The sequence below is a fragment of the Hydrogenophaga sp. genome, assembly GCF_036675665.1.
Classification (GTDB): domain Bacteria; phylum Pseudomonadota; class Gammaproteobacteria; order Burkholderiales; family Burkholderiaceae_C; genus Hydrogenophaga.
Genome location: NZ_JAKFEO010000040.1, coordinates 1 through 55,123, shown reverse-complemented (window position 1 = coordinate 55,123; position 55,123 = coordinate 1). Strand labels below are relative to the sequence as shown.

55 protein-coding genes (1 of these 55 cut by a window edge) are annotated in these 55,123 nt (G+C 67.6%); 24 read left to right on the top strand and 31 right to left on the bottom strand.

Features of this window, described 5'->3' with window-relative positions; translation table 11 throughout:
• The 4 genes from V6M63_RS16260 to V6M63_RS16245 form a co-directional block, all read left to right on the top strand.
• Positions 1–14, top strand: the end of a protein-coding gene (locus V6M63_RS16260; RefSeq protein ID WP_332743558.1) for a DUF2818 family protein. 286 nt of this gene lie to the left of the window's left edge; only the last 14 of its 300 coding nucleotides appear in the window; its start codon lies beyond the left edge, outside the window; its stop codon occupies positions 12–14.
• The gene (locus tag V6M63_RS16255) at positions 11–616 is read left to right on the top strand and encodes an NUDIX hydrolase (RefSeq protein WP_332743557.1); all 606 of its coding nucleotides are present in this window, start codon (positions 11–13) and stop codon (positions 614–616) included. The genes V6M63_RS16260 and V6M63_RS16255 overlap by 4 nt, the downstream gene beginning before the upstream one ends.
• Positions 613–1,095, top strand: a complete 483-nt coding sequence (locus V6M63_RS16250; RefSeq protein WP_332743555.1) for a DUF1178 family protein — start codon at positions 613–615, stop codon at positions 1,093–1,095. Before V6M63_RS16255 ends, V6M63_RS16250 begins: the two co-directional genes overlap by 4 nt.
• A 203-nt stretch (positions 1,096–1,298) precedes the next feature.
• The gene (locus V6M63_RS16245; protein ID WP_332743553.1) at positions 1,299–5,915 is read left to right on the top strand and encodes an NAD-glutamate dehydrogenase; all 4,617 of its coding nucleotides are present in this window, start codon (positions 1,299–1,301) and stop codon (positions 5,913–5,915) included.
• Between the two features lie 8 nt (positions 5,916–5,923).
• Here V6M63_RS16245 and V6M63_RS16240 read toward each other — a convergent pair whose 3' ends face one another.
• Complete coding sequence (locus V6M63_RS16240) at positions 5,924–7,711, bottom strand: ABC transporter transmembrane domain-containing protein (protein ID WP_332743551.1); 1,788 nt, start codon at positions 7,709–7,711, stop codon at positions 5,924–5,926.
• Between the two features lie 139 nt (positions 7,712–7,850).
• Between V6M63_RS16240 and V6M63_RS16235 the strand changes: the two genes are divergently transcribed.
• From V6M63_RS16235 to V6M63_RS16225, 3 genes are all read left to right on the top strand, one after another.
• Positions 7,851–9,041: a YjgN family protein gene (locus V6M63_RS16235; RefSeq protein ID WP_332743549.1), complete on the top strand. Its 1,191-nt coding sequence runs from the start codon at positions 7,851–7,853 to the stop codon at positions 9,039–9,041.
• Positions 9,041–10,102, top strand: coding sequence for a M48 family metallopeptidase (locus V6M63_RS16230; RefSeq protein WP_332743547.1), 1,062 nt, complete (start codon positions 9,041–9,043; stop codon positions 10,100–10,102). The genes V6M63_RS16235 and V6M63_RS16230 overlap by 1 nt, the downstream gene beginning before the upstream one ends.
• Positions 10,103–10,204: 102 nt before the next feature.
• Positions 10,205–10,501 (top strand): hypothetical protein, encoded by a 297-nt coding sequence (locus V6M63_RS16225; RefSeq protein WP_332743546.1) that lies wholly within the window; start codon positions 10,205–10,207, stop codon positions 10,499–10,501.
• A gap of 19 nt (positions 10,502–10,520) precedes the next feature.
• On the opposite strand, the gene V6M63_RS16220 is transcribed toward V6M63_RS16225, so the two are convergent.
• Positions 10,521–11,657: a lipocalin-like domain-containing protein gene (locus V6M63_RS16220; protein ID WP_332743544.1), complete on the bottom strand. Its 1,137-nt coding sequence runs from the start codon at positions 11,655–11,657 to the stop codon at positions 10,521–10,523.
• Entirely contained in the window at positions 11,657–14,227 is a 2,571-nt protein-coding gene (locus tag V6M63_RS16215; protein WP_332743543.1) for an ABC transporter permease, read from the bottom strand. The genes V6M63_RS16220 and V6M63_RS16215 overlap by 1 nt, the downstream gene beginning before the upstream one ends.
• Before the next feature lie 158 nt (positions 14,228–14,385).
• Here V6M63_RS16215 and V6M63_RS16210 point away from each other — a divergent pair, with 158 nt between their 5' ends.
• The 5 genes from V6M63_RS16210 (at position 14,386) to V6M63_RS16190 (ending at position 18,714) form a co-directional block, all read left to right on the top strand.
• Positions 14,386–15,267, top strand: coding sequence for a transglutaminase-like domain-containing protein (locus V6M63_RS16210; RefSeq protein ID WP_332743541.1), 882 nt, complete (start codon positions 14,386–14,388; stop codon positions 15,265–15,267).
• A gap of 183 nt (positions 15,268–15,450) precedes the next feature.
• Positions 15,451–16,425: a VOC family protein gene (locus V6M63_RS16205; RefSeq protein WP_332743539.1), complete on the top strand. Its 975-nt coding sequence runs from the start codon at positions 15,451–15,453 to the stop codon at positions 16,423–16,425.
• Positions 16,422–16,670, top strand: coding sequence for a recombinase-like helix-turn-helix domain-containing protein (locus V6M63_RS16200; RefSeq protein WP_332743537.1), 249 nt, complete (start codon positions 16,422–16,424; stop codon positions 16,668–16,670). The genes V6M63_RS16205 and V6M63_RS16200 overlap by 4 nt, the downstream gene beginning before the upstream one ends.
• Positions 16,671–16,709: 39 nt before the next feature.
• On the top strand, positions 16,710–17,738 hold the full coding sequence (locus V6M63_RS16195; protein ID WP_332743535.1) for an aromatic ring-hydroxylating dioxygenase subunit alpha: 1,029 nt from the start codon (positions 16,710–16,712) through the stop codon (positions 17,736–17,738).
• A gap of 10 nt (positions 17,739–17,748) precedes the next feature.
• Complete coding sequence (locus tag V6M63_RS16190; RefSeq protein WP_332743533.1) at positions 17,749–18,714, top strand: PDR/VanB family oxidoreductase; 966 nt, start codon at positions 17,749–17,751, stop codon at positions 18,712–18,714.
• 19 nt (positions 18,715–18,733) lie between these two features.
• Here V6M63_RS16190 and V6M63_RS16185 read toward each other — a convergent pair whose 3' ends face one another.
• Entirely contained in the window at positions 18,734–19,873 is a 1,140-nt protein-coding gene (locus V6M63_RS16185; RefSeq protein ID WP_332743532.1) for an FAD-dependent monooxygenase, read from the bottom strand.
• A 92-nt stretch (positions 19,874–19,965) separates the two neighbouring features.
• Here V6M63_RS16185 and V6M63_RS16180 point away from each other — a divergent pair, with 92 nt between their 5' ends.
• Positions 19,966–20,955 carry an AraC family transcriptional regulator gene (locus tag V6M63_RS16180; protein WP_332743530.1) on the top strand — a complete coding sequence of 330 codons (990 nt, stop codon included), beginning with the start codon at positions 19,966–19,968 and terminating at the stop codon, positions 20,953–20,955.
• Between the two features lie 17 nt (positions 20,956–20,972).
• Here the strand turns inward: V6M63_RS16180 and V6M63_RS16175 are convergent, their stop codons facing one another.
• The gene (locus V6M63_RS16175; RefSeq protein WP_332743528.1) at positions 20,973–21,893 is read right to left on the bottom strand and encodes a LysR family transcriptional regulator; all 921 of its coding nucleotides are present in this window, start codon (positions 21,891–21,893) and stop codon (positions 20,973–20,975) included.
• A gap of 108 nt (positions 21,894–22,001) precedes the next feature.
• On the opposite strand from V6M63_RS16175, the gene V6M63_RS16170 reads away from it, so the two are divergent.
• The gene (locus V6M63_RS16170; RefSeq protein WP_332743526.1) at positions 22,002–22,400 is read left to right on the top strand and encodes a tautomerase family protein; all 399 of its coding nucleotides are present in this window, start codon (positions 22,002–22,004) and stop codon (positions 22,398–22,400) included.
• Between the two features lie 101 nt (positions 22,401–22,501).
• Here the strand turns inward: V6M63_RS16170 and V6M63_RS16165 are convergent, their stop codons facing one another.
• The 18 genes from V6M63_RS16165 to V6M63_RS16080 form a co-directional block, all read right to left on the bottom strand.
• Positions 22,502–23,092 (bottom strand): DedA family protein, encoded by a 591-nt coding sequence (locus V6M63_RS16165; protein WP_332743524.1) that lies wholly within the window; start codon positions 23,090–23,092, stop codon positions 22,502–22,504.
• Positions 23,085–23,519, bottom strand: a complete 435-nt coding sequence (locus V6M63_RS16160) for a hypothetical protein (RefSeq protein ID WP_332743522.1) — start codon at positions 23,517–23,519, stop codon at positions 23,085–23,087. Before V6M63_RS16160 ends, V6M63_RS16165 begins: the two co-directional genes overlap by 8 nt.
• 114 nt (positions 23,520–23,633) lie before the next feature.
• Positions 23,634–24,149, bottom strand: coding sequence for a DUF1579 domain-containing protein (locus V6M63_RS16155; protein WP_332743520.1), 516 nt, complete (start codon positions 24,147–24,149; stop codon positions 23,634–23,636).
• A 45-nt stretch (positions 24,150–24,194) separates the two neighbouring features.
• Positions 24,195–25,004 (bottom strand): phosphatase PAP2 family protein, encoded by an 810-nt coding sequence (locus tag V6M63_RS16150; protein WP_332743518.1) that lies wholly within the window; start codon positions 25,002–25,004, stop codon positions 24,195–24,197.
• Positions 25,005–25,039: 35 nt separating this feature from the next.
• A complete protein-coding gene (locus tag V6M63_RS16145) occupies positions 25,040–25,819 on the bottom strand; it encodes an SDR family oxidoreductase (protein ID WP_332743516.1) in 780 nt (259 codons plus the stop codon).
• A 4-nt stretch (positions 25,820–25,823) separates the two neighbouring features.
• Entirely contained in the window at positions 25,824–26,270 is a 447-nt protein-coding gene (locus V6M63_RS16140) for a RidA family protein (RefSeq protein WP_332743514.1), read from the bottom strand.
• Positions 26,270–26,602 carry a hypothetical protein gene (locus V6M63_RS16135; protein ID WP_332743512.1) on the bottom strand — a complete coding sequence of 111 codons (333 nt, stop codon included), beginning with the start codon at positions 26,600–26,602 and terminating at the stop codon, positions 26,270–26,272. Before V6M63_RS16135 ends, V6M63_RS16140 begins: the two co-directional genes overlap by 1 nt.
• Positions 26,603–26,606: 4 nt before the next feature.
• On the bottom strand, positions 26,607–27,593 hold the full coding sequence (locus V6M63_RS16130; protein WP_332743511.1) for a Bug family tripartite tricarboxylate transporter substrate binding protein: 987 nt from the start codon (positions 27,591–27,593) through the stop codon (positions 26,607–26,609).
• Between the two features lie 109 nt (positions 27,594–27,702).
• Positions 27,703–29,175, bottom strand: a complete 1,473-nt coding sequence (locus tag V6M63_RS16125) for an aldehyde dehydrogenase (protein WP_332743509.1) — start codon at positions 29,173–29,175, stop codon at positions 27,703–27,705.
• Positions 29,172–29,966 (bottom strand): aspartate dehydrogenase, encoded by a 795-nt coding sequence (locus V6M63_RS16120; protein WP_332743507.1) that lies wholly within the window; start codon positions 29,964–29,966, stop codon positions 29,172–29,174. The genes V6M63_RS16125 and V6M63_RS16120 overlap by 4 nt, the downstream gene beginning before the upstream one ends.
• On the bottom strand, positions 29,963–31,654 hold the full coding sequence (locus V6M63_RS16115) for a thiamine pyrophosphate-binding protein (protein ID WP_332743505.1): 1,692 nt from the start codon (positions 31,652–31,654) through the stop codon (positions 29,963–29,965). The genes V6M63_RS16120 and V6M63_RS16115 overlap by 4 nt, the downstream gene beginning before the upstream one ends.
• Entirely contained in the window at positions 31,651–32,478 is an 828-nt protein-coding gene (locus V6M63_RS16110; protein WP_332743503.1) for an IclR family transcriptional regulator, read from the bottom strand. Before V6M63_RS16110 ends, V6M63_RS16115 begins: the two co-directional genes overlap by 4 nt.
• Positions 32,479–32,498: 20 nt before the next feature.
• Positions 32,499–33,323, bottom strand: coding sequence for an alpha/beta fold hydrolase (locus V6M63_RS16105; protein WP_332743502.1), 825 nt, complete (start codon positions 33,321–33,323; stop codon positions 32,499–32,501).
• A 97-nt stretch (positions 33,324–33,420) separates the two neighbouring features.
• Entirely contained in the window at positions 33,421–33,918 is a 498-nt protein-coding gene (locus V6M63_RS16100; protein WP_332743583.1) for a cupin domain-containing protein, read from the bottom strand.
• 251 nt (positions 33,919–34,169) lie between these two features.
• A complete protein-coding gene (locus tag V6M63_RS16095; RefSeq protein WP_332743501.1) occupies positions 34,170–34,922 on the bottom strand; it encodes an SDR family oxidoreductase in 753 nt (250 codons plus the stop codon).
• A gap of 5 nt (positions 34,923–34,927) precedes the next feature.
• Positions 34,928–35,713, bottom strand: a complete 786-nt coding sequence (locus V6M63_RS16090; protein ID WP_332743499.1) for an ABC transporter permease — start codon at positions 35,711–35,713, stop codon at positions 34,928–34,930.
• 36 nt (positions 35,714–35,749) lie between these two features.
• Positions 35,750–36,748: an ABC transporter substrate-binding protein gene (locus tag V6M63_RS16085; RefSeq protein WP_442909603.1), complete on the bottom strand. Its 999-nt coding sequence runs from the start codon at positions 36,746–36,748 to the stop codon at positions 35,750–35,752.
• A 51-nt stretch (positions 36,749–36,799) separates the two neighbouring features.
• Positions 36,800–37,636 carry an ABC transporter ATP-binding protein gene (locus V6M63_RS16080; RefSeq protein WP_332743495.1) on the bottom strand — a complete coding sequence of 279 codons (837 nt, stop codon included), beginning with the start codon at positions 37,634–37,636 and terminating at the stop codon, positions 36,800–36,802.
• Between the two features lie 224 nt (positions 37,637–37,860).
• Between V6M63_RS16080 and V6M63_RS16075 the strand changes: the two genes are divergently transcribed.
• The gene (locus V6M63_RS16075; protein WP_332743493.1) at positions 37,861–38,031 is read left to right on the top strand and encodes a hypothetical protein; all 171 of its coding nucleotides are present in this window, start codon (positions 37,861–37,863) and stop codon (positions 38,029–38,031) included.
• Positions 38,032–38,108: 77 nt separating this feature from the next.
• Here V6M63_RS16075 and V6M63_RS16070 read toward each other — a convergent pair whose 3' ends face one another.
• Positions 38,109–38,771, bottom strand: a complete 663-nt coding sequence (locus V6M63_RS16070) for a class I SAM-dependent methyltransferase (protein ID WP_332743491.1) — start codon at positions 38,769–38,771, stop codon at positions 38,109–38,111.
• A gap of 49 nt (positions 38,772–38,820) precedes the next feature.
• On the bottom strand, positions 38,821–39,858 hold the full coding sequence (locus tag V6M63_RS16065) for a GlxA family transcriptional regulator (RefSeq protein ID WP_332743489.1): 1,038 nt from the start codon (positions 39,856–39,858) through the stop codon (positions 38,821–38,823).
• A gap of 166 nt (positions 39,859–40,024) precedes the next feature.
• On the opposite strand from V6M63_RS16065, the gene V6M63_RS16060 reads away from it, so the two are divergent.
• The 4 genes from V6M63_RS16060 to V6M63_RS16045 all read left to right on the top strand — a co-directional run bounded on the left by V6M63_RS16060 (position 40,025) and on the right by V6M63_RS16045 (position 44,598).
• Positions 40,025–41,503: an MATE family efflux transporter gene (locus tag V6M63_RS16060; protein ID WP_332743487.1), complete on the top strand. Its 1,479-nt coding sequence runs from the start codon at positions 40,025–40,027 to the stop codon at positions 41,501–41,503.
• Between the two features lie 38 nt (positions 41,504–41,541).
• A complete protein-coding gene (locus V6M63_RS16055; RefSeq protein ID WP_332743485.1) occupies positions 41,542–42,855 on the top strand; it encodes a vanadium-dependent haloperoxidase in 1,314 nt (437 codons plus the stop codon).
• Positions 42,852–43,958 (top strand): class I SAM-dependent methyltransferase, encoded by a 1,107-nt coding sequence (locus V6M63_RS16050; protein ID WP_332743484.1) that lies wholly within the window; start codon positions 42,852–42,854, stop codon positions 43,956–43,958. Before V6M63_RS16055 ends, V6M63_RS16050 begins: the two co-directional genes overlap by 4 nt.
• Before the next feature lie 295 nt (positions 43,959–44,253).
• Complete coding sequence (locus V6M63_RS16045; RefSeq protein ID WP_332743483.1) at positions 44,254–44,598, top strand: heavy metal-binding domain-containing protein; 345 nt, start codon at positions 44,254–44,256, stop codon at positions 44,596–44,598.
• A gap of 114 nt (positions 44,599–44,712) precedes the next feature.
• Here V6M63_RS16045 and V6M63_RS16040 read toward each other — a convergent pair whose 3' ends face one another.
• Positions 44,713–45,318 carry a glutathione S-transferase family protein gene (locus tag V6M63_RS16040; protein ID WP_332743482.1) on the bottom strand — a complete coding sequence of 202 codons (606 nt, stop codon included), beginning with the start codon at positions 45,316–45,318 and terminating at the stop codon, positions 44,713–44,715.
• A gap of 114 nt (positions 45,319–45,432) precedes the next feature.
• Between V6M63_RS16040 and V6M63_RS16035 the strand changes: the two genes are divergently transcribed.
• Positions 45,433–46,404, top strand: a complete 972-nt coding sequence (locus tag V6M63_RS16035) for a helix-turn-helix transcriptional regulator (RefSeq protein WP_332743481.1) — start codon at positions 45,433–45,435, stop codon at positions 46,402–46,404.
• 3 nt (positions 46,405–46,407) lie between these two features.
• Here the strand turns inward: V6M63_RS16035 and V6M63_RS16030 are convergent, their stop codons facing one another.
• Together V6M63_RS16030 and V6M63_RS16025 are read right to left on the bottom strand one after the other, a co-directional pair.
• The gene (locus V6M63_RS16030; protein WP_332743480.1) at positions 46,408–47,610 is read right to left on the bottom strand and encodes a lytic murein transglycosylase; all 1,203 of its coding nucleotides are present in this window, start codon (positions 47,608–47,610) and stop codon (positions 46,408–46,410) included.
• Between the two features lie 233 nt (positions 47,611–47,843).
• A complete protein-coding gene (locus tag V6M63_RS16025; protein ID WP_332743479.1) occupies positions 47,844–49,208 on the bottom strand; it encodes an MBL fold metallo-hydrolase in 1,365 nt (454 codons plus the stop codon).
• 128 nt (positions 49,209–49,336) lie between these two features.
• Between V6M63_RS16025 and V6M63_RS16020 the strand changes: the two genes are divergently transcribed.
• The gene (locus tag V6M63_RS16020) at positions 49,337–49,918 is read left to right on the top strand and encodes a hypothetical protein (protein ID WP_332743478.1); all 582 of its coding nucleotides are present in this window, start codon (positions 49,337–49,339) and stop codon (positions 49,916–49,918) included.
• Between the two features lie 6 nt (positions 49,919–49,924).
• On the opposite strand, the gene V6M63_RS16015 is transcribed toward V6M63_RS16020, so the two are convergent.
• Positions 49,925–50,917, bottom strand: a complete 993-nt coding sequence (locus tag V6M63_RS16015) for a ZIP family metal transporter (protein ID WP_332743476.1) — start codon at positions 50,915–50,917, stop codon at positions 49,925–49,927.
• 182 nt (positions 50,918–51,099) lie between these two features.
• Here V6M63_RS16015 and V6M63_RS16010 point away from each other — a divergent pair, with 182 nt between their 5' ends.
• The 3 genes from V6M63_RS16010 to V6M63_RS16000 are packed head-to-tail and all read left to right on the top strand — an operon-like array spanning position 51,100 to position 52,237.
• Positions 51,100–51,369, top strand: coding sequence for a hypothetical protein (locus V6M63_RS16010; protein ID WP_332743474.1), 270 nt, complete (start codon positions 51,100–51,102; stop codon positions 51,367–51,369).
• Between the two features lie 41 nt (positions 51,370–51,410).
• Positions 51,411–51,857: a GNAT family N-acetyltransferase gene (locus tag V6M63_RS16005; protein ID WP_332743472.1), complete on the top strand. Its 447-nt coding sequence runs from the start codon at positions 51,411–51,413 to the stop codon at positions 51,855–51,857.
• 44 nt (positions 51,858–51,901) lie between these two features.
• The gene (locus V6M63_RS16000) at positions 51,902–52,237 is read left to right on the top strand and encodes a DUF5329 domain-containing protein (protein WP_332743471.1); all 336 of its coding nucleotides are present in this window, start codon (positions 51,902–51,904) and stop codon (positions 52,235–52,237) included.
• 7 nt (positions 52,238–52,244) lie between these two features.
• Here the strand turns inward: V6M63_RS16000 and dnaJ are convergent, their stop codons facing one another.
• Both dnaJ and dnaK read right to left on the bottom strand, forming a co-directional pair.
• A complete protein-coding gene (gene dnaJ, locus V6M63_RS15995; RefSeq protein ID WP_332743470.1) occupies positions 52,245–53,378 on the bottom strand; it encodes a molecular chaperone DnaJ in 1,134 nt (377 codons plus the stop codon).
• A 94-nt stretch (positions 53,379–53,472) separates the two neighbouring features.
• Positions 53,473–55,123: molecular chaperone DnaK (gene dnaK, locus V6M63_RS15990; RefSeq protein ID WP_332743468.1), on the bottom strand; the 1,651-nt coding region annotated here is incomplete at its 5' end.

The window sequence follows — 55,123 nt, the reverse complement described above, 5'->3', positions numbered from 1 at the left end:
ACCGCCACAGATGAACGACAGCCACTTGCGAGAAACCCCACTGTCGCGCACCGAGCTGTTGCGTGGCAACTTTCTGCACGTGGTGCGCGACACGGTGCGTCTGCCCGACGGTGCCGAGGCCTCGCGCGAGTACGTGTTGCACCCAGGTGCGGTCATGGTCATTGGTTTGCTGGACGACGGGAGGGTGGTGCTGGAGCGCCAGTTCCGCCACCCCATGCAGACGGTGATGATCGAATTTCCGGCCGGCAAGCTCGACGAAGGCGAAGACAGCCTGGTGTGTGCCCAGCGTGAACTGTTTGAAGAGACCGGCTACAGCGCACGCGAGTGGGCGTTCGCCGGGCGGCTGGCGCCCACGGTGGCGTACTCGGATGAGACCATCGACATCTGGTTCGCACGCGGCCTCACGCTCGGGGAGCGGCAGCTCGACGACGGTGAATTCCTCGACGTGTTCACCGCCACGCCCGCCGAACTGCGAGCCTGGTGCTTCAGCGGCGAGGTGATCGACTGCAAGACCCTGGTCGGCTCGATGTGGCTGCAGAACGTGCAGGCCGGTGAATGGACGCTGGACTGGACGCATGTCGCTGCAGCACCTTTGGCAGGACAATCCGTGCCATGAAGGTCCTCAATCTGCAATGTGCCCACCAGCACGACTTTGAAGGCTGGTTCGGTTCCGAAGACGATTTCGTGAGCCAGCTGGGCCGCGGGTTGCTCACCTGCCCGATGTGCGGCGACGCCCACATCCACAAAACGCTCTCGGCTCCGCGCCTGAACCTGCGCAGCGGACGCAAGGACGCAGACGCCCCCGATCTTGAGGCGCCTGCCGGTGCGGTTGTGGCCATGAGCAACCACGTGATGCATCCCGAACTGGCCGCCTTGCAGGCCCGCATGCTCAAGGCGCTGCGCGAGGTGGTGGCGCAGACAGAGGATGTGGGTGAGCGCTTTGCCGACGAGGCCCGCGCCATGCACAGCGGGGAGGTAGAGCGCCGCAACATCCGCGGGCAGGCCAGCCCTCAGGAAGCCCTGGCCATGCTGGAAGAGGGCATCGAGGTGATCGCGCTGCCGATGTTGCCGGTGATCAAGGAAACGCTGCAGTAGCGCGATCCCGAGCGCCTGCAAAACCCCGCCTGGCGGGGTTTTTTTTGCACGGTTGGGCGGGGGGAGCGCATCATGCGTTTTGCGCATGAGGGCATGGCATGGGTCCATGCAATCCTTGTCTGGGGCTGTCGTGGGCGCTGGGGCACTCCTAGAATCGCGCACATCTTTCCCACCCAACCACTCTCCTTGACCGGATGCCGACCATGAACCCGAGCTTTCAGGACCTGTATTTCGCCGCTGCCGACCCCGAGGAAATGCGCAACCGCGATCCCGCCCTGCTCAAGACCATGGCCGCCGCGCACCAGGCCCTGTTGAGCGCATCGGCGCCCGGTGAAGTCATCGTTCAGGTGCTGGACCTGCCGGTGGATCCCGTGCAGGACCGGGGCACGCACGTGCTGCAGATCGTGCATCCCGACATGCCCTTTCTCGTCGACTCGGTCGGCATGGCCGTCAACCGCACCGGACGCACCTTGCACTGGATCGTCCATCCGCTGGTGCGTGTCAAACGCGATGCGGCCGGTCACGTGGTCGAGATCCTCGGTGCCGCGCAACAAGGCGCCGGCGACGGGCAACTCGTTTCGTGCATCCTGGTCGAGTGCGACCGGCTGGCCTCCGACCCGGAAGGTCAGTCGCTGCGCCGCGTGATTGAAGACACCTTGCAGGACGTGCGCCTGGCCGTCCAGGACTGGCGCGCCATGCTCTCGCGCGTGCAGGTGCTCAACGCCAGCTTCACCGCGCTGGACGCGTCCGTCGCCGACGAAGCCAAGGCCTTCCTGACCTGGCTCGAACAAGGGCACTTCACTTTTCTGGCGGCTGAAGATTACGAACTCAAAGGCGATGTGCTGGTGCCCATGCCCGGCACCGCGCTGGGCCTGCTCAAGTCACCCGGTGCTCAGGTGCTGCCGGCCCAACCTGCTGCGGCTTTCGTGTCCAACCCCGACCTGGTGTTGTCCACCAAGGCCATGAGCCGGTCCACCGTGCACCGACCGGCCTGGATGGACGCCATCAGCGTGAAGCGGCTGGACGCCTCCGGCAAGCTGGTGGGTGAGAGCCGGTTCCTCGGGCTGTACACATCGGCAGCCTACGCCGCCTCGGTGGAACAGATCCCGGTGGTGCGCCAGCATGTGGCTCAGGTCATGACCAATGCCGGTGTGGTCACGGGCAGCCATGCCCACAAGGCCTTGCAGGCGATCCTGGAGACCTACCCGCGCGACGAGATGCTGCAGATCGATGCCGCCACGCTGGAGCAGCATGCCATGGGCATCCTGCGCCTGCAGGAGCGCCAGCGCGTGCGTCTGTTCGTGCGCCGTGGTGCCTACGGCAGCCTGGCATCCCTGCTGGTGTATGTGCCGCGCGATGTGTACACCACCGAGCTGCGTGTGAAGCTCGGCGCCCTGTTCACCGAGGCCTTCGATGCGGCGTCGATCGAATTCACGCCCATGCTCACCGACAGCGCGCTCGCGCGCATTCACTACATCGTGCGCGCCAAGGACAAGCTGCCCGCGCAGGTGGACCTGGCGCAGCTCGAGGCCCGCGTGGCCCAGGCCTGCAAGCGCTGGGTCGATGGTGTGAACGCCGTGCTGCTGGCGCAGAGCGGCCGCAGCGCCAGCGGTCTGGAGGCCTTGGTGGCGGCGTTCCCGACCGCCTACCGCGAGCACTTCGACGCGGACACCGCCGCCAGCGACGCGGCCGTGCTCAGCGGCCTGGGCGAACAGCAACCGCTCGCGCTCAAGCTCTACAACCGCCAGGGGCAGGTGCGCTTCAAGACCTACGCCACGCAGAAGATCACCCTGTCGGACGCCATGCCGGTGATGGAGGCCATGGGTGCGCGCGTGCTCGACGAGCACCCCTACCACCTGGCCGCGCCGGGCTACTGGATTCACGACTGGGGCCTGCAGTTTGCCCAGCCACTGGACGTCGAACGCCTCAAGTTCCGTTTCGAGGAGCTCTTTCAGGCGGTCTGGCGCCAGGAGGTGGAGAGCGACGCGCTCAACCGCCTGGTGCTCTCCACCGAGCTCAATGCCCGCGCCATTGCCGTGCTGCGCGCCTACGTGCGCTACTTCAAGCAGCTCGGTTTCGCCTTCAGCCAGAGCTACATCGAAGACACGCTCAACAGGAACCCCGCCATCGCGCAAGGCCTGGCCGAGCTGTTCGCGATCCGCTTCGACCCGGCGAAAGCGGACCTCCGCGCGGAATGCATTGAAGCCCAGGCGCAAGCGCTGGAAGCCCTGCTGGCCGACGTGGCCAGCCTGGAGGAAGACCGCGTGCTGCGCCAGTTCCTCAGCACCATCCAGGCCACGCTGCGCACCAATGCCTACCAGCGCGGACATGACTACATGAGCTTCAAGCTCAGCCCGCGCGACATCCCCAACGTGCCCGAACCCAAGCCCCTGTTCGAGATCTGGGTCTACTCACCCCGCGTGGAGGGTCTGCACCTGCGCGGCGGCAAGGTCGCGCGCGGCGGCCTGCGCTGGTCGGATCGGCGCGAGGATTTCCGCACCGAAATCCTGGGCCTGGTGAAGGCGCAGATGGTGAAGAACACGGTGATCGTGCCGGTGGGCTCCAAGGGCGGCTTCGTGCTGAAGAAGGCCCCGCCCGCGAGCGAGCGCGAAGCCTACCTGGCCGAAGGCGTGGCCTGCTACAAGACCTTTCTTTCGGGCCTGCTCGACATCACCGACAACCTGGTCAAGGGCGCGGTGGTGCCGCCACCCGACGTGGTGCGCCACGACGAGGACGACCCCTACCTGGTGGTCGCCGCCGACAAGGGCACGGCGACCTTCAGCGACATCGCCAACAGCGTGAGCGCGGCCTACGGCTTCTGGCTGGGCGACGCGTTCGCGTCCGGCGGCTCGGTCGGCTACGACCACAAGAAGATGGGCATCACCGCGCGCGGCGCCTGGGAATCGGTCAAACGCCATTTCCGCGGCCTGGGTGTGGACACGCAGACCCAGCCCTTCACCGTGGCCGGCATCGGTGACATGTCGGGTGACGTGTTCGGCAACGGCATGCTGCTGTCCACGCAGATCCGGCTGGTGCTGGCCTTCGACCACCGCCACATCTTCATCGACCCCAGCCCCGATCTCGCCGCCAGCTATGCCGAACGCGAGCGGCTGTTCAAGCTGCCGCGCTCCAGCTGGGCCGACTACGACGAGGGCCTCATCAGCGAGGGTGGCGGTGTGTTCCCGCGCAGCGCCAAGTCGATCCCGCTGAGTGCGCAGGCGCGCGCCGTGATCGGCACCGACGCCACCCAGATGGCACCCAACGAACTGCTCAACGCCATCCTCAAGGCCCCGGTGGATCTGCTCTACAACGGCGGCATCGGCACCTACGTGAAGGCCAGTTTCGAGAGCCACGCACAGGTGGGCGACAAGGCGGGCGACGCCTTCCGCGTCAACGGCAACGAGTTGCGCTGCAAGGTGTTCGGGGAAGGCGGCAACCTCGGCTGCACGCAGAACGGCCGCATCGAATTCGCCCAGGCCGGCGGCCTCATCTACACCGACGCGATCGACAACTCCGCCGGCGTGGACTGCTCCGACCACGAGGTCAACATCAAGATCCTGCTGGGCGCGGTGCTGGAGGCCGGTGGGCTCACGCTGGAGAGTCGCAACGACCTGCTCGCCAGCATGACCGACGAGGTCGGCGAACTCGTGCTGCAGGACAACTACTACCAGACGCAGCAGATCGAGCTGGCCGCCACCCGCCCTGTGTATCTGCTCGACGGGCAGCAAAACCTGATGCGATGGCTGGAGCAGATCGGCCTGCTCAAACGCCCCATCGAGTTCCTGCCGAGCGACGAAGAGCTGGGCAAGCGCAAACGCGAAGGCCGGGGCCTGACGCGCCCCGAAAACGCCGTGCTGCTGGCCTACGCCAAGATGAACCTCTTCGACGAGCTGTGCGCCAGCGAGCTGCCCGACGACCCGTTCTACGCCCGCGTGCTCAAGATGTACTTCCCGGTGGTGCTGGGCGAACGCCATGGCGACTTCATCGCGCGGCATCCGCTCAAGCGCGAGATCATCGCCACCTTCATGACCAACACCGTGGCCAACCGCGTGGGCGCCACCTTCGTCAACTTCCTGGCCAACGAAGCGTCATGCACCGCGGCCGATGTGGTCAGCGCCTACACCCTGGCGCGCGAGGTGTTTGCGTTGGAGCCGATCTGGGATCAGATCGACGCGCTGGACAACAAGGTCACCACCGAGCTGCAGCTGAGTCTGCTGACCCAGTTGGCCACCATCGCCCAGCGCGCCAGCCGCTGGATGCTGCGCCACCGTGGACAGGGCGACCTGCCCACACTGATCGCCAAGTACCGCCCGGCGGCCCGCACGCTGCGCGAGCATGTCGAGCAATGGTTGCCCGCCGCGGCCCTTGAGCAGTGGAAGGCGGCCAGCGCCCGCCTGGTGCAGGCCGGTGTGGACGCGCAGCTCGCCGATGACCTCACCGTGCTCGACCACCTGTACCCGGTGCTGGATCTGGTCGATGTGGCCGCGAAGGCCGGCAGCACGCTGGAGCAGGCCGCGCGGACCTATTTCGCCATCGAGAACACGCTGGGGCTGGACCACTGGCGCCAGCACATCGGCAAGCTGCCGACGGACTCGCTGTGGCAGACCCAGGCCCGAGCGAGTGCACGCGACGACGTGTATTCGATCGCCGGGCAGCTGGTGCTGTCGCTGCTGAGCAGCCAGCAGACGCTGGCCGAGTGGCAGGACCAGCATGCCAAAGCGATCGAACGGGTGAATGCCATGCACGAGAGCATCGCCAACCTGACTCCGGATCTCGCCCCCGTGTCAGTGGCGCTGCGCGAACTGCGCCAGCTGGCCTAGCTCACAGGTCAAACCTGAAACTGCAGCGCCGCAAGGCCGGCGTACACGCCGCCGTGGGCCACCAGTTCGGTGTGCGTGCCTTGCTCCACCAGCTTGCCGTGGTCCAGCACGACGATGCGGTCGGCTTGTTGCACGGTGGCCAGGCGGTGCGCGATGACCAGGGTGGTGCGGTCTTTCATCGCCGACTCCAGCGCCGCCTGCACCATGCGTTCGCTCTGCGCGTCCAGTGCGCTGGTGGCCTCGTCCAGCAGCAGCAGCGGCGGGTTCTTGAGCATGGCGCGCGCGATCGCGATGCGCTGGCGTTGGCCGCCTGAGAGGCGCACCCCGCGCTCACCCAGGAAGGTGTTGTAGCCCTCGGGCAACTGGTCGATGAACTCGTCGGCAAAGGCCGCAGCCGCGGCCGCCCGCACCTCCGTGTCGCTCGCACCCGGCTTGCCGTAGCGGATGTTTTCCATCGCGCTGCTGGAGAAGATCACCGGGTCCTGCGGCACGATGCCAACGCGGTTGCGCAGGTCCTGAAGGCTCATCTGGTGGATCGGCACGCCGTCCAATCGGATCGTGCCCAGCGCCGGGTCGTAGTAGCGCAGCAGCAGGCCGAAGACGGTCGTCTTGCCCGCGCCGCTCGGTCCCACCAGCGCCACCGTCTGGCCGGGTTCCACCGCCAGGCTGAAGCCCGAGAGGGCGGCCTGCGCCGGGCGCGAGGGGTAGTGGAAGGTGATGTCGTCGAACTCCAGCGCACTGCCGCCTTGTGGGGACGGGGCCTTCAGCGGTTGCGCGGGCGACTGCACCGGCGAGGCGCTGGCCAGCAATTCCATCAGACGCTCGCTGGCACCCGCGGCGCGCAGCAGGTCGCCATACACCTCGCCGAGCACGGCGACCGCACCGGCCAGGATGATGATGTAGAGCACCGTCTGCCCCAGGTGACCGGGCGTGATGGTGCCGGCCAGCACCGCCTGCGTGCCCTGGTACAGGCCCCACAGCAGCAGACCGGCCGTGCTGATGATGATGAAGGCCACCAGCACCGAGCGCGCGCGCGTGCGCCGGATCGCGGTCTCGAACGCGTGCTGCGTGGACTCGGAGAAGCGCGCCGCCTCCCGGTCTTCGGCGGTGTAGCTCTGCACCACCGGAATCGCGTTGAGCACCTCGGCCGCAATGGCGCTGGAGTCGGCCACGCGGTCCTGGCTGGCGCGCGAGAGCTTGCGCACGCGCCGCCCGAACCACATGCTCGGCAGCACCACCAGCACGATGATCAGCAACACCTGCAGCATCACGTAGGGGTTGGTCCACACCAGCATGATCAGCGCGCCGATGCCCATGACGGCGTTGCGCAGGCCCATCGAGAGCGACGAGCCCACCACCGTCTGCACCAGGGTGGTGTCGGTGGTCAGGCGCGAGAGCACCTCGCCGGTCTGCGTGGTCTCGAAGAACTGCGGGCTTTGCCGCAGCACATGGCTGTAGACCGCGTTGCGCAGGTCGGCGGTGACGCGTTCGCCGAGCCAGCTCACGAGGTAGAAGCGCATTGCCGAAAAAATGCCGAGCGCCACCGCCACGCCGAACAGCGCGGCAAAGTGGCCGCGCAACGCGAGCGCCTGCTCGCCGCGCCCGGCCGGGGCGAGTCCGCTGTCGATGAGGAAACGCAACGCGAGCGGAAACGCCAGCGTGGCCACCGCCGCCAGCACGAGAAACAGGATCGCCAGACCGATCTGCACGCGGTAGGGCCGCAGAAACGGCAGCAGGCCACTGAGTGATGTGGGGGTGGTGGCTTTGGGACGGTCGGTGGGGGAGGGGGAGCTCATGCCGGGAAGTGTGCCGGGTTTTGAGCGCGCCCGTTTTCAGCGGTCGCATGCGCGGCGCGCATCCGCCAGCAGTAGTTCATTGGTATGAATCTTTGATGCTAGGATCGCGGCCAAATTTTCAACAACCAGGAGGACAGGGATGGCACAGCGGGATGATTTTGAAGCGACCGAGTTCTTGTCCGACCGGCGATCCCCCGGGAAGGATCCGACGCAGACACTCGAGATCCGCTTCACCGGCTCGGGCAGCGAGTACTTCCGCATCTGGATCGTCAACCTGCTGCTGACGCTGATCACGTTCACGCTCTATTGGCCCTTTGCCCGCGCCCGGCGCCTGGCCTATTTCCAGAACAACACCCTGGTGGGCAAAGACCCGCTGGGCTTTCATGGCGACCCCTGGAAGATGTTCCGCGGCTACCTGCTCATGCTGCTGTTCGGTGTCTCTTACTGGGCCGTGTCCAACTTCGCGCCGGCCTTTTCGTGGATCCCCTTGCTGGTGCTGGCGGCGTTGTGGCCCGCGCTGTGGCGTGCATCGCTGCAGTTCCGCCTGCGCAACACCAGCTGGCGTGGCGTGCGCATGTCGTTCGAAGGCGACCTCAAGGACGCCTATCTGTGCATGCTGCCATTCTTCATTCCGGTGCTGGCGTTCGGGCTGGTAATCGCACTGATCGCGCCTGACCTGCAGGCCTCCAGGGGTGGCGCGGCCGGCGCGATGATCGCCTCGGCGATGAGCCTGCTGGTGCTGGCGATGGCCGCGATGTCGCCCTGGCTGATGGCGCGTGTCAAGCAATACCAGCATGGTGGTTATGTGTTCGCGCAGGAACATGCGCAACTGAAGGCCGGCGCCGGTGCGTTCTACGGTTTCTCGTTCCGGGTGGCGGGTGTGTCCCTGCTGTGCACGGCGGCGCTCGCTGGCGTGGGTGCCATCGTGGCGGTGATGCTGGGCAACTCCGGCGGCGCTGCCCTGATCGCGCTGCCCTTCGTGTTGGCATTGGCCTACCTGGCATTCCCGCTGGTGCTCGTGCCGTACACCACGTCGCGCCTGCAAAACCTCCTGTGGTCCAACACCCGCAGCCGACGCATCCACTTTGACAGCCAGTTGAAGTTCGCCCCCCTGATGAGCCTGACGGCGAAGAACTGGCTGTTGATTGCGCTCACGCTGGGTCTCTACTGGCCGTTTGCCAAGGTGAATACCGCACGCCTGCGGCTGGAGGCCATGGGGGTCTCGGTGCAGGGCGACGTGAACGCCTGGCTCGCGCAGGCACAAGGTGGCGACAAAGGCCTGCTGGGTGATGCGGCGGGCGACTTTTTCGGTATCGACATGGGCCTGTGATGAACGAAGCGCCCCGGCTGCTCAGCACCTGGTTTGACGGCCACAGCCCGCGCGCGCAGGTCTGCGAACTGTGCATCGAGGGTGATGAACTCGTGCTCACGCTGGTGGGCAGCGAGCGCCGTTACCCGGTGCGGCGGGTGCGCTGGGCCGAACGCCGTTCGCACGGCCAGCGCCAGAGTGAACTGCCCGACGGCAGCCTGATCCAGCACGCCGACGCGGGTGAGTGGGACGCCTGGCGGCAGGCCAGCGGCCAGCGCGACGGTGCGGTGGTGGGCTGGATGCAGAGCTGGCGCGCCACGCTGGTGGCCATGGGGGCCACCGTGCTGTTTCTCGGTGCGGCCTGGACCTGGGGTGTGCCCTGGCTGAGCCAGATCCTGGCGCACCAGGTTCCGAGGTCGCTGGAGGTCCACCTGGGTGAACAGGGCATGCAACAGCTGGACCGGCTGTTCCTGCAGCCCAGCGCGCTGCCCGCACAGCAACAGGAAGCGCTGCGCGCCCGATTCAAGTCCGTCGTGGAGCGCGCCCATCCGCAGGGCGACGCACCGGCCTGGCAGCTCTCGTTTCACAAGTCCAAGGCCCTGGGTGCCAACGCGTTTGCCCTGCCCGGTGGCTACATCGTGATCACGGACGATCTGGTCAAGCTGCTGCTCGACCAGCCCGACGCCATCGTGGGCGTGCTGGCCCATGAACTGGGTCATGTCCACCACCGCCATGGGCTGGATCTGATGGTGCGCGCGAGTCTGGTCAGCGCGCTGGTGGGCGTGGTGCTGGGCGATGCCAGCGGCTTCCTGGCCACGGTGCCCGCGACCCTCGCCACGCAGGCCTATTCACGCGATGCCGAGCGAGAGGCCGATACCTTCGCCGCGCGGCTGCTCGATCAAAGCCAGGTGTCCCCCTCGGTGATGGTCGCGTTCTTCGAGCGGATCCAGCGGGAGGAAGCCGGCCAGGACGACGATGGCAAGAGCAGCGCCCGATTGCCGATCGCCATTTCCAGCCACCCCGACCACGGCGAGCGCATCCGCTTCTTCCGCGAATGGCAGGCCGATCCCACGCCCCCCTGAAAGTGTCCGTTGGTCTATGTCCGTCAACGTACCGACGCGCGCCCGGGGCTTGCCTAAGCTTTGTTCACGCCACCCTTTCGGTGGATGAACAAAGGAATCACCATGAACCATTCAAAACTGCTGTTGGCTGGCGTGCTGTCGTTCGCGCTCGCCGGTTGCATTTCGGCACCCATGGGCCCAGCGGGTCCCCCCGGAGCCACCGGTGCCACCGGTGCCACGGGCTACACCGGTGACACGGGTGCCACAGGCGGCGCTGGCGCGACCGGCGCCACGGGCAGCACGGGTTACACCGGCGCCACCGGTGCCACCGGCAGCACGGGCTACACGGGCGCCACCGGTGCCACTGGCAGCACCACGGTGCCCCAAGGCGGCACGGTCATCGTCGTTCCGCAACGATGATCCGACGCGCAGTGGCGCATCACAACACCAGCCGCTGCGCGTAGCCCGTCATCTCCAGATAGCCACGCCCCACGCGCTGGCCGTTGCTGTCGAACAGGTCCGACAGGCCTTCCCAATACACCGTCCCCGTGCCCTGGCGGCTGTCGAGTTCCTGTGGGTCGATCACCGCTTTGACGGTGTAGAAGTCGGCCGGTGTGCGGATCAGCCATTCCACCGGGTACTTCGCGCGGGTGAGTGGGCTGGTCCAGAAACGTTGCGGCTTGAAGTCGACCTCGCCTGGCCGGAAGCGGTAGATGTCGGTGGGGCTTTGTGCGCTGCCCGCAGCTCGAAACGAACCACCCGCCCAGAGCTTGCTGCCGTCCGCGCGGCGCAGCTGGAACGCGGTCACGCTGTGGCCGTCAAACAGGTTCATGCCGATCCAGTCCCAGCCCACGGCTTCGGGGTGCAGCAGCGCCTCGCTCCATTCGTGGTCAAGCCAGGCCGTGCCTTGCACTTCAAATCGCTGCCTGCCGATGCCCAGCGTGCCCTGCACCGCCAGGTGCGGCTGAGACACATAGAAGCTCGCCTGTGACACGTCGGGCCCCTTGCGAGAAAACCCCTGGTCGCCCTGCAACAACCAGGCCTGTTGCGGCTGCGCGGTGAGGTCGATGCTCAGCGCGTCACCGCCGATGCGCGTGTTGTAGCGGCCGTCGGGCGTGCGCTCGATGTGCCAGTCGCGCAGCACCACGCGGGTGTCGGCCTCGCTGGCGAACACACCGCGCTCGGCCTGGATGGGGGGCTCGCCGTTCCAGCGTGCGATGCGCTGGTCGTGCAGCAGCTTGCCGCCTTGCACATCGGTGATGGCCGCATGGGCGAACAGCAGATGCCTGGCCGCCAGGCGGCTTGGCAGGGTTTGTGTGCCGTCGACGCGGCTGCGAAAGAACGTGACCTGAAAGCCGAACTCGCGGCCCTTCTCGTCTTTGGCGTGACCCGTCAGGTACCACCACTCGGTGCGCGTGTCGTTGTGCGTGCCGTGGTCGCGCGGGAACACCAGTGGCCTTGGCATCAGTGGGTCGCCCGGACGGTGGGGCGGTTGCGCACGGGCTGTGGGAAAGGCGAGGGCGCCAGCCGATGCGATCAACAGGTGGCGGCGCATGCCGTCAGGTCCGAGCTTCATCACCAATCCTCCTTCACCGCACGCACCGCGTCGCGGCTCGCAGCCGCCTGCCCGGCCAGCCACGCCGTGAGCGTGCCCGCCACCACCACAGCCGCGCACAGCGCGAGCAGCCGGGCCCAGGGCAGCACCAGATCCATGGTCCAGTGAAAGCTCTGCGGGTTGACCACATGCACCAGCACCAGACTCACCGCCAGGCCCAGCCCCAGGCCGGCGAGCGCGCCCAGCAGCGTCCAGGCCAGGCCTTCGAGCGCCACGACACCCAGGATCTGCTGGCGCGTGAGACCCAGGTGCGCCAGCAGGCCGAACTCGCGCCGGCGCGCCAGCACCTGCGCACTGAAGCTGGCCGCCACGCCGAACAGACCGATGCCGATGGCCACCGCCTGCAGCCACACGGTGACGGCAAAGCTGCGGTCGAAGATGCGCAGCGACTCCGCGCGGATCTGGCCCGACGAGGCGAACTCGATCAGCCCGCCCGCACCTCCGCTGGAGGCCAGTGCGCGGATGCGCTCGCGCACCGCGTTCTCGTCCGTGCCTGCATCCAGATGCAAGGCGAGGTCGTTCACGCGCGCGTCCCCCGTGAGGCGCACGAAATCGGCGCGGTCCATTGCCACGCTGCCGTGCTGGCGCGCGTAGTCGCGCCACACGCCCGCCACAAAGAAGCGAACCCCGCGCACGCTCGGCCCTGCGAAGGCTTGCGCCAGACCCGGCAGCCAGCCACCGGGTTGCGCGCCGTAGAGATCCACCATGGCTTCGCTCACATACACGGGGATGACGCTTTCACCCTCGGCCGCAGGCGGGGCGGGCAGCGGGTTGCCCACCAGCGGCAGGCTCGGCGCCGAGCCGGGCACCCTGTTGAGCGGGCGCGAGAGCAGCACCACGGCCGGTCGCACCGGGTCCAGCTGCACCGGCGTGGCGCGCAGCGTGTCCATGCGCGCCACGCCCTCCACACCCGCCACCGCCGCCACGAACGCCGGGGGCAGATGGGCCGCGTCGTTGCCGGGGCTCCCGCTGCTGCGCACATAGAGCTGAGCGGGCAGCACGGCGTCGAGCCACTGGGTGACCGAGCCGCGAAAGCTCGCCACCATCACCGTGAGCGCCACCGACAAGGCCAGGCTGGCGACCACGCCGCTGGTGGCCACGGCGGCGGTTTCGCGCAGGCGGCGCGCACGCTCCACGGCCAGCACCGGCAGCGCGTGCCGGGCAATGTGTGGCGCGATGCGGTCGAGCAGCCAGCCCACGGCCAGCGGCAGCGCCGCGATGCCGCCCACCAGCAGCAGCCCCACCGAGAGATAGGCTGCCAGTGGAATACCGCCCACCGGCGGGGCCCAGGCCAGGGCTGCCGCGAGCACCACCAGCGCCAGGGCCAGCGTGTGCCGGCGCGCGCCCGGGCGCACCGGCGCACCCAGCCCTTTCAAGGCCAGCGCGGGCGCCATGCGCGCCGTGGCGCGCGCGGGCCACCAGCCACCCACCACCGAGGCCGCCACACCCAGGCCGCCGTACACCAGGGCGGCCCAGGCGCTCCATTGCAAGGGCGGCGCCACGCCAGAGAAATAACCCCCGCCCAGATCGCCGCCGAGCAGTCGCAGGGCGAGCGCCGCGAGCGCCGTGCCCAGCGCAATGCCGAGGGCGCTGCCCAGCAGACCCAGCAGCGCCGACTCGGCCAACACGAGGCGCAGGCGCTCGTTGCCCGAGAGTCCCAGCACGCCGAGCAAGGCGAACTGCGGCTGGCGCCGCGCCACCGAGAGCGACAGCACCGAAAACACCAGGAAGGCACCGGTGAACAACGCCACCAGCGCCAGCACGGTGAGGTTGACCCGGTAGGCACGCGACAGGTTGCTCACGCGCTCGCCCGCCTGCTCGGGCCGCTGCGCGATCACCTGGGCGGGCAGGGCGAGCGAGGCCAGCACCGCCTCGGCCTGCGCGCCGGGTGCCAGCCGCATGTCGATTCTGCTGAGCTGGCCTGCGCGGTCCATCAGGACCTGAGCGGCCGCCACGTCCATCACCAACAGCGGTGCGCCGGGTGCGTTCACCCGCCCCGCCACGCGCACGCTGCGCAGGGAAAGGCCGCTTTGCAGTTCCAAGGTGGGGGTGCTGCCCAGCGCCTGTTGGGCGGCGGCGTTGAGAAACACCGCATCCGGGGCAAACAGATCGGAGCGCCGCCCCGCGGCGTCTTGGGTGGTGGTCTCGGGCACCGGCATGAGCGCGGGCGACAAGCCCGCCACCACCAGCGCGTCCACGCCCAGCAGCTTGACGGCCACGCGTTCGCCACCGGGCAGCACGGCCTGGGTGGGCAGCTCCAGCACCGGGCTGGCCAGCGCCACCCCGGGGTGGGCGGCCACCTGGTCCAGCAGGGTGTCGGGCAGCAGGCCCTGGCGGGCGCGCAGCTCCACGTCGGGTTGGCCGTTGATCGAACTCACCGCACTGGAGAACTCGGCGAGGGCCGAGGCGTTGATGAGGTGCACCGCGAACGCCAGCGCCACGCCCAGCATCACCGCCACCACGGCCGTGGCGTTGCGCCACGGGTGGTGGCGCAACTCTTGCAAGGAGAATGTGGAGAGCAGCGCGCGCATGGCTTTTGAGCTTACGCCCAAGGCCTTGCCCGGCAGCGATGCGGGGGCAAGGTGGCATGGCGCACAGACGCCACCGCTTCAGACGCGTAGCATCCAACGAAGTCTTTCACCGTCCCACAGGCCTTTGGCCCGTCCACTCCTTTCTTCACGGTGATCCCATGGTTCGCATCCACCTCGCCATCGACCTGCAATACGAGGTCAACCAGCCCAGCGGCGATTTCATCTTCAACGTCCAGGCCGCGCATTCGCCGCAGCAGACCGTGGTGTGGGAAGAGCTGCGAGTCAGTCAGCCCGTGCCCATGGTCATGCACACCGATCCCGCCACCCGCACGCGCATCCTGCGCCTGACCGCCAGCCCCGGCCCGTTGCATCTGCGCTACCGGGCCACGCTGGACATCGTGCACCACGTGGCCCAGCCCGACAGCGTGTTCGAAACGCCCATCAGCCAACTGCCGCCGGAGGCACTGACCTACATCTACCCCAGCCGCTACTGCCAGTCGGACTGCGTGACGGCCATGGCCAACGACCTGTTTGGCCAGATGCCGCCGGGTTACCGCCGCGTGCAGGCGATCCAGCATTGGGTGCAGAGCCAGGTCACGTTCGAGTCGGGCACCAGCAACTCCATGACCTCGGCGCTGGACACGCTCAACGACCACAAAGGCGTGTGCCGCGATTTCGCGCACCTCATGATCGCCTTGTGCCGCGCGCTCAACATCCCCGCGCGCTTCACCACCGCGATCGACTTCGGCGCCGATCCGGCCCTGGGCCCGACCGACTTCCATGCCTACGTGGAGGCCTACATCGGCCACCGTTGGTACATCTTCGACCCGTCGGGCACGGCGATCCCCATGGGCTTCGTGCGCATCGGCACCGGGCGCGACGCGGCCGACGCTTCGTTTGCCACGATCTTCGGCAACGTGGCCACGCACGCGCCGCGCATCGACATCTCGGCCCAGACCAGCGCCCGGCACGGCTGGCTCATGCCGGTGCACCGCCCCGAGGCCCTGTCCACCGACGGCGGCTGGCAAGCGGCCCTCTGACGCGCCGCCGCCGGGCGAGGGCGCCGAGAGCGCCCAGGGCACAAAGCCGAGCAAATTACTCTGCGAAGCCACTTCACACGCTGCGCGTTTGCCGGTAGAATTCGGTCCGTTTCAAGTAAGAAACACGGGTTTACTAAAGAAACGTTTGGCCGTCGCAGCGACCAGGCACTTCAAGGACTGCAGATGAGCGTACTGGGCATCGACCAAATCACCTACGGCGCCGCCGATCTGCCGCGTTGCCGGCAGTTCTTCCTGGACTGGGGTCTCAAGCTGGTGAGCGAAGCCGAGCAAGAGCTGGTGTTCGAATCGCTCAATGGCTGCCGCGTGGTGGTGGCCCATTCCGACAAGCCGGGCCTGCCCGCCGGCGTCGAGCCCGACCCGACGCTGCGCGAGGTGGTCTGGGGCGTGGACACACCCGAGAGCCTGGCGCTGTACCGCAAGCGCCTGCAGCATCAGCCCGGCTTTGTGAACGCCGACGGCCGCATCGGCTGCACCGACCCCAATGGTCTGGCGGTCCGCCTGCAGCTCACAAAAAAACGCGACGTGAAGATCGAAAGCGCACTCGTCAACACCTGGAGCGACCGCCCGCGCCGCAATCAGCGCAGCCCGGCCTACGACCGCGCCACGCCGGTCGAGGTGGGGCACGTGGTGTTCTTCGTGACCGACCTGCAGGCCACCGGCGCGTTCTACACCGAGAACCTGGATTTCGTCGTCTCCGACAGCTACCCGCAGCGCGGCCTGTTCCTGCGCTGCGCGCCCGAAGGCGGCCACCACGACCTGTTCCTGCTGCAGCCGCCCGAGCCACGCAAGGGCCTGAACCATGTGGCCTTCGCCGTGCGCGACCTGCACGAGGTGGTGGGCGGCGGCATGCACATGTCGCGCAGCGGCTGGAGCACCGAGCTCGGCCCCGGCCGCCATCCGATTTCCTCGGCCATGTTCTGGTACTTCGAGAGCCCGGCCGGCGCGCTGGTGGAGTACTACACCGACGAGGACGAACTCACCGCCGACTGGCTGCCGCGCGAATTCACGCCCGGCCCCACCGTGTTCGCCGAATGGGCCATCAAGGGCGGCATCGACGGCAACACCCGACGCCAGGTGAACGCTGCAGCGCCCAGCGGCAAGTTCATGACCGACAAGGTCAAGCCACCCACGGAATGACCACCACGGAGACCAACACCATGCGCACACCCGACCTGTACAACGAAACCCACCAGTCCCGCACCTCACCGCCGACCTCGTACGAAGGCCTGCTCGGTGACTCGATCGAGCGCGCTTACGCGCAGGGCATCCACGACCTCGATGGCCTGGTGAAGTACCTCAACGACGCGGGTCCGTCCGGTCCCAACGGCCAGCGCTGGACGGAGCAGTCCTTCCAGCAGGAAATGGCCCGCCTCGGCGCCTGAACGCCACCCACCCCAGCACACCCGCCAGGAGACACGACCATGGATACCTCTGTCATCAACGTCCAGCTCGACCCGGTCGATGCCGCCCTTGAGGTCGGCCTCAAGGACCTGTGGTATCCGGTCTGCCCGTCCGGTTTCGTGAAGGACAGCCCGATCTCGCTGCGCCGCCTGGGCTACAAGATCGCGATCTGGCGCGACGCCACGGGCCAGGTGCATGCGCTCGAAGACCACTGCCCGCACCGCGGCGCGCCACTTTCGCTGGGCGTGAACCTGGGCGACCGCCTGGCCTGCCCGTACCACGGTGTCGAGGTGCGCTGCGACGGCACCGTCACCCGCGTGCCCGGCAGCCCCGGCTGCAAGCTCGAAGGCTCTCGCCCCGCGCGCATGTTCCACGCCACCGAAGCGGCCGGCGCGATCTTTCTCTACAACGCCAGCAACCCGATCCTGGACGATGCGCCCCCGCTGCGCCTGCCCGAGCAACTGACCTCGCCCGAGTGGTCGTCCTTCCTCTGCTACACCGAGTGGGGCGGTGACTACCGCTACGTGGTGGACAACGTGATGGATCCCATGCACGGCGTCTACCTGCACAAGCAATCGCACACCATGAGCGAGGGCGACAGCCAGGCCGAGTTCCAGATCCGCGACATCGAGAACGGCTTCATCTTCGAGAAGAAGGGCCAGCGCGGCATCAACTTCGACTGGACCGAATGGATGGACCTGGGCATCCATGTGATGCGCCTGGAGATCCCGTACCCCAAGACCGGCGGCCCTGGTGGCAACTTCACCATCATCGGCAGCTACACACCCATCAGCAACCGCACCTCGGGCGTCTTTCACTGGCGTTGCCGCCGCGTGAGCGGCTGGCAGCGCGACACCTGGCGCTTCCTCTACAAGAACCGCCTGGAAGAACGCCACTGGAACGTGCTGGAGCAGGACCGCGTGGCGGTGGAGAACATGGAGCCCGATGCCAACAAGCGTGAGCACCTCTACGCGCACGACATGGGCATCGTGCGCCTGCGCCGCCACCTGAGGAACCTCGCCAAGGCGCAGCTCAACAAGCCAGCGTGAGAATCGCAGGATGAGCACGATCAACACCTTGCAGGCCTGGGTCCACACACTGAGTTTCGAGGCCGACGACATCATCAGCGTGGACCTGCGACCGGCACCCGACGTCGTGTTCCCCGCGTTCGCAGCCGGCTCCCACATCGACCTGCACCTGCCCAACGGCATGGTGCGCAGCTACTCGCTCTGCAACAGCAGCCAGGAACGCCACCGCTACGTGGTCGGCGTGTTGAAAGACCGCGCCAGCCGCGGCGGCTCACGCTGCGTGCACGAGCAGCTGCGCGTGGGCATGCGCATCACCATCAGCGAGCCGCGCAACCTCTTTGCCTTGCACGAGGACGCCACGCACTCGGTGCTGGTGGCCGGTGGCATCGGCGTGACGCCGGTGCTCTGCATGGCGCGCCGCCTGAAAGACCTGGGCAAGAGCTTCGAGTTTCTGTACTTCGCGCGCTCGCGCAAGAGTGCGGCCTTCGTCGCCGAGATCGAGGCGCTGGGCGTGCCCGTCACCTGGCACTTCGACGACGAGAAGGGCGGCCCGCCCGACCTCAAGGCTTTGCTGGGCAAGAGGCCTGTCACGGCCAGCGAACACTACTACGCCTGCGGCCCGGCCGTGATGCTCGACAACTTCGAGAAGACCTGTGCCGCGCTCGGCCACGCCAATGCCCACATCGAACGCTTCACGGCGGTGGAAGTGGCGGCGGCGGACGACGCGAAGACCACCTTCACCGTCGAGCTGCGCCGCAGCGGCCAGATGTTCGAGGTCACGCCCGACACCACGCTGCACAAGCGCCTGATCGAGATCAAGGCCGACGTGCCCTTCAGCTGCGAAGAGGGCATCTGCGGCTCGTGCGAAACCAAGGTGCTCGAAGGCGTGCCCGACCACCGCGACATGGTGCTCACCGACGCCGAGCGCGCGACCAACAAGGCCATGATGGTCTGCGTCTCGGGCTGCAAGAGCGACCGGCTGGTGCTGGACATCTGAGCGCAATCCCCATCCGTTCTCAGGCCCCGGCCAGTGCCACGTTCCAGGCGTCGTAGCCATACACCCAGTCGGCGTTGCCCTGTCCCTTCATCCACTGGTTGCCGCGCGAACCGATCTGGATCTTCGCGGTGCGTTCCTGGCGCGTCTTCTCGTAGCGGCGCAGTGCCTGAACTGCTTGCGCCCGGTCGCTCACTCCCGCGAGCGCGCGGCCCAGCACCACGGCGTCTTCAATCGCCATGCCCGCGCCCTGCGCCATGAAGGGCAGCATCGGGTGGCAGGCGTCGCCCAGCAGCGTGACCGTGCCCACGGACCAAGCGGGCAGCGGCTCGCGTTCGTACAGCGCGCTCTTGAGGGTGGTGTCGCAAGCGTCGAGCAGCGCGCGCGCGTCGGCGTGGAAGTCCTTGTAGAAGCTGCGCAGCTCGTTCACGTCGCCTTCGCTGGTCCAGGACTCTTCGTGCCAGCTGTCCTGCCCGGTGGTGGCGAACACGAATGTTTCGCGGCCCTGGTTGAGCGGGAAGGTGACGATCTGGCTTTGCGGGTTCGGGCCCCACCACTTGGTGAAGGCCTCGATCTCGGGCACGTGCTTCACGCGCGCGGTGGGCACCACCGAGCGGAACGACACCACGCCGGTGAAGCGCGGCTTCTCCTCGCCAAAGAGCGCGCCGCGCACGCGCGAGTGGATGCCGTCGGCGCCCACCACCACGTCGAAGGCGGCTTCATTGCCGTCGTCGAACCGCACGGTCACGCCGGCGTCGGATTGCGTGAGGGTCTTGACGCGCTTGTCGAACTGGATGTTCCCGATCGGAAAGTTCTCGGCCAGCGCGTTGATGATGTCGGCGCGGTGGATGGTGACCTGCGGCGCGCCGTACTGTTCTTCAGCGATGTTGCCCATGCCCAGGCGCGAGGTCTCCTGGCCCGTGTCCCAGTCGCGGCTGATGCGGAAGGTGGGGCGCGCTCCGCGTTCGCGAATGGCCGCGCCCGCGCCCAGGCCATCGATGGCGCGCACCACGTTGGGCGTGAGGTTGATGTCCGCGCCCACGCGCGAGAAGCCTCTGGCCTGCTCGAACACCGTCACGTCATGGCCTTGTGCCCGCAACGCGATGGCGGCGGCCAGCCCGCCCACACCACCGCCGGCGATACCGATTTTCAATCCGCTCATGGGTCTGCTCCTGCATTTACGATGCATGCATTGTTCAGCGGCCGCCCTGTGCACTCAACCGCTTTGACGCTCTAAAAGGGGACGATTCGTCCATGGATGTCCTCGGTGAAGTTCTTGCCATCTGCCGCGCCGAGCGCGCGGTGACGGCACGCTTCCACCTCTCCGCTCCCTGGGGCCTGCACTCCAGCGGTGTGTCGGGCTCGGCCATGATCCGCATGGCGCGCGGCGCCCCCTGGTGGGTGGACGTGGCGGGCGGTGGCCCGCCGCTGCGCGTGGAGCCCGGCGATCTGGTGATGCTGCCGCTGGGCGCGGCGCACCGCATGAGCTCCGCGCCCGACGCACCCACCGTGCCCTTTGCCCAGTTGCTCACGCAGCGCACGCCCGGCGCGCGCGACGAAGCCCCGCTGGACCTGCACCACGGCGGCGGTGGCGAAAGCTGCGAGATGTTCAGCGCGCTGCTGTGGTTCTCTGCCTACTGCCGGCACTCGGTGTTGAGCGTGTTGCCGCCGCTGATCCACGTGCGCGCCAGCGAACTGTCCACCGCCGTGAGTCTGACGGGCACCATGGAGTCGCTGGTGACCGAGACGCTCGACCAGCGCCCCGGCTGGCGCCTGTCGGCCAGCCGCATGGGCGAGCTGCTGATGGTCAACATCCTGCGCGAACACCTGCTGCGCGCGGCCGGCCCCACCGAGGCCGGCTGGTGGCGCGGCCTGTCGGACCCCGCCATCGCACGCGCCATTGCCGCCATGCACCGCGAACCCGCTCGCGGCTGGACCGTGGAAGCCCTGGCGCGCGAAGCCGCCATGTCCCGCTCGCGCTTCAGCGACCGCTTCAAGGCCCTGGTGGGCGACACGCCCATGGGCTACCTGGGTGGCCACCGCATGGCACTGGCCGCCGAGAAGCTGGAAGCAGGGCACCTGCCACTGGCGCAGGTGGCGCAGGGCGCGGGCTATGAGTCCGACAAGGTGTTCGCCCGCGCCTTCCGCCGCTGGGCCGGCCTGTCGCCTGCCGCATATGCCAAACGCGAGGTGGCACGCCGCACGGCGATGGGCAGCCCGAACACGGCGTCGGCTGGGGATTGACGGGTAGAGCTGACTCGCTAGGCAGACGTCAAGGCCCACCGCTGATGGGCAACTTCCTGAAGAAAGTCGATCACGGCCTTCACCCTCGCAGCGTTGCGCCGACTGGGCAACGAGACGGCGAACATGGTGTACGCCGTGCCTGAAGCGAACGGTGCCAGGATCTCCACCAGGCGTCCGCTGGCCACATCTGCCGCAGCCAACGGACGCGACAGCATGCCGATGCCAGCCCCGGCCACCAGAGCGTGGTGCACCAGGGCAGAGGTATTGGCGGCAAGATGCGACCTGATCGTGACGTCCACTCGTTTGCCCGCCTTGCGGAATGCCCAGGTCACGGCGAGTCCTTGCGCAGTGTGGGTAACGGTCTGGTGCTGTTGCAGCTCATGGGGGTCTGCCGGCTCTCCGTGTTGGTGCAAATACTGGGGCGAGGCATACAGGCGCCGCTCGAACTTGCCCAGCTCGCGGGCGACCACCAGCTCGCTGTTGCCCACCGTTGTTCGCAGAGCCACGTCGATGCCGTCCGTCACCAGGTCGGCAACCCGGTCCTCGGCCACCAGCTCAATCCGCAGTGCGGGATGCCGCGCTTGCAGCTGGGCCAGGCGCGGCAAGACCAGCTCCTCGCAGATTTCCTGACTCGAGGCCAGCCTCAACGTGCCGGCCACACGATTGCGCTGCTTCGACAGCGACGCAGAGATGTCCTCCAGCTGGGCCAGCAGTACACGCGCCTCTTGCGCCAGGTCGGAGCCTTCGGGTGTTGCCGACAGCCCATGCGTGGATCGACGCAACAACGTGACGCCATACCCGGCCTCCAGGCGGTCCACACCACGCGCGACGACGGAAACCGCAACATTCAACTCTCGTGCGGCCGCAGAGAACGAACGCAGATCGAGCGAGCGAACAAGCCAGCGCAGGTCTGAAGGATCGGGCAGAAATTGTTTCATCAGGCATGCCTTTGCGTCCGGAGCAAAACCAATTATCGCGCCCGACGGTTTCCGGCCGCAGCCGCTTTTCCTAGAGTCAAGACACCCCCCAACAACAGGAAAACATCCATGCCCATCCTCAATGTCAAAGTCTCCGCGCAGCGGACGCCCGAGCTCTCCGAGCGCATCACGGAAGCGCTGCTTGAACTGACCAGCCGCGTGCTCGGCAAGCGGCGCGACCTGACCGCGGTGGTGATCGCCTATGTCGACCCGCGCGACTGGTACGTCGCAGGCAAGTCGCTGGCCGAACTCAAGAAGGCCAGCTTCTACTTCGATGTGAAGGTGGTCGACGAGACCAACACCAAGGCCGAGAAGGCGCGCTATGTGGGCGAGGCGTTCGAGGTCTTCGCACGCCTCCTGGGAGAGCTGCACCCCGAAAGCTATGTGTACGTGCAGGACGTTCGGGCCACTGCCTACGGTTTCGGTGGCAAGACGCAGGAATACCGTCATCAGCATCCCGACCAATGAGGACGACCACCATGGAACCTGCATTGCGGACTACCGTCGCCATTGCGCGGAGATCGGCGCCCAGCCTCGCGAGCTGGGCCGGTCTCGCGAACTGCACGCTCTCAACGGCGGCGCTGGCGACTGGACACAAGCGCCCAGATGCCACCCAACACCAGCACAGCACCCATCAAAACCCCCATGGCATCTCCAGCGAGTTGACTCAGGACTTCCCACTGGCTGGCAAACAGGTGTCCGAGGCCACCAAACAGGAAGACCCAGATCACTTCCCCAGCCACCACTGCGGACATGAAACGCTGCCAGGGATAGCGGGTCGAACCCGCCAGCAGATTGACCGGCAGGGCCACCGGTGTGAGCAGGAAGCGGCTGACAAAAACTCCCCAGCCACCCCAGCGAGAAAACAGCGCTGCCGCACGCTGCCAACCCTGAGAACCTGTGATGCTTCGAGGCACCAGTTTCAGGCCGGTTCGTCCGAGCACATAGCTGCAACCGTCGCCGGCCACCGCACCCACGCATGCCGACAGCAACGCGCCTTCAAGGGGCAAAACGCCCTGCCGGGTGAAGGAGCCTGCGGCCATCAGCAACATGGTGGCAGGCAGTGGAATACCGAACGCAGCGAGAAACAGCGTACCCCCCAGCAATGTGTTTCCGTGATTGAGCAGGGCCGTCAGCAGCCACTCGCTGACTTCACTCACCCGCTGCCTCACGTCTGGCGGATTCGGCCTGTATCAGCGCCTCGACCCGAGCACGCCCCGAGACCGGGTCAATACCCTGGAGATCAAACCAAGTGCGCAAGCTGCGATCTTCATCCCCGGAGGCGGGCAAGCCCAAGGTTTCGCGCAGGCGCGACTCGGGAACGCCATACGCCTTTGCAATGTAGGGCAGTGTCATCCAGCCGCGCAGCGTTTCCACCTTGATCTGCCCCGACGCCACAAGCTGAGCGTACTGATACTGGTGCCAGGTGCGTGCACCAAACAGGCCGAGCAGAGTCAGCCCTGCCACGATGGCCAGAACACCGAGCCAGCGCTGCGTGCGGCTTAGAAGCATGGAAAGAACATGTTGCGGCACTTGACGCCAGGCAGACGCCTTCCCGGTCACGATGACGAGAAGTTTGCGATACACCCCATCCCATGATGGGCCGGCGAGTTCCTCTGCGCATTGATCTGAGTCAAGGCCGTGAAATCGGCAACGACTTTCGGGCGACGGCGATCGCAGCGAAGCGGCTGTTCGGCCACTTCAGGTGCCGCCCGCATCCGGCGGCACCCGCCGGTAGTTCACCTCCACAGCCAGTGCCTCTTCACCCGAGGGGCTGATGTTGTACATGAGCAGGTCGAGCGTGTCGTCGTCGGGCTGCTCGATCTCCGTGCGCCAGCCCCAGCGCGCGTCGCCTTGTCCGTCGCCGTAGCTGCCCAGCATCGACAGGCGCGGGTCTCCACTGTCGCCGGTGCTGAACATGATGGACGTGCCGGTGCCGAAGCTTTCGGCCCATGCCGATTCGTACCGGCGCTCGTCCAGGTGGTGGGCGATCAGCGCCACGCCTTCCATGGGCTCGCCGCAGCAGTGGCCGGTGTACTCGTGCAGCAGCACGCGGCCGCCCAGCAGCACGCGGATGCTGCCGGTTTGCACCGAGTCCTCGGCCGGCGGACCGGGCTCGAACCACAGGCGGAAGCGGCCCTGCCACTGCCCGGCCATGCGCGCCAGCTGCGCGTGAACACCGTCCACGCGTGAAGCTTCAAACTCCTTGCGACCCATGATGTCTCCTCCTCGAATGCAGCGCCGTTGATGAAAGACGGCGCGTTATGCGCGCGCGTACCGCCGGGCCAGCTCGATCGCCGCAATGCACAACGTCAGCCAGGCCACGCCAAACGCGAACCCGGCGATCACGTCACTCGCCCAATGCACCTGCAGGATCACGCGGCTCCAGCCCGTGGTGAAGGCGAGCGTGGCGGTCAGCAGCACGCCGCTCAGGTGCCAGCGCGGCGGCAGCAGCCGCAGGCACAGATAGGCCAGCATGCCGTACACCACCACCGAGCCGGATGAGTGCCCGCTCGGAAAGCTGTAGCCGTCGGCTTGCGCGAAGCCGTGGTCGTGCACTGGGCGCACCCGCTCGAAGATCTGCTTGAGTACCCGGTTGAGCAAGCCGCCACCCGCGCAGGCCACCACCCAGCCCAAGGCCAGCGACGTGTGCCGGCGCGCGAGCAACAGAACGCCCACACCGGTCACCAGCAGCGTCAGCGCCCACGGGTCACCCAGGTGGGTCAGGGTGCCGAAGAAGCGCAGCGCCGAACGGGGCAGCTCGCGTGCCAGGGTCGCGGTCAGCCGCTCGTCGAAATGGCCGATCTCTTCTTCGGCATCGAACGCTTCCAGCATTTCGGCGAACAAGGAGGCCGTGGCGATCAGCAGGCCCGCACCGACGGCCAGGCAAACGCCCAGCAACAGCGGGCGCGGCCAGCGGCCCCATGCGGTGCGTGCACCGCAGCGGTGGAAGCCGACGACGAGCGCGGTGCAGGCGATGAGCACCAGGAGCAGCGCGGCAGCGAGCACGGGCAGCGCATGTGCCCCGAGCCATTCGGCCCAGGCGAGGGCTTGCGTCAGGTCATCGTCCATGCGGCGACTTTACCGCCCGTCGACGCCCGCACGGCTCAGAAAACCCCGCTGAACGAACCCCCATCGAGCAGGATGTTCTGCCCGTTGATGTAGCCCGCGTGCACGCTGCAGAGGTAGGCGCAGGTGTGGCCCAGTTCACTGGGCTGGCCGACGCGGTGGGCCGGGTGTTTGGCCAGACGCGCCTCGCGCACGGCTTCCACGGTCTTGCCTTCGCGCTTGGCCTGCGCGGCGAAGTTGCTTTCCAGCCGTGCGGTGTCGAAAGTGCCGGGCAGCAGGTTGTTGATGGTCACGCCGCGCGCCACGGTGGTGCGCGCCAGGCCGGCCACAAAGCCGGTGAGGCCGCTGCGCGCGCCGGTGGACAGGCCCAGGCCGTCCAGCGGCGACTTCACCGCGCTGGAGGTGAGGTTGACGATGCGACCCCAGCCGCGCGCCATCATGCCGTCCACCGTGGCCTTGATGAGCTCGATCGGCGCGAGCATGTTGGCGTCGATGGCCTTGTGCCAGATCTCGCGGTCCCAGGTGCGGAAGTCGCCCGGCGGTGGGCCACCCGCGTTGGTGACCAGGATGTCGAAATCGGGGTGTGCGGCGAAGATGCGCGCGCGGCCTTCGTCGCTTGTCACGTCGGCGGCCACGTATTCCACCCGGCCCGCGCCCAGCGCGGCCAGGCGTGCGGCGGCCTCGCGCAGCGGCCCTTCGGTGCGCGCGACGATCACCACGTGCACGCCGTCTTTCACCAGCGCTTCCGCGCAGGCGTAGCCCAGCCCCGAACTCGCGCCACACACGAGCGCCTTCTTGCCGGCAATGCCCAGGTCCATGTCTTCAGCCTTTGTTGTCTTGAATGAGGGGCGTGGCTTGTCGCAGGTCCACGTCCAGGCGCGCCCAGGCGTCGATCTCCACGCGCAGTTCGGGGAACACCAGCGCACTCACCGACACCAGGGTGGCGCAGGGGTAGACGCCGTCGAAGAAGTCGCGCCGCGCGCGGCCGACCTCGTCCTTGTCGGCGATGTCGGTCAGGTAGACCACGGTCTTGACCAGGTTGTGCCGGTGGCCGCCCGCGGCCGTCACCAGCGCTTCAAGTTTCTTCAACACCACCAGGGTCTGTTCGTAGGCACCCAGTGGCGCGCCGCGTTCGGCGGCCTCGCGCGTGGCGGGGTGCGCGGTCATGCCGGACATCACCACCTCCTGCCCGATGCGCCAGCCGTTGGTCCAGCTCGCGGTGGGCAAGTCGGGCACCTGGGGTGCATGGATTTTTTCGGCGATCGTCATCACTGGCCACCTTGACGGACGCGTTCCCTGATGCGTTCGCGCACCGGCACGAAGTCGTAGCTGGGGTAACACTCGGTGGCGAACACGCCCCAGGCCGAGCGCTCCAGCTCCACGTTGACCTGGCCCAGCAGGTGCGGTGGCACTTCCAGCGTGACGATCTGGCCCAGGCCCATGGCCACCGTCCACGACACCACGCGCGTGCCCTCCACCGGAAAACGTTCCCACCATTCGCTGGCTTTCAGCTTTGCCTGCACCTCGTCGAGCGTGAGGCCGGCGTGGTGCTTGAGCACGATGGTGATCAGCACGTTGGGGCTGGGCGCGGGCTCGCTCACGGTGTTACTCCACCGTGATGCCGCGGTCCTTGATCACCTTGGCCCAGCGCGCGGTCTCGTCGCGGATGTGGGCGTCGAAGGCGGTGGTCTGCAGGTCCCAGGCGCTCAGGCCCTGGCCCTGCAGGCGCTCGCGCACGGCGGGTTCGGCCAGGATGGCGGTGGCGTCGCGCGCGAGCTGCGCCACCACGTCGGCGGGCGTGCCGGCCGGGGCCAGCAGGCCGTACCAGGAGGGCACCACCACGCCGGGCACGCCCAGCTCGGCCAGGGTCGGGATCTCGGGCGCCGTGGGCGTGCGCGTGCTGTCGGTCACGGCCAGCGCGACCAGCTTGCCGCTCTTGATGTGCGGCAGCACGGTGGGCAGGTTGCTGAACATCAGCGGCACGCTGCCGCCCATCACGTCGGCGATGGCCGGCGGCGTGCCCTTGTAGGCGATGTGCAGGATGTCCGCGCCCGACTGCGACTTGAACAGCTCGCCGGCCAGGTGCAGGCCGCTGCCCACGCCGGGCGACGCGTACGAGAGCGTGTCGGGCCTGGCCTTGGCGCGCGCGATCAGGTCGGCCACGGACTTGATGCCGGTGGCGGGATTGGTCACCAGCACGTTGGGCGTCTTGGCCAGCATGGCCACGGGCACGAAGTCCTTCTCGATGCTGAAGGGGAACTTCGGCATCAGCGTGGGGTTGATGGTCAGGTTGCCGGCGGGGATCACCAGCAGGGTGTGGCCGTCGGCCTTGGCGCGCTTGACCTTGTCCATGCCGATGTTGCCGGCCGCGCCGGGCGCGTTGTCGACCAGGGCCGTCTGGCCGTAGCGCTTGGCCAGGCCGTCGGCCAGCACGCGCGCCAGCGTGTCGATGGGGCCGCCGGGCGGGAAGGGCGCGACGAGCGTGAACTTCTCGGCGGCCAGCGCCTTGTCGGTGGTGCTCTGGGCGTGGACGTTCGTGCCCACGACGGCGAGCAGGGAGGCAAGGGCGATGAGGGTGCGGCGGGTATTCATGGTGCGAGGTCTCACAGGTTGGCGAAAAGGGCCGCCGCGCAGGGCCGCCCCAAGCAAGGCCGCGCCCCCGTGGGGGGCAGCGACCCGCGCAGCGGTGGAGCGTGGGGGCTCATGTACTTGCCCAGGGCATGGGCGATTCGTTCAGTCCCCAATAGAAGCTCTTCTGGCTCGTGTATTCAAGAATGCCGAGGCGGCCTTTCTCCTGGCCGTAGCCGCTCATCTTCACGCCGGTGAAGGGCGTGCTGATGGAGAAGACCTTGTAGGTGTTGATCCACACGGTGCCGGTCTGCAGCGCGCGGCCAATGCGCCAGGCGCTCTTGAAGTCGCGCGTCCAGATGCCCGAAGCCAGGCCGAACATGTTGTCGTTGCACTGGGCGATCAGGTCGGCCTCGTCTTTCCACGGCAGCAGCGCGAGCACCGGGCCGAAGATCTCTTCCTGGCACATGCGCGCGCTGTTGGGCAGGCCTTCGAAGACGGTGGGCAGGTAGTAGCTGCCGCCGTCGAAGTAGCTGCCCGTGGGGCGCTCGCCACCGCACAGCACGGTGCCGCCTTCTTCTCGGCCCATCTGCACGTAGCGCTCGACGGATGCGCGGTGACCCAGGTTGACCAGCGGGCCCATCTGCGTGTCCTCGCGCGAGGGGTCGCCCACGCGCAGCTTCTTCACGCCGGCCAGCAGGCGCGCCTTGAATTCGTCGTACACGCTCTCGTGCACGAAGGCGCGCGAGCCGGCGATGCAGGACTCGCCGGAGGAACTGAAGATGCCGTAGATGACACCGGCCACCGCGTGGTCCAGGTCGGCATCGGGCATCACGATGGTGGGCGACTTGCCGCCGAGTTCGAGCGAGGTCGGCATGAGCTTCTCGGCCGCCAGGCGCTGGATGCCCATGCCCACGTTGGTGCCACCGGTGAAGGCGATGCGCTTGACCAGCGGGTGTTTCACCAGCGCGTCGCCCACGATGCTGCCCTTGCCCGGCAGCACGCTGAGGATGCCGTCGGGCACGCCGGCCTGCTGCGCGATCTTCGCCAGCTCGATGGCCATGCGCGGCGTGATCTCGGCCGGCTTGAACACCACGGCGCAGCCGGCGGCCAGCGCGGGCGCGAGCTTCTGTGCTTCGCTGGCGATGGGGGAGTTCCACGGCGTGATGGCTCCCACCACGCCCAGCGGCTCGTGCACGCTCATGCTCAGGTAGTCGCCGCGCGCGGGCGTGATGGTGTCTTCCCAGGTTTCGGCGGCGGCGCCGAAGAACTGGAAGGTGCCGGCCGCGCTCGCCACCAGGGCACGGCATTCCTTGATGGGCTTGCCGTTGTCCAGGCGCTGCAGCTGGGCCAGCTCTTCACCGCGCTCGCGGATGCCGTTGGCGATGCGGTAGAGCAGGCCGGCGCGCTCGTGGTGCTTGAGGCCAGCCCAGGCGGGTTGCAGGCGCGCGCGTTCGGCGGCCAACACGGCCTCGTCCACGTCGGCGGCGGTGGCCGCATGCAGGTGGGCCACGGTGCTGCCGTCGTGCGGGTATTCGGTGGTGTAGACGGGGCCCGAGGCGTCGCGCCAGCGGCCGGCGAAGAAGCTTTGCAGTTGCGTGGTCATATCGTCACGGCCGAGGTGCGGTTGTGCAGGAAGCGCAGGGCAGAGAGCACCGTGAGCGCGGACGTCTTGGGGTTGTCGGGCAGGGGTTTGCCGCGCATGGTGATGTGCATTTCGCCGAAGGCGCCGCGCACGTCGATCTCGTGGATGTTCTCGGTCACGGTCGGGTCGGCGATCAGGCGCACGCGCGTCGCGTCCAGGCCCAGGCCGGCGAGCGAGACGGTGGCGGCCACGTTGGCGTTCTTCGGGTACAGGCGTGCGGCTTCGCGCGCCGTGGCTTCCAGGATCACGGTGGGCGCGGTGATGGCCGCGAGGTCCACCACCTGTTCGGCGGTGGTGCCGCGCCAGCCTTCGGGCGGCTTGCGGCCGGTGTAGGTCACGCTGTCCAGGCCGGCCAGACGCGCGGAAGCGATCGCATCGATGCCGCCGATGGCACCGGCCAGCAGGTGCACGCGTGTGCCGCCGCGTTGGGCGGCGTCGGCCAGTTGTTCGGGCAGGCCGGTTTCCGACAGCGCGCCGATGGACAGCACCGCGCATTCGATGCCGCGCTGCAGCGCGGGCAGCACGTGGCAGCCGATGGCGGCGTGGCCCGCGCATTCGAGCAACAGGGTGGTCTCGGGCGGGACCTGGCTGCAGACCGTCACGCCCGCGCCGAGTGCGGCCTGCGCGTCGGCCATGTGGCTCTCGGACACCACGACGTGCGTGATGCGCACCGAGGGGTGCCCGGCCATGCGCGCCATCAGCGTGCGGCCGATGGCACCAAAGCCGATGAGCGTGACCTGCTGCGGGTTCATACCTCGAGTTCCTTCTTCTTGGGCGGGCCGGCGAACTTCACGGCAAACGGGCCCCAGGTGTTCATGTCGACCTCGACCACCACCGGGCCATTGCCCATGGCCAGGGCCTTCTGCAGCGTCTCGCGCGTGGCGGCCGGGTCGGCCAGCTTGAAGTGCGGCACCTGCAGGCTGGCGCAGAGCTGCGCGAAGTCGGGCGTGTGCAGTTCCACGTAGGCGTGGCGGCTGCCGTAGATGTCGTCCTGGATGTTCTTGATGACGCCGTAGCGCTGGTCGTTCATGACGAGGAAGACCACGTTGGCCTTCTCTTGCGCGGCGCAGGCGAGTTCGCCCAGGTTGAGCATGAAGCCACCGTCGCCGCAGAGCGCGATGGTGCGCCGGCCCAGCGCGTGCTCGGCATCGGCCACGGCCGCGCCCACGCCCATGGCCAGGCCCTGGCCGATGCCGCCGCCCAGGGCGTGCACGCCGGCGCGCGGGTGATCCAGCACCGGCGCGCGGTTGCCCCACATGCTGTTGGACAGCGTGATGTCGCGCACCCACCAGAGGTTTTTGCCGACCACCTCGGCCAGCGTGTTCTTGAGCTTGGCGTACTGGCCCAGCGTGCCGTCCACCAGCGCGGCGGCTTCGGCGCGCGCGCGCTTCACGTCGGCCACCAGCCGCGGGTCGATCTGCATGCGGCCCGAACCCATGGCAAGTTCAAGCCGGTCGGCCAGCGCGTCGAGCGTGATTCCGGCGTCGCCGTGCACGAACAGCTCGCTGCTGTAGCCGCGGTTGTGGGCCAGCGCGTTGGCGTCGATGCGGTAGCGCGTGGCCGGCAGCTTGAGCTTGTAGTTCAGCGTTTCGTTGCTGCGCAGGCGTGTGCCCACGGCCAGCAGCGCGTCCACGGTTTCGTAGAACTCTTCGGCCGGCTTCTGCAGGTTGTACGAACCCAGCGTGGCGGGGTGGTCTTCGGGCACGATGCCGCGGCCCTGCACCGAGGACACCACGGCCCAACCCATGGCCACCAAGCGTTGCGCCGCCGCGCTCGCGCCACGCGCGCCACCACCGAGCCACAACAGCGGGCGCTTCGCGCTCAGCAGGCGCTCGGCCAGCGCGTCCACGGCGGCCAGGTTGGGCTGCACCGGTGGCACGGCCAGCGGCGACAGGTCGGCCGGCAGGTCCAGCTTCATCTTCTGCACGTCGATCGGGATCTCGATGCTCACCGGGCCGCAGGGCGGCGTCTGCGCCAGGCGCACGGCCTCGCGCAGCGTGGCCAGGGCGGTCTCGGGGTTGCGGATGCGAAAGGCGTCCTTGCCGACCGACTTGAGCATGGCCAGTTGAGCCGGGTGCTCGTGGATGTAGCCGAGGTCGCGGTCCAGGAAGGGCGACTCGATCTGCCCCGTGAGGTGCAGCAGCGGCGTGCCGGCGGTGATGGCTTCGACCATCGCGCCCGCCGCGTTGCCGCAGCCTGTGCCGGTGCTGGTGACGCACACGCCCAGCGTGCCGCTCACGCGTGCATACGCATCGGCCATGTTGCACGCACCTGCCTCGCCGCGCGCCGAAACGAAGCGGATCTTCGCGCGCGTGTGGAACGCGTCGAGGATGGGCATGTTGTGGATGGAGATCACGCCGAAGGCGGCGCGCACGCCACATTGCTCGAGGAAGCGGGCGGCGAGTTCCCCCACGGTGATGCGTTGCGTAGAAGGGCTCATGCGACTTTCTTTTCGGTCGGTTTGGTTTGCCAGCCACCGCGGTTGGGCGAGTGGCTGATGCGTTCGGTGAGTTGGCCTGCGGCGTGGCGCACCTGGGTGATGAGCACCTCGAGTTCGCCCGGCTGCACGTTCTGCGCCGGCACGCTGATGCTCACGGCCGCGGCCACTTCGCCGCGGTCGTTGAACACCGGCGCGGCGATGGTGGAGATGCCGGTTTCGAAACCGCCCTGGCTCACGCCGTAGCCGTTGGCGCGGTCCTGGTCGATCAGCAGCTTGAGCTGTTCGACCGTGGTCGGCGTCTTGGGCGTGTAGCTCGGCAGTTCGGGCTCGGGGTAGAGCTGCTTGAGCGCGTTCAGGTCGAGGTCGCTGAGCAGCAGGCGGCCCAGCACGGTGGCGTGGGCCGGCAGGCGCGCGCCGACCTGGATGGAATGGAAGAGGGCGCTGCGGCCGGCAACCTTGGCAATGAAGACCACCTCGCGCGCGTCGCGCACCACCAGGTGCGCCGAGTAGCCGCAGGCGTCGCGCAGGGCTTCGATGACCGGGCGGCCGTGCTCGGTGAGCTCCATGGACGCGAGGAACTCGAAGCCCAGGCGCAGCACGGCCAGACCGAGCTTGTAGTAGGCGCCATCGCCCACGCGCTCGACGAAGCCGCCTTGTTCCAGCGTCTGCAGCATGCGGAACACCGAGGCGCGCGGCAGGTCGAGGCGGCGCGAGATATCGGCGCCGGTGAGTTCGCGCTCGTCGCGGTTGAACAGCATCAGCAGCTGCAGGCCGCGCATCAGCGCGGGCACGGTGTAGCGGTCGTCGTTCTTGTCGGTGGCCATGGTTTTCTCCTCCTGTGTCTTCAGTTCAGACCCAGCAGGGCATTGACCGCGCCGGGGGCTTCGAGCGGGCACGCATGGCCCACGGAACCGAGATCATTCCACGCCACGCTGGCGGCCTGCGCCACGGCCTGGCACGACGCGGGCGTGGTGATGCCGTCGGCGCTGCCACTGGCCACGGCCACGGGGCATTTCACCCGGGCCAGGTCGGTCACCAGGGTGCCGTGCGCGAGCAGGCGCGCGGCCTGCGTGTAGCCCGCGGGAATCACCTGCGACATGCTGTCCTGAACCGCTTCGACCAGCTCGGCCGGCGCGCCGGGCGAGAGCATGGCCGCGCCGCGCGCCTGGGCCATGCCTTGGGGGCCCAGGCGTTCCAGCGTGGCCAGACGGTCGCGCAGCTTCTGTTCGCGCACCGCAGGCTCGGCGTCGCCGTAACCGGCGGCGGGTGAAAGCAGCACCAGGCGCTGCACGCGAGGCGGCGCCAGCACGGCGGCACGCGCGGCCATCAGCGCGCCCAGCGAGTGGCCGACCAGCGTCACCGGGGTGCGAACGCCCAGCGCATCGAGCCAGGCCCAGAGCCGCTCGGCGTAGTCGTCGGCCCGCGGCCAGTCGGCCTTCACCGGGTCGCTGCCGCCGTAGCCGGGCGCGTCCCAGGCCAGCACGCGCAAGGGCGTGCCCACCGCCGCGTTGAGCTGGCGCACCCAGCTGCCCGAGGCCGAGCCGATGCCGTGCAGCAGCACGTGCGTCACCGCCTCTGCCGACCCCGCCTCGCGGTGCGACACGCGCGCGCCACCCGCCGGCACGGTGCTGCGCAGCGGGTAGAGGGCGAGGGCTTCGAGAGGTGTCATGAAGGCGTGAAGTGAAGTTGATCCAGAAACACCGCGGAACCGGCTTTGCCGGGCCGCCCCTGAGGGGTGACGCGCAGCGGCGCGGGGGGAGCCAGATTCACCTTTTGATCTTGGCCAGAGGGGAGTCGGGGGGATACGTGGGCGTGATCGGCTGCGGCGAGCCCAGCATCACGCACATCAGCGCGTCTTCGTCGCCCACGTTGTGTTCCTCGCGGTACACGCCGGGCGGCACCGATATCAGGTCGCGCTCGCCGACGATGGTCTCCCAGCGCTCGCCGTCCTTCTCGCAGACCACCTTCATCGCGCCGCGCATGACGAAGAAGATCTCTTCCACGTCGTAGTGGATGTGCGATGGGCCGATGTTGCCGGCCGGAATGACCATGGTGGAGAAGGTGAAGTGCGCGGCGGGCACGGTGTTGGTGTCCTTGTTCACGCCGGTGCCGCCGGTGCCCACGTAGCGCATCTGCGCGCGGCGGTACTTGGGGTCGTAATCGGCCTGGAACTTCAGCGCGTCCCAGTCGTAGCTGCGGGTGGACTTGCGTGCCACGCGGCTGTCCATCCACTGCGCGAAGCTCTGGCCTTCGGCGCGCATCATCACGCGCTGGGTTTCGGCTTCGGAGGGGATGTTGGGATCCATCAGGCCGCGTTCGTTGAACACGGGCTGGTTGGCCGCGGCGGTGGGTTTGTGGATGGTGGCTGTGCTCATGATGTTCCTTTCAGAGGGAGAGGTCGCGCGAGATGATCTGACCAGAAATGCCGTGGAACCGGCTTTGCCGGGCCACTGGCATTGCCCCCTTGAGGGGGGATTCGGCTACACGAAGTGAGCAAGAAACGGGGGTGTTCATGTCAATTCATGGTGAAGCCGCCGTTGACGGGCAGCAGCTGACCGGTGATGAAGCCGCTGGCCTGCGTCAGCAGAAACAGCGCCGCGGCGTTGACGTCTTCGGGCACCTGGGGCCGCCGGATCGCGCGGCCTTTCAAGTAGTGGTCGTGCCGCTCCTGCGGCACGTAGGCGGTGGCTTCCACCAGGGTGAGGCCGGGGGCGATGGCGTTGACGGTGGTGCCGTCCTCGCCCATCTCGCGCGCCAGCGAACGCGTCATGGCGATCACCGCACCCTTGCTCGCGGCGTAGGCCAGCAGGCGGGGCGCGCCCCACAGCGCGGTGTCCGAGGCGATGTTCACCACGCGGCCGCTGCCGCTGGCGGCCAGGTGCGGGCGGGCGGCGGCGGTGACCAGCCAGGTGCCGCGCACGTTCACGTCCATCACCAGGTCCCAGGTCTCGGGGCTGAGGTCGTTCATGCCCTTGCCGCCCGAGTTGGTGATGGCCGCGTTGTTGATCAGGCCGTCCAGGCCGCCCAGCCACTGCGCGGCGGCGTCCACGCCTTCGCGCACGCTGGCGGCATCGAGCAGGTCCAGTGGCACGTAGTGCACGTTCGGGCCGAGGTCCTGTGCGAGCTGGCGGCCCTGTTCGTGCAGCACGTCGCTGATGACCACGCGCGCGCCGGCGTCCACCAATGCGCAGGCGAAGCTCGCGCCCAGGCCGCGGGCGGCGCCGGTGACGAGCACACGGCGGCCGGTGAGTTGGATCTCGGATGCCATGCTGTTCAGGCCACGCGCCGCTCGGCGCTGGGCAGGTAGTGCAGCACGCGCTTCTCGGCGATCACCACGGCGTAGTAGGCAATGATGCCGATCACCGTGAGCGCGGCGATGACCACGAAGACGCCGGCGGTGTTGCCCTGGCCCTCGAAGAACACCAGCAGGTAGCCCAGGCCCATGTTGCCGCCCACGAGTTCGCCCACGACCACGCCGATCACCGCCAGCGTGCTGGCGATGCGCAGGCCCGAGAACAGCGCGGGCAGGGTGGTGGGGTACTCGACCATGCGGAACACCTGCAGCCGGGTGGCCGAGAACGAGCGCGCCAGGTTGATCATGTCGTGGTCCATGGTGCGCATGGCCGAGAGCACGTTGATGAGCACCGGGAAGAACACGATCAGGATCGCGACCAGGATCTTGGGGTACATGGTGTAGCCCAGCCACATCACGAACAGCGGCGCGAACGCGACCTTGGGCGCGATCTGCAGCGCCAGCAGGTAGGGCGAGAGCACGGCCTCGACCTTGGGCGAGAGGCCCAGCGCGTAGCCGATCAGCGCGCCCAGCAGCGAACCCAGGATGAAGCCCACCACCACCTCCGCGCCGGTGATGCCGGCGTGCCAGAGCAGGCGCTCGGTGCCCCAGATGCGCACGGCTTCGTCCCACACGCGCGAGAACGGCGGCAGCACGAACTCGGGCACGCCCAGGGCGCCGGGGCCGAACTCCCAGGCCACCATGAACACCACCAGCACAGCCAGGCTCCAGAGCGCTGTGCTGTAGCGCTGCAATACGTCTTTCATGTCGCGACTTTCGAAAGCGGGAAGGGACGGTTCGGTTTACTTGGCCAGCACGAACTGGTTGGTGTAGAGGTCCTTGAGCGGCGTCTCCTTGGGCACCACGCCATTGGTGACGTAGAACTTCTGCAGTTCACCCAGACGGGCCTCGTCCATCAGGCCAGGGACCTTCTGCTTGGCGTAGACGTACTGGTTGAACAGTTCGAAGGCCTTCTGGATGCTGGCTTCCTTGCCCTTGTGCACCGGCACGTGGTTCACGTAGACCGCGGTGGCGGCCTTGGGGTCGGCCATGATGTCCTTCATGCCCTTGAGCGTGGCGCGCACCAGCTTCTGGATCAGCTGCGGGTTCTTGGCGATGGTCTCGTCGGAGGCGAGGATGGCTTGGGCCATGCTCTTGAAGTAGAGGTCGGCCGGCATGATGTCGACCTGCGCGCCCGCGTCCATCGCGCTCACGGTCCAGTCGGGCACACCCGCCATGGCCGAGGCCTTCTTGGCGGCGAACTGCTGCCACACGCCTGCAGGACCAGCGGCCTGGATGTTCACGTCGTTCTTGGTCAGGCCGACCTTGCTGAGCATGCCGAGCAGGGCGTAGTAGGTGGTGTCGGTGTAGGCCAGCACGGTGACGGTCTTGCCCTTGAGCTCGCGCGGGCTCTCGATCTTCTCGTCCTTGTGGCTCACGAGCTGGGTGAGGGAGCCGGCGCCGAGCACCGCCACCGCCTTGACGGGGATGCCCTGGGCGCGCGCGATGATGGGCGTGTCGCCGATGGCGCCGCCGATGACCGCGTTGCCCGCGCCGATCTGCTTGGCCACGTCCACGCCGCCGCGCGCGGTGACGAAGTTGACCTTCAGTCCTTCCGCCTCGTAGTAGCCCTTGGCCTGCGCCAGCATCCACGGGCCGAAGGCGGGCAGCGTGCCGGGCGCGGGCAGCAGGTAGGTGATCTCCTGCATCGGCTGCGCATGGGCGACCAGGGGCGAGACCAGCGCCGCGGTGGCGAGCAGGCTCAGACAGGCACGGCGGGTTCCGTTGAAAGCGCGGGTCATCTTCATGGCAACTCCAGGGGGGACGGGTGGATGGAACGGGTGGGTGGGGGATCAGTGCACGTCGGTCTGTGCGTCGAGCTTGAGCAGGTCCATCAGGCGCGACACGTAGTCGCCCACGGCCGTGTGCTTGCGGCGGGCCATCGGGTTGTCGCGGCCGGGGATGTCGACGGTGATCTCTTCGACGATGGTGCCGGGGCGCTCGCTCATCACCAGAATGCGGTCGGACAGCGCGACGGCCTCGGCCAGGTCGTGGGTGATGAAGAGCACGGTCTTCTGGTGCTCGGCCACGGTGCGCGCCAGGTCCTGCTGCAGGATCATCTTGGTCTGCGCGTCCAGCGCGGAGAAGGGTTCGTCCATCAGCAGCACGATGGGGTCGACCGCGAGCGTGCGCGCCATCGCGGCGCGCTGGCGCATGCCGCCGGAGAGCTGGTGCGGGTAGTTGTTGCCGAAACCCTTGAGGTGGCATTGCGCCAGCAGCCTGGTGGAGATGGCGGCGCGCTCGGCGGCCTTCACGCCACGCAGCTCCAGGCCGAACTCCACGTTCTGCGAAATCGTGCGCCAGGGCATCAGCAGGTCCTTCTGCAGCATGAAGGCGACGTGCCTGTTCGGGCCGGTGACCACTTCACCATTGACCTTCACGGTGCCGGCCGAGGTCTTGGCCAGGCCCGAGCCCATGTTGAGCAGCGTGCTTTTTCCGCAGCCCGATGGTCCAATCAGCGAAACCACTTCGCCCGGCTGGATGGCCAGCGTCACGTTGCGCGCGGCGATCACCTCGGGGTTCTTGCCGCGGCCCGGAAATCGTTTGTCCACGCCGATGAATTCGATCGCGGGATGCAAACCGCCGGTGACCGGGGCGGTTGCGCGGGAGCCGTGAAGTGCGTCGTTCATGGGGACCTGGGGGTGGCGGTTGATGTTTTGTATATGAAACGTTGATTCATTACGGAATCAATGCTAAGGCCAGCGGCGTGCCTTGTCTGCAAAAACCCACCAAGACCGCGGGGTATTGGGGCCGCCTGTTCCGGGGTCCGGGTGCGCGGTCCGGACGGGCGGAAAAAGCAGTTCTCTCGGCTATGGCCTAATAGCGGCTTTGCAATTTCTCTCAGGAAACAGCCATGGGCAACAAAATCGTCACCGAAGCCGACCGCAAAGCCACTCCCCGTCCGAAGCCCGTTGCTGGCGTTTCCCTGACCACGCCGGGCCGTGGCCAGCGCGTGAGCCTGGAGCGCGGCGTCGCCACGCGCAGCAAGAAGAACCCTGGCAAGCGCTCGAAGAAGGGCGGCTGATCGGGCCGGCCCAGGTGGCCGACCTCGCTGAAATGCAAAAAGCCCGCACTGCGGGCTTTTTGCATTTCAGCGTCGCTTCAGCGCACGAAGCTCAGGAACCGCCCCTTGTAGGCCGTGCCGTCCTCCAGCTGCCGGTCAGCCGCCTGCATGGTCAGCACGAAGCCCAGCATGCCCATGGCACGGCCAAATGCGGCGCGGTTGCCGCGGTCGGGATCGACGATCACGATCTGCGCGCCCACGGCCGCGTGGCGGTGAATGAAGGCGGCCAGTTGCGCCGGCTGCTGGCGTTCGTACAGCAGGTCGCTGCCCACGATCAAGTCGAACAGACCCAGTGCCGGGTTGTCGGTGGCCGCCACGCTCTCCCAGTTGCCGGCCTGGTAGGGAAGGGGCCCCAGGTCGTTGAGGGCGAGGTTGTGCTGGAGGAACTCTTCCGTCAGTGGGTGCCAGTCGCTCACCGTCACGCTGGCACCGCGCCGGTGCATCACCAGGCTGGCCAATGCCAGGCCGGCACCGATCTCCAGCACACGCAGTCCCGCCAGTGGGTGCGTGAGCATGGCCAGTGCGAGCACGCGCGAAGAAGGCCACACCTGACCGAAGTGCGACCATCCGGCCGAGGGCAGGCCGATGTCGGCGGCGGCGTGGTGGGTGTCGATGTATTGCTGGTCGTCGACAAGCCGACGGATGTGCCAGTCTTCGCCGCCGAGGCGCAGCGTCTCGGTTCGGACTTGGTAGCCTGGCATGGGTGGCTTTCGTTGGGGGGCGTGGGGCACGGTACCACGTGCCTCGACATCACTGTTGGCGCGCAAACTCGGGAATGCGAAAACGCTTGCGATAGGCGCCTGGCGCAAGCCCGGTCGTGCGCTTGAACAGGCGCCGGAAGAAGGCCGAATCCTCGTAGCCGACGCGCCAGCTGATGTCGTCCACCGATGCGTCGGTGCGTTCGAGCCGGCGCTTGGCATCCTCGATGCGCAGGCGCTGCACATACGAGATCGGGGCGAGACCGGTGGCCCCGGTGAAACGGCGCTTGAACGTGCGTTCCGCCAGCTTCGATTGTTTGATCATTTCCTCGACCGGGTTGGCGATCGAGAAGTGTTTCGCCAACCATTGCTGCGCGCTCTGGATCTCGGCGTCGCCGTGGTCGCTCTTGCCTTCGAACACCATGAAGGGCGTGAGACCGTCTTGATGCCACTGCAGCGCAAACATGCGCGCCACCTCTTGGGCATCGGTGGCGCCCAGGTAGCGGGCAATCAGGTACAGCACCATGTCGTGCCACGTGGTTGATGCCCCCGAGCTCACCAGGTCGTCGTGCAGACCAGAGATCACGAGCACCCGCTCCGGGTGCACCGAAACGGCCGGAAAGGCCGCCGTGAACACGGGCGCATAGCCGTAGTGCACTGTGGCGTCCTTGCCGTCGAAGAGTCCCGTCTCGGCCAGCAGGAAGATGCCCGAGCAGGCCGACCCCAACAGCGCGCCTCGGTCGTTCATGCGGTGCAGCCAATCGACCAGCACGGGATATCGGTCCTTGTGCCAGCCGTCTGCCTTCAGGAGGATGGACGGGACGATGACGATGTCGGTGGTCTCGACGTCGGCAACCGAGCGTTGCACGGTGATGGGCACCCCACTGGCCAGTGCCAGAGGCCCCGCGACTTCGCCCACGATCTCCACCTGAAACGGCGGGCGCTTGCCCTCGCTGGACATGCGCATCAGCGTGAAGGCATTCATCACATCGAAGATGCCGAACAGCGTGGAGGCCACTGCATCGGGCAGTGCCACGAGGCTGACGTGAATCGGACCCAGTCCGGCGTGGGTCTTCGGCTTGGCCAGCATGGTTCGAAGTCCTCCTGAAGTGGCATGAACGACCCGTTCCCGAGCGGTTCCAGCTCTGTTCCCTGTGGGCTCGCACTTTGATCATAAGCGCGTGACTCCTCACCGTGCGCCGCTCCCCGCGAGCGGCGCTGCGCTTCTGCTTCTGACTCCACACAGGGAATTCAACATGTCCATCTCTCACACGCACACCGCACATTCACCCAGGTCGTCCCAGGCCGCCGCGCCTCGCCTGGTCGTCCAGGAGGGACAATCTCTCTTGCGCCTGGCCGCGCCCATCATGTTGATCGCGCTGGTCAACATGGGCATGAGCATCACCGACACCGCGATGGTCTCCGCTCTCTTCGGCGCGCAGGCGCTGGCGGCGGTGGCCGTCGGCAGCGACCTCTACTCCATCCTCTTCTACCTGGGCGCCGGCGTGCTCGGCGGGCTCGTGCCGTTCTACACCGCGGCCGTGGTGCGGGTCGATCTGATCGAGCGGCTGCGCGTCGAGCGCATCGGCCGCATGGTGGTGCTGGGGCTGGGCGTGCTGCTCGCGCCGCTGGTCTGGACTTCGCCCGACTGGCTCTCATTGCTCGGCCCTGACCCGGCGCTGCTGCACGAAGGCCGCGGCTACACCCGCGCCATGGCACTGACCCTGCTGCCGATGCTGGGGGTGATGCTCTACCGCACGATCCTGACCGCGGCGGAGAAGCCCAAGGTGTTCCTGAAGGTCACGCTCGCCATGCTGCCGCTGAACGCCGCGTTGAACTGGGTGCTGATGGTGGGTGCGGGCCCGATCCCGGCCTTCGGGCCGGCAGGAGCCGGCTACTCCTCGCTGATCGTGGCGACTGCCAGCCTGGTGATCCTCGTGCGGGTCGCACGCAACACCACCGGGCGATACAGCCTGCTTTCGTCGAGCCCCTGGGTCGACTGGGTCGGCATGGCGGCCGTGCTGCGCGTGGGCTTGCCCATCGGCATCGCAACGGTGGCCGAGGTGGGCATCTTCCTTGGCGCAACGATCTATGCAGCGACGCTGAGCGCAGCCGACGTGGCGGCCCACACGCTCACGCTGAGGACAGCGGGCGTGGCCTATGCCGTGCCGGCGGCGCTGCTGCAGGCCTCGATGGTGCGCATGGCGCGGGCGCACACGCTGGGCGACCTGACGATGCAGCGCGCCGTCACCTCGGGCAGCCTCATGTTGTCGCTGGGCTTCGGCCTTGTCATCTGCCTCGCGCTGGTGTTCGGTGCCGGGCCGCTGGCGCACGGCTTCTTCGACAGCAGCGCGGCCGGGCTCGCGGCGGCCGGTCTCGCTGCGGGGCTGCTGATTCTGCTGGGCGTCATGGAGCTCATCGTCGGGCCCGGCTCGGCCGCAGCGGGCCTGCTGCGCGGACGCAAGCTCACCCGCGCCCCGATGGTGTACGGGCTGATCGGGCATTGGGCCGTGGGTGCGCCCATCGGCATCTACCTCTGCGAGGTCCAGGGTCTGGGGATTGCTGGCGTGTGGATCGGCTTGAGCGCGGGCACCTTGCTCACCACCGTGCTGACGCTGTGGCGCCTGTTTGCCGGGAGCGGACTCGCTGCCGCAGCGAACGCCCGAACTGGCACGAACGGCTCTTTCCTGGGCGATTCCGGCTCTGTTCCCAACGCCGCCGCAAATCGATCATGAATCCCTCACCAACCCGTCATCTTCACTGGAGAAACACCATGTCCCACCCCTCCCGATTCCACGCAGCAAGCTGGCTCACGGCGACCGCATTCGCCGCGCTGGCTGCGACCTCACAGGCCGCCGAACCCGTCAAGACCTGGTGCGCAGCCCGCTGCGACCAGATCGTCATCGACTGGAACCAGCAGACCCACCAGGTCATCAAGGCGGCCACCGGCTACCAGGACCCGATGGCCGCCTCGCGCATCCTTGCGATGGTGCACCTGGCGATGCACGACGCGGTGAACGCCGCGCAGCCGCGCTACCGCGCCTACGCCTACGAGGCCAGGACGCCCGCAGGCAAGACCCAGGCCGACGCTGCAGTGGCCGCCGCCGTGGCTGCACACGACGTGCTCGCCGCCCTGTTCCCCAAGCAGAAGGAGATGTTGCGCGCCACGCTCGACGCCTCGCTGCACGACGCCGGCATGGGTGCCGCCATCGGTGAAGGCAAGAGGCTGGGCGCCGAAGCCGCGGCTGCGATGCTCGCCCGGCGCGCCGACGACGGCAGCCAGGCCGACGAAGCCTACCGGCCAGGCACGCGCCCCGGCGAATACCGGTTCGTGCCCGGTTTCGATTTCCTCGCCGCGCCGCATTGGCGCTCCGTCAAGCCATTCACGATGCGCTCGCCGCAACAGTTCCGCGTGGCTGCACCACCGGCCTTGGCCAGCGCGGCCTACGCCACCGATTTCAACGAAGTGAAGGCCACCGGCAGCAAGGCCGCGAATGCGGTGCGCAGCGCCGAGCAAACGCAGTACGCCGCCTACTGGTACGAGTTCTCCGACAGCGGCTGGAACCGCATCGCTCGCAGCGTGGCCCGCAACAAGCCGCAGGACCTGTGGCAGCGCGCGCGCACCTTTGCGCTGCTCAACGCCGTGATGGCCGACGCCTACATCGCGGGATGGGACTCCAAGATGCACTACAACCTGTGGCGCCCGGTCACGGCGATCCAGCAGGCGGACGCCGACGGCAACCCGGCCACCAACGCCGAGGTCAACTGGGAGCCCATGCTGCCCACGCCACCGGTGCAGGACTACCCGTCCACGCACAGCGCGCTCGGTGCGGCGGCAGCGGTGGCGCTGGCGCAGGCCTTCGGCGGTGACCGTGTGGCATTCACGATGGCTTCGCCCAGTGCGCTGCCCGATGCCCCCGCGCGCACATTCGCGAGCTTCAGCGCAGCCGCGAAGGAAAACGCCGACTCACGGGTGCGTGCGGGCCTGCATTTCCGTTTCGCCACCACCGCGGGCCTGCAACTGGGCCTGCAGATCGGCCAGCAGGCGGTCCGGGACATGCTCGGCCCGGTGGGAGATGCTCGATGAGCGCCGCGACCCATCCGAACATGCCGACGAAAGCCATGGACACACCCGTGATCGATCAAGCGAAGCTCGAAGCCTTCTTCATGCGCACGGTCAGCGACTTGTCCGCCGGCTACGCCGGGGTGATGGTCAGCCTGGGCAGCAAGCTTGGCCTGTACAAGGCCATGGCCGGCGCCGGCCCGGTCAGCCCCAAGGAACTGGCGGCGCGCGCCGGATGCGCCGAGCGCTACGTGCGTGAGTGGCTGAACGCGCAGGCCGCAGGCGGCTACGTCGACTACCACGCCATGAGCGAAACCTACGAGCTGACCCCCGAGCAGGCGATGGTGCTGGCCGACGAGGACAGCCCCGCCTACATCCCCTGCGCGTGGAACGTGCCGGCGTCGATGTGGGCGGACGAAGACAAGGCCGTCGATGCCTTTCGCACCGGCAAGGGTGTTGCGTGGGGTGATCACGCCGAGCGCATGGTCTGCGGCGTGGCGGCCTTCTACCGCAACGGCTACCGGGCCAGCCTTGTGCCGGAGTGGCTGCCCGCCCTGGACGGTGTGATGGCCAGGCTCGAGGCCGGCATCGAGGTCGCCGACGTGGGCTGCGGCCATGGCCACTCGACCGTGCTGATGGCGCAGGCGTTTGCGAAGTCGCGTTTCCACGGCATCGACACGCATGCGTTGTCGATCGCCGAGGCCCGGCGCAACGCGGCCGAGGTCGGTCTCGGCCAACGGGTGAGCTTCGACGTGGCGAGTGCCGTCAACTACCCGGACAGGCAATACGGCCTCATCTGTTTCTTCGACACGCTGCACGACATGGGCGACCCGGTCGCAGCGGCGCGGTACGCGGCCGAGGTGCTGGCACCCGACGGCACGGTGATGTTGATCGAACCCCTCGCCAGCGACCGCGTGGAGGAGAACATCTCAACGGTGGGGCGCCTGTACTACGCCGCTTCATCGGTGCTGTGCTGCGCCCACGCCATCTCCGAGGGCGGCAAGCTCGTGCTCGGGGCACAGGCTGGCGCATCGCGTCTGGCGGAGGTGTTTCGCCGGGCGGGGTTCACACGTTTTCGGCGTGCGGCCGAGACGCCCTTCAACATGGTGCTGGAAGTGAGGCGCTGATGCACACCCGCAGCGACCCTTCCATGGCCACCCGATTCGAGCTGCTGGCAACAGCCCTGGGACTGAACATCGCCCTGGCGGGCATGGTTGTCATGGCGGCATCGGCATTCGGCGTGCTGGATGCGCGGTTCCTGTGGTTGTGCTGGCCCGTCGTTGCCAGTCTGATGTCGTGTTTGTCCTTGCGGCGCCTGAGCCTTGCGCTTGATCCACTGTTCTGGCGCTGCGCACCGCCCCGCGGGGCAGCAGGCACAATGCCCGGGCACCCGCCGGGCGGTGCGTCAGCGGGAGTGTTCACATGGGCTGGTTCTCCAAAGCGAAAGACGGCTTCTTCCTCAGCACCACCTTGCCCGAGGGCGTGGAGCGCTCGCAGTACCTCGGCATCGTGCACGGTGAGGCCATCATCGGCGCCAACATCTTCCGCGACCTGTTTTCCTCGGTGCGCGATGTGGTGGGTGGCCGTGCCGGTGGCTACGAGCGCGCTCTCTCGGGCGCGCGCGACGCGGCCATGGAAGACCTCATCGAGTCGGCGCGCGAGATGGGCGCCAACGGCGTGATCGGCATCGACTTCGACTACGAAGTGCTCGGCGAGACCAACGGGATGATGATGGTCGCCGTGAGCGGCACGGCGGTGAAGCTGTAGCACCCCCCGCCGCGCTGCGCGCGTCCCCCCTCAGGGGGGGGCGCACCCTGGGGCCGGCGGAGCCGGACCCTCGGGTGCTCTGGATGAGGCACTTTGCTCCGGAAACATGAATCGTCAAGCGTCGATCTGCATCGAAGGGCGCGCCTGCACCTTGCCCAGCCACGCCATCACGTGCGGGTGCTTCTGCACCGGCGCGCCGATGTAGGCGCTGTAGCCGATCACCGAGCCCACGATCAGGTCCACCAGCGAATACGCTTCGCCCAACATCCAGGGCTGCCGGCTCAGGCGGGCATCGAGCAGGGCCAGCAGCTCGTCAAGGTTTTTGCGTGCCGCGGTGCCATGGGCATCGTCGGGCGTGCCCAGATCCTTCGCGGCCTGCAGGCGCACGAGCGGCGCGCCGTAGGTCACGTACGACCAGGTGCTCCACGACACCGCCTGCAGGTGCGCTGGCGTGCCGGTTGCAGGCCACAGGCCGCTCTTCACACCGTACTGTTCGCCCAGCCATATCTCGATCGCCAGCGCCTCGAACATCGGCGCGCCGTCCACCGTCAGCGTGGGCACCTTGCCGTTGGGGTTGAGCGCGAGGAAGTCGGGCCGGCGCTGCTCGCCGGTGGTGATGTCGACCTTGACGCGTTCGTGCGTCACGCCGAGTTCGGCGAGTGCACAGGCAACCGGGGTGGCGCTGGACATGGGGTGCCAGTAGAGAACGATGTTGGACATGAGGGGGCTCCTTGGAAGGGTTGAAGGCCGGTTCGACACCGCGTCGAACCCGTGTCCGCAATGTCGCCCCGATTGCGGACACTTTCTGCCCTCGACAAGAGGTAGAGTCTGACCATGCTTTCTTCATCTTCACGCTTGCTGCGGGTGTTGTCTTTGCTGCAGACCCGCAGCCATTGGGCGGGCCCCGAACTGGCCGAGCGGCTGGAGGTGCACCCGCGCACCCTGCGCCGCGACATCGACCGGCTGCGCCAACTCGGCTACCCCATCCACGCCAGCAGCGGCGTGGCGGGTGGCTATGCGTTTCGCGCGGGCCAGTCGCTGCCGCCGCTGCTGCTCGACGACGAAGAGGCGCTGGCCGTGGCCATCGCGTTGCAGATCGCCGCCGCGGGCACCGTGAGCGGCGTGGAGGAAGGTTCGCTGCGCGCGCTGGTCAAGCTGGAGCAGGTGATGCCCACCCGCCTGCGCCGCCGCACCCATGCCCTGCGCTCGGCCATCGTGCCGATGCAGCGCATGGGTCCGACCATCGATGCCGGCGTGCTGGCCACGCTGGCCACGGCCTGCCGCGACCAGCTGCAGGTGGGCTTCGCGTACCGCGACATGCGCGGCCAGAGCACGGTGCGCACGGTGGAACCGCAGGGCCTCGTGCACACCGGCAGCCGCTGGTACCTCGTGGCCTGGGACCCGGCGCGCGACGACTGGCGCACTTTTCGCATCGACCGCGTGGAGGGCGCGCCGAGCACCGGTGCGCATTTCGCACCGCGCGCCGCGCCGGCGGGTGATCTGCGCGCCTACGTCTCGCGTTCGGTCATGGGCGTGCCGGGTGAACAGGCGCGGGTGGTGTTGCACCGGCCGCACGCCGAGATGGAGCGCAGCATCGCGCACTCGGCCGCCACGCTCGAGCCCATCGACGACACGCGCTGCCTCATGCTGTGTGGTGCCCACCAGTTGGACGCCCTGGTCTACTGGCTCATGGCGCTGGACGTGGACTTCGATGTGCTGGAGCCGCCCGCGCTCAAGGAACGGATGCGCGCGGCCGGCGTTCGCCTGGCACGCAATCTGGCCCGCGCCGATGGCGGCGCGGCCTGAGCCTCAACCGCCGCGCAAGGCCTTCAGCAGCTTCTGCCCCGCGCGCCCGTTGGCCTCGTGCCCCAGGCGTTCCTGCTCGGCGCGGATCGCCACGCGGCTCTTGTCGCCCAGCATGCCGTCCACCGCGCCGATGTCGTGGCCGCGCGCGATCAACAGGGTCTGCACCTCGCGGCGCTCGGCGCGCGAGAGGCCGGGGTCGTCGGTGGGCCACGGCGTTGCGAAGGGGCCACCACCGCGCAGCCGGTCCGACAGATGGGCGATGGCCAGGCCGTAGCTCTCGGACGCGTTGTAGCCATAGATCGCGTCGAAGTTGCGCAGCACCAGGAAGGCCGGGCCTTGCGGGCCGGCGGGGGTCATGAGGCCGGCGTTGCCCGTGGCGGGCAGTGGCGATCCGTCGACCCGTTTGAGGCCGCGCGCTGCCCATTCGCTCATGCCGCGTTTGGTGCGGCGGCCCTCACCTGCGGTGCTGAAACCCTCGGGCAGCTTCACTTCAAAACCCCAGGGCTGGCCGGTTTGCCAGCCGGCCCGGGTCAGGAAATGGGCCGTGGACGCCAGCGCGTCGCTGGTGCTGTCCATCAGATCGGCCTTGCCGTCGCCGTCGAAGTCCACCGCCAGCCGCTCGAAGGTGCTGGGCATGAACTGCGTGTGGCCGAAGGCGCCGGCCCACGAACCGACAAAACGCTCAGGCGCAATGTGGCCGGCCTGCAGGATGCGCAGCGCCGAAAACAGCTCGGTGCGGAAGTAAGCCTGCCGCCGCCCGAAGCACGAGAGCGTGCCCAGCGACTGCACCAGCGGCGACTTGCCAAAGGTCTGGCCGAAGTTGCTCTCCACGCCCCACACCGCAACCACCGTGGCGGGGTCCACGCCGTACTTGTCGTTGACCCGCGCCAGTGTTTCGGCGTGACGCTCCAGCATGGCGCGGCCCTCGGCCACACGCTCTTCGTCCACGAGGCCGGCCAGGTAGTCCCAGATGGCCGTGCGGAACTCGGGCTGGAAGTTGAGCTTGTCGATCACGCTCATGTCGGGCGCGAGGTTCTGCGTGTGCATCGCAAAGGTCTCGTCGCGCACGCCAGCGGCGCGCGCCGGAGCGCGCAGCGTGTTCAGGCAGTTGTCGAATTCGGGGTTGGGGGCGGGGGCGGGCGACTGCGCCCAGACCGCGGATGAGAGCAGGGCAGCGCCCAGGAGCAATGGAAGGTGTCGTGTCATCAAGATTCGAGTGGGATGGTTGGTGCGGGTTCAACACACCCGTGTCAGCAAATGTTCAATTTTCATGCACGGCACGGCACGGCACGGCACGGCACGGAGCGCGAGCCGCCCCGCATGAGCCAACCCAGACCAGGGACACCGAGGGTCCGGCTCCGCCGGCCCCAGGTGTCGCCCCCCTCCCGCCGAAGGCGAGAGAGGGGGGAGGCGCCGAAGGCGACGCGGGGGGTGCTTCTTCAAGCACTCCAGGTGCTGCCATGTTCGGGCACCAGGGCCTGCCAGCGCAGCTCGGTTTCGATGCGGTGGCGCAGCCGGTCGGAAGCCTCCATGTCGCCGTGCGTGACGAACACGCGGCGCGGGGGACGGGGCAGGGCACGCAGCCAGGCCATGAGTTGCCCGGCGTCGGCATGCGCCGAGGCGGATTTGAGTTGCACGATCTCGGCGCGCACCGGCAGGTCTTGCCCGTGGATTCGCAATTGGGCGCCACCGTTGGCCAGCGTGGCGCCGCGTGTGCCGGGGGCCTGGTAGCCGGTGAGCAGCACCATGTTGCGGTGATCGCCCAGGTACTGCACCAGGTGGTGCAACACGCGCCCGCCGGTGGCCATGCCGCTGGCGGCCAGGATCACCTTGGGGCCGTGCTGGCGCGCAATCGCCTTGGACTCGTCGGCCGTGCGCGTCATCTTCGCCACCTGCGCCATGGCGTGGCACTGATCCGCGTTCAGCCGGTGCTCGCCCAGGTGGCGCGCAAACAGCTCGGTGCTGTGGATGGCCATCGGGCTGTCGAGGTAGACCGGCAGGCTGTGCGGCAACTGGCCAGACGCCTTGAGCTGTGCAATGGCGTGCAGCAGGGCCTGTGCGCGACCCACCGCAAACACCGGCACCACGGCCGAGCCGCCGCGCGCACACACGCGCGCCAGTGCCGGGCTCAGTTCGGCCATCACGTCTTCGTCCGGGTGATCACGATCACCGTAGGTGGATTCGCACAGCACCACGTCGGCTGCGGGTGGTGCGTCGGGCGCGAACATCAGCGCGTCGTCGGGCCGTCCGAGATCACCCGAGAACAGGATGCGCCGACCACCCACTTCCAGCAGCAGGCTGGCCGCGCCGAGGATGTGGCCCGCGCCCGAGAACTGCGCGGTCCAGCCCGGCAGCGGCTCGAAAGCCTGGTGCATGGCCACGGTACGAAACAGCTTGAGGCTTTGCAGCGCATCGCTCTCGGTGTAGAGAGGCAGGGCGGGCGAATGTTTGGAGAAGCCCTTGCGGTTGGCAAAGGCCGCGTCTTCTTCCTGGATGTGGCCGCTGTCGGGCAACAGGATCTGCGCCAGATCGCGCGTGGCCGGCGTGGCCCACACCTTGCCGTGAAACCCTTCGCGTGCCAGCAATGGCAAATACCCGCTGTGATCCAGGTGCGCGTGCGTGAGCAACACGGCGCCGATGTGGTTGGGCGTCACGGGCAGCGGGTCGCGGTTGCGCAAGCGAAGCTGCTTGTATCCCTGAAACAGACCGCAGTCGACCAGGACGCTCTGGCCATCGTGTTCGACCAGGTACTTCGAGCCGGTGACGGTGCCGGCTCCCCCAAGAAATCGGATGTGAACGCTCATCCGAGGCATCTTACGCCGCGCCTGGGCACACCCCGGACGGGTGCACCGTCACTCCAGCAGGACCGGGGGGAGTACCGAACCTGGCCATGTGCGTGAATGCGGATCCGGCTATTTTTTGGAGTCTTGCCATGAAACACTTCGTCGCTTGCCTGTGTCTGTTCCTGCTCACCAGTGCGCTGGCCCAGGACCGCGTGATCGGACACGTGGGCCGCCAACCCGTGCTGGAGAGCCAGTTGAAAGGATCTGACGACGCGACCCGGGCAGAGCACCTGCGCGACCTTGTCGTGCTCCCGGCCATCAGGGCCTACCTGCAGCCCCATCAGCAGCGCCTGAAACCGACCGATCAGGAGATTCAACGATTCATGCAGCTCGACCGCGAGTACCGCCGATGCCGGGGGGAGGCCGACGAACCAGAAGACCCGTTCTTCGCGGAATGGATGGTGTCGAACCTCAAGCTGCAGCGATACATCTATGAGCAGCACGGCGGTGGTCGGCTGCGTTTTCAGCAGATGGGCACAGAGGCCTTCGACGCGACCCGGGAAATGATCCTTGAACTTGAACGTCGGGAGGCATTTGCGATCCACAGTGCCGAACTGCGCAGGCTGGCCCTGAACTACTGGCTTGAGCCGAACGGGCCGCTGATGCCCGATCCCGGTGTGGACAAGGCTTTCAGGATCGAGCGTGCGTTCAACGCATGCCCGAGCCGCTGACGTTGCTCAGGCCAGTGCCGCATCCATCAGCAGCATGAAGATGAAGCCTGCCAGCAAAGTGCCGGTGGCCATGGTCTCGAAGCCGTTGCGGTGTGTCTCGGGAATGATCTCGTGGCTCACCACGAACAGCATCGCACCCGCCGCCAGCGCCATGCCCAGTGGGTAGAACACCGGCACGCTGCCCAGCACCGCCAGGCCCACGATGGCGCCCAGCGGCTCGGCCAGGCCCGTGAGCGCGGCCACACCCCAGGCCTGGCCCGCGCTGCGGCCCAGCGTGCGCAAAGCCATCGCCACGATCAGGCCCTCGGGCATGTTCTGCAGCCCGATGGCCAGCGCCACGGAAGCACCCGCCTGCGAGCCCCCCGCCTCGCCGACGCCCGCATAGGCCGCGCCCACCGCGAGTCCCTCGGGCACGTTGTGGATCAGGATGGCCAGCACCATGAGTCTGGCGCCTTGCGCCGCGTTGGCCGTGTGCGCGTTGGTGTGACCGTGCGCGGCGGGCGGCAGCACCGCATGTTCGTGCGGCGTGAAGTGGTCCACCGCGAGCATGAGGCCCATGCCCAGCGCCAGGCCCGCGCCACTGAGTGCGGCAGCACCGACACGACCGCCGAGCAGCGCCTGCCCTGCCTCCAGCGAAGGCAGCAGCAAGGCGAAGATGGCAGCGGCCAGCATGATGCCGGCCGAGAACGACATCAACGCCGCTTCCTGCAACTTGCTCACGCGCTGCACCAGAAACACCGGCAAGGCACCCACGGCGGTGGCCACCGCCGCCAGCAACGAGGCCTGCACGCCCGCCACCATGGCATTGCCGTGTTCGGCAGCATCCCACCAGGCGCGCGTGGGCGCCCAGAACGTGCTGAGCGAGGCAAGGCCCGCCATCGTCAACAGACCGATGCCCAAGGCAAAGAGGGCGTTGCGCAGGGCGTGCGGCGGCACCGGCAGTTCCAGTTGCTGCACCTGGGCCCAGACGGGGCGGACTTGTCGGATCAGTTCGGCCACAAGCACTCCTCTTGAATCGACAGGAGTTGAGAGTTTGGCAAAAGCTATTGATCGAGGCCAATCGATGTTGGCAATGAAGGAGATAGTCGGCGTGGGGATGACGCGCCAGATGCCGATACAGTGCACGACTGGCGGTGCTTGCTCAGCAATGGCAAAAGGCTCACTCACCTGTGGAGGCTGCTATGGACGAGGATCTTGAATCCCGGTCGCGCGAACAACTCGTCGCGGAGGTCAAAAAGCTGCGTGATGCCATTCGATCTCATCGAGATGCCAGTGGCCATGACCTGTGCTGGCACCATCCCGCTCTGTGGGCGCTGTTGCCGGAAAGGGTCGCTCCATCGCTGGAAGTCCCGGTTTGGCCGCAGTTCATGCGGGGCTGCATCAAGTACCGCCAATCGCTGGACGAGCAGCTTGCGGATGCGCCGCGAAGCGATCAGGAATTCAAAGGTTGACGTGCGGGCCGCTGCTGGCCTCGAACATCGGAGGAGACACCGTGCCCATTCGCTGGTCCGAATCACTTGACACCCTGGATTGGGACGAGTTGTCCGCGCTCTACCTGGCGGCGCCGCTCGGCAACAAGAGCCCGGCCTGGCTCAAGACGGTTTTCTCCAACAGCATGTTCCGTTGCCTTGCCTACGACGAGGGGCGCCTGGTCGGCGTCGGAAGGGCGCTCGCCGATGGAGCGGATTGTGCGTACATCTGCGACGTGGCCGTTCTGCCCAGCCACCAGGGAACCGGCCTGGGAAAGGAGATCATCACCAGGCTGGTGGTCGCATCGCGCGGACACCGAAAAATCCTTCTCTACGCGGTGCCGGGCAAGGAATCCTTCTACGGCAAGCTGGGGTTCAGGCGAATGAGCACCGCCATGGCCATCTTCGAGAACCAGGGCATGGCGTTGAAGCAGGGCTACATCGCTCGTGAGGCCGGGGATCCGGCGTGAAGCGTTGTCACGGGGTTCTTGCCCTGCAGGCATGGGTGTGCTGCATGGCTTTCGCCGAACCCACCCCCGCGCCGGTGCGTGCGGAAATCGAAATGATCCTGAACCGCCTCGAAGCCTCGACTTGCTGGTTCCAGCGCAACGGCGCCTGGCACGACGGCGCGCGGGCCAAGGCCCATCTGCTGCGCAAGCTCGAGTACATCGAGAAGAAGGGAACGGTGCAGAGCGCGGAGCAGTTCATCGAGCTCGCCGCGTCCCGCAGCAGCCTCTCGGGCCGGCCTTATCAGGTCAGGTGCGGCCGCGATGCGCCGGTCCCGACCCGTCAGTGGTTGAGCGAACAGCTCAACACCGTTCGCGCATCCTCGCGCGGCACACCGCCCTGACGTCAGATCAACTGAAGAACGACTTCGCCTTCTCGAACCAGCCCTTGTCGTTTGGGCTGTGCTTGTGGCCGCCCTTCCTGAACGATTCGTCGAGTTCCTTCAGCAGCTTGCGCTGGTGCTCGGTGAGCTTGATCGGGGTTTCCACCGCCACGTGGCAGTACAGGTCCCCGGGGTAGCTGCTGCGCACGCCCTTGACACCCTTGCCGCGCAGGCGGAAGGTCTTGCCGCTCTGGGTGCCTTCGGGCAGGTCGATGGTGGCCTTGCCCGCGAGCGTGGGCACGTCGATCTCGCCGCCCAGGGCGGCCACCGTCATGCTCACCGGCACCTGGCAGTGCAGGTCGTCGCCCTCGCGTTCGAAGATGTCGTGCTTGCGCAGCCGCACTTCGATGTAGAGGTCGCCTGACGGGCCACCGTTCTGGCCGGGTTCGCCGTTGCCGGTGCTGCGGATGCGCTGGCCGTCGTCGATGCCGGCGGGGATCTTGATTTCCAGCGTCTTCTGCTTCTTGATCTTGCCCTGGCCGTGGCAGGTGGTGCAGGGCTCGGGAATGATCTTGCCGGTGCCGGCGCACTGCGGGCAGGTCTGCTGCACGCTGAAGAAACCCTGGCGCATTTGCACCGAGCCTTGCCCGTGGCAGGTGCTGCAGGTCTTCACGCTGGTGCCCGGTTTGGCGCCGGTGCCGCTGCAGGTTTCGCAGTCGTCCCAGCTCGGGATGCGGATCTGCGTTTCCTTGCCGCCGGCCGCTTCTTCCAGCGAGATCTCCATGGCGTACGACAGGTCGGCACCGCGGTAGACCTGGCGGCCACTGCGCTGGCCGCGCGCGCCACCGAAGATGTCGCCAAAGATGTCGCCGAACGACTCCGAGAAGCCGCCGAAGCCCTCGGCGCCGGCCGCGCCGCCGCGCAGGTTGGGGTCCACGCCGGCGTGGCCGTACTGGTCGTATGCCGCCTTTTTCTGCGGGTCAGAAAGCATCTCGTAGGCTTCTTTCGCCTCCTTGAATCGCTCTTCCGCCGCCTTGGAGGCATCGCCCTGGTTGCGGTCGGGGTGGTGCTTCATCGCAAGCTTGCGATACGCCTTTTTGATTTCTTCGTCTGCGGCGTTCTTGGGCACGCCCAGCACTTCGTAAAAATCGCGTTTAGCCATGGTGTTTGGGGAACAGCCCCTGGGGGTTCGGTTGGAACACAAACGCCGCGACAGGCTTCCCTGACGCGGCGGATGATCGAAAAGCTTCAGCCGATCAGGACTTCTTCACTTCCTTGACTTCGGCGTCGACGACGTCGTCGTCGTTCGCCTTGCTGCTGCCTTGCGGTGCGCTCTCGGCGGTGGCCGCCTGCTCCGCTTGCGAGGCGGCGTACACCTTCTCGCCGAGCTTCTGGCTGGCTGTCATCAGCGCTTCGGTTTTCGCTTCGATGGCTTCCTTGTCCTCGCCCTTGGCTGCTTCTTCCGCGTCCTTCAGGGCCGACTCGATGGCTTCCTTCTCGGCCGCTTCGAGCTTGTCACCGTGTTCGCCCAGGCTCTTCTTCACGCTGTGCACCATGGCCTCGGCCTGGTTGCGCGCCTGCACAAGTTCGACCTTCTTCTTGTCGTCGGCGGCGTTGAGCTCGGCGTCCTTCACCATCTGCTGGATCTCGGCTTCGGACAGACCCGTGTTCGCCTTGATGGTGATCTTGTTTTCCTTGCCGGTGCCCTTGTCCTTGGCGCCCACGTGCAGGATGCCGTTGGCGTCGATGTCGAACGACACCTCGATCTGCGGCATGCCGCGCGGCGAAGCCGGGATGCCTTCGAGGTTGAATTCACCCAGCAGCTTGTTGCCCGAGGCGATCTCGCGTTCGCCCTGGAACACCTTGATGGTCACGGCCGGCTGGTTGTCCTCGGCGGTCGAGAAGGTCTGCGCGAACTTGGTCGGGATCGTGGTGTTCTTCTGGATCATCTTGGTCATGACGCCGCCCATGGTCTCGATGCCCAGCGACAGCGGGGTCACGTCGAGCAGCAGCACGTCCTTGCGGTCACCCGAGAGCACCTGGCCCTGGATGGCTGCGCCCACGGCCACGGCTTCGTCGGGGTTCACGTCCTTGCGCGGTTCCTTGCCGAAGAACTCCTTCACCTTCTCCTGCACCTTGGGCATGCGGGTCATGCCGCCGACCAGGATCACGTCGTGGATGTCGGAGACGCTGATGCCGGCATCCTTGATGGCCATGCGGCAGGGCGCGATGGTGCGTTCGATCAGCTCGTCCACCAGGGCTTCGAGCTTGGCGCGCGTGAGCTTGATGTTCAGGTGCTTGGGGCCCGAGGCGTCGGCGGTGATGTAGGGCAGGTTCAGGTCGGTCGCGGCCGAGCTGGACAGCTCGATCTTGGCCTTCTCGGCGGCTTCCTTCAGGCGCTGCAGCGCGAGCACGTCTTTCGACAGGTCAACGCCCTGGTCCTTTTTGAACTCGGCAATGATGTAGTCGATGATGCGCTGGTCGAAGTCTTCGCCGCCCAGGAAGGTGTCGCCGTTGGTGGAGAGCACTTCAAACTGCTTCTCGCCATCGACGTCGGCGATCTCGATGATGGACACGTCGAACGTGCCACCACCCAGGTCATACACCGCGATCTTGCGGTCGCCTTTTTCCTGCTTGTCCAGGCCGAAGGCCAGGGCCGCGGCGGTGGGCTCGTTGATGATGCGCTTCACATCGAGGCCGGCGATGCGGCCGGCGTCCTTGGTGGCCTGGCGCTGTGCGTCGTTGAAGTAGGCGGGCACGGTGATCACGGCCTCGGTGACCGGCTCGCCCAGGTAGTCCTCGGCGGTCTTCTTCATCTTGCGCAGGATGTCGGCGCTGACCTGCTGGGCCGAGATCTGCTTGCCGCGCACTTCCACCCAGGCGTCGCCGTTGTCGGCCGCCACGATG

Bases quoted from the DNA above. Each gene is read 5' to 3' on its own strand.
- V6M63_RS16125 (WP_332743509.1), bottom strand. From the start codon at position 29,175: ATGACCACGCAACTGCAAAGCTTCTTCGCCGGCCGCTGGCGCGACGCC.
- V6M63_RS16215 (WP_332743543.1), bottom strand. From the start codon at position 14,227: ATGCGCGCGCTGCTCTCCACATTCTCCTTGCAAGAGTTGCGCCACCAC.
- V6M63_RS16000 (WP_332743471.1), top strand. From the start codon at position 51,902: ATGGCTTTCGCCGAACCCACCCCCGCGCCGGTGCGTGCGGAAATCGAA.
- V6M63_RS16180 (WP_332743530.1), top strand. From the start codon at position 19,966: ATGGATGTCCTCGGTGAAGTTCTTGCCATCTGCCGCGCCGAGCGCGCG.
- V6M63_RS16255 (WP_332743557.1), top strand. From the start codon at position 11: ATGAACGACAGCCACTTGCGAGAAACCCCACTGTCGCGCACCGAGCTG.
- V6M63_RS16105 (WP_332743502.1), bottom strand. From the start codon at position 33,323: ATGACACCTCTCGAAGCCCTCGCCCTCTACCCGCTGCGCAGCACCGTG.
- V6M63_RS16190 (WP_332743533.1), top strand. From the start codon at position 17,749: ATGAGCACGATCAACACCTTGCAGGCCTGGGTCCACACACTGAGTTTC.
- V6M63_RS16240 (WP_332743551.1), bottom strand. From the start codon at position 7,711: ATGAGCTCCCCCTCCCCCACCGACCGTCCCAAAGCCACCACCCCCACA.
- V6M63_RS16210 (WP_332743541.1), top strand. From the start codon at position 14,386: ATGGTTCGCATCCACCTCGCCATCGACCTGCAATACGAGGTCAACCAG.
- V6M63_RS16230 (WP_332743547.1), top strand. From the start codon at position 9,041: ATGAACGAAGCGCCCCGGCTGCTCAGCACCTGGTTTGACGGCCACAGC.
- V6M63_RS16150 (WP_332743518.1), bottom strand. From the start codon at position 25,004: ATGGACGATGACCTGACGCAAGCCCTCGCCTGGGCCGAATGGCTCGGG.
- V6M63_RS16045 (WP_332743483.1), top strand. From the start codon at position 44,254: ATGGGCTGGTTCTCCAAAGCGAAAGACGGCTTCTTCCTCAGCACCACC.
- V6M63_RS16235 (WP_332743549.1), top strand. From the start codon at position 7,851: ATGGCACAGCGGGATGATTTTGAAGCGACCGAGTTCTTGTCCGACCGG.
- V6M63_RS16095 (WP_332743501.1), bottom strand. From the start codon at position 34,922: ATGGCATCCGAGATCCAACTCACCGGCCGCCGTGTGCTCGTCACCGGC.
- V6M63_RS16100 (WP_332743583.1), bottom strand. From the start codon at position 33,918: ATGATGCGCGCCGAAGGCCAGAGCTTCGCGCAGTGGATGGACAGCCGC.
- V6M63_RS16195 (WP_332743535.1), top strand. From the start codon at position 16,710: ATGGATACCTCTGTCATCAACGTCCAGCTCGACCCGGTCGATGCCGCC.
- V6M63_RS16140 (WP_332743514.1), bottom strand. From the start codon at position 26,270: ATGACGATCGCCGAAAAAATCCATGCACCCCAGGTGCCCGACTTGCCC.
- V6M63_RS16205 (WP_332743539.1), top strand. From the start codon at position 15,451: ATGAGCGTACTGGGCATCGACCAAATCACCTACGGCGCCGCCGATCTG.
- V6M63_RS16250 (WP_332743555.1), top strand. From the start codon at position 613: ATGAAGGTCCTCAATCTGCAATGTGCCCACCAGCACGACTTTGAAGGC.
- V6M63_RS16145 (WP_332743516.1), bottom strand. From the start codon at position 25,819: ATGGACCTGGGCATTGCCGGCAAGAAGGCGCTCGTGTGTGGCGCGAGT.
- V6M63_RS16035 (WP_332743481.1), top strand. From the start codon at position 45,433: ATGCTTTCTTCATCTTCACGCTTGCTGCGGGTGTTGTCTTTGCTGCAG.
- V6M63_RS16075 (WP_332743493.1), top strand. From the start codon at position 37,861: ATGGGCAACAAAATCGTCACCGAAGCCGACCGCAAAGCCACTCCCCGT.
- V6M63_RS16085 (WP_442909603.1), bottom strand. From the start codon at position 36,748: ATGACCCGCGCTTTCAACGGAACCCGCCGTGCCTGTCTGAGCCTGCTC.
- V6M63_RS16170 (WP_332743526.1), top strand. From the start codon at position 22,002: ATGCCCATCCTCAATGTCAAAGTCTCCGCGCAGCGGACGCCCGAGCTC.
- V6M63_RS16110 (WP_332743503.1), bottom strand. From the start codon at position 32,478: ATGGCCACCGACAAGAACGACGACCGCTACACCGTGCCCGCGCTGATG.
- V6M63_RS16040 (WP_332743482.1), bottom strand. From the start codon at position 45,318: ATGTCCAACATCGTTCTCTACTGGCACCCCATGTCCAGCGCCACCCCG.
- V6M63_RS16055 (WP_332743485.1), top strand. From the start codon at position 41,542: ATGTCCCACCCCTCCCGATTCCACGCAGCAAGCTGGCTCACGGCGACC.
- V6M63_RS16070 (WP_332743491.1), bottom strand. From the start codon at position 38,771: ATGCCAGGCTACCAAGTCCGAACCGAGACGCTGCGCCTCGGCGGCGAA.
- V6M63_RS16090 (WP_332743499.1), bottom strand. From the start codon at position 35,713: ATGAAAGACGTATTGCAGCGCTACAGCACAGCGCTCTGGAGCCTGGCT.
- V6M63_RS16175 (WP_332743528.1), bottom strand. From the start codon at position 21,893: ATGAAACAATTTCTGCCCGATCCTTCAGACCTGCGCTGGCTTGTTCGC.
- V6M63_RS16225 (WP_332743546.1), top strand. From the start codon at position 10,205: ATGAACCATTCAAAACTGCTGTTGGCTGGCGTGCTGTCGTTCGCGCTC.
- V6M63_RS16025 (WP_332743479.1), bottom strand. From the start codon at position 49,208: ATGAGCGTTCACATCCGATTTCTTGGGGGAGCCGGCACCGTCACCGGC.
- V6M63_RS16155 (WP_332743520.1), bottom strand. From the start codon at position 24,149: ATGGGTCGCAAGGAGTTTGAAGCTTCACGCGTGGACGGTGTTCACGCG.
- V6M63_RS16065 (WP_332743489.1), bottom strand. From the start codon at position 39,858: ATGCTGGCCAAGCCGAAGACCCACGCCGGACTGGGTCCGATTCACGTC.
- V6M63_RS16130 (WP_332743511.1), bottom strand. From the start codon at position 27,593: ATGAATACCCGCCGCACCCTCATCGCCCTTGCCTCCCTGCTCGCCGTC.
- V6M63_RS16050 (WP_332743484.1), top strand. From the start codon at position 42,852: ATGAGCGCCGCGACCCATCCGAACATGCCGACGAAAGCCATGGACACA.
- V6M63_RS16080 (WP_332743495.1), bottom strand. From the start codon at position 37,636: ATGAACGACGCACTTCACGGCTCCCGCGCAACCGCCCCGGTCACCGGC.
- V6M63_RS16185 (WP_332743532.1), bottom strand. From the start codon at position 19,873: ATGAGCGGATTGAAAATCGGTATCGCCGGCGGTGGTGTGGGCGGGCTG.
- V6M63_RS16115 (WP_332743505.1), bottom strand. From the start codon at position 31,654: ATGAGCCCTTCTACGCAACGCATCACCGTGGGGGAACTCGCCGCCCGC.
- V6M63_RS16220 (WP_332743544.1), bottom strand. From the start codon at position 11,657: ATGAAGCTCGGACCTGACGGCATGCGCCGCCACCTGTTGATCGCATCG.
- V6M63_RS16120 (WP_332743507.1), bottom strand. From the start codon at position 29,966: ATGAACCCGCAGCAGGTCACGCTCATCGGCTTTGGTGCCATCGGCCGC.
- dnaJ (WP_332743470.1), bottom strand. From the start codon at position 53,378: ATGGCTAAACGCGATTTTTACGAAGTGCTGGGCGTGCCCAAGAACGCC.
- V6M63_RS16200 (WP_332743537.1), top strand. From the start codon at position 16,422: ATGACCACCACGGAGACCAACACCATGCGCACACCCGACCTGTACAAC.
- V6M63_RS16060 (WP_332743487.1), top strand. From the start codon at position 40,025: ATGTCCATCTCTCACACGCACACCGCACATTCACCCAGGTCGTCCCAG.
- V6M63_RS16010 (WP_332743474.1), top strand. From the start codon at position 51,100: ATGGACGAGGATCTTGAATCCCGGTCGCGCGAACAACTCGTCGCGGAG.
- V6M63_RS16020 (WP_332743478.1), top strand. From the start codon at position 49,337: ATGAAACACTTCGTCGCTTGCCTGTGTCTGTTCCTGCTCACCAGTGCG.
- V6M63_RS16030 (WP_332743480.1), bottom strand. From the start codon at position 47,610: ATGACACGACACCTTCCATTGCTCCTGGGCGCTGCCCTGCTCTCATCC.
- V6M63_RS16245 (WP_332743553.1), top strand. From the start codon at position 1,299: ATGAACCCGAGCTTTCAGGACCTGTATTTCGCCGCTGCCGACCCCGAG.